Below are 56,190 nucleotides of genomic sequence, written 5' to 3' on the forward strand. Positions count from 1 at the left end.
AGCGACTCTGTGTAGCTGCGCACGCCGGCTTTCGACAGATTATACGCATAATTGTCCGGCGGGCTGGTAATTCCTTGTTTCGATCCGGTGTTGATGACGATGCCGGGGCGATCCTGCGCCAGCATCGCGGGCACGAACGCCTGAACGCCGTGCAGCACGCCCATGAGGTTGGTATCGAGCAATGCCTGCCATCCGGCGGCATTCTCCCACGGCAGGCCGGGATTATGGCCGGTCGCGGCGTTGTTCATCAGCACCGACACGAAGCCCCATTCGGCGAGCACCCGGTCCCGCAGCGATTCGACATCCTCGAGCGAGGACACATCGGTCGGCACGACCAGCACCTCCCCCGCCTCGCCAAGCGCGCGGCCGGCCGCATCGAGTCTGTCGCCGCCGAGATCGGCGAGCGCGACCTTGAGGCCGAGGCCGAGCAGCCGCGCCGCGACCGCGAAGCCGATGCCGCTGGCGGCGCCGGTCACGACGGCGGTCGATCCGGCCGAAAAGGCGGGTGGAAGCGAAGGTGTCGGCATGGGGTAACTCCTTGATCGTACAGCGAACGTCCGACGGGCGCATTTGAGCCGTGGCTGGCGATCACACCTCCAGCGGTTCGATCCGCACCAGCATTGTGCCTTCGCTCACCTGCCCGCCTTCCTGCGCGTTGAGCTCGGCGATCGTGCCGTCGAACGGGGCGGTCAGGCTATGCTCCATCTTCATCGCCTCAACGGTGACGAGCTTCTGACCCTTGCGCACGGCGTCCCCAGCCGCAACCGCAACGGCGATGATCCGCCCCGGCATAGGCGACAGGATCGCACCGTCGCCAGCGACCTGCCCGCCCTTGCCCTCGACGCGCCAAGCGGAAAGTTGCCAGGTCTGGCCGTGTTCGGTCAGCAGCGTGTCCGCCACCGGATCGCCGCCGACGCAGGCCGGATCGAACGCGACCGTGACGGGCGCACGGTTCAGCAGAAACTGCGCGTCGCGCCGTGCCGGGGCATTGAGCCGGAAGCCGGCCGGGCCGACGGAGGACAAAGCCACGAGACGCGCAGCCGCCTGCGCGAGCACGCCGTCGCCGGGCCGCTCGGCCGGCATCAACGCCTCGCCTTCGCGCGCGATCAGCCCGGTATCGAGCTTGGCGGCGGCGAAATCGGCGTTGGCGAGAGCGCGCACCAGAAAGCCCGCGTTGGTGCGCAGCGGCCAGATCACCGTGTCGTCGAGCGCCGCCATCAGCGTGCGCCGGGCGGCATCGCGATCGGCGCCGTGCGCGATCACCTTGGCGATCATCGGATCGTAGAAGGGCGAGATTTCCGCGCCTTGCTCGACGCCCGTGTCGATCCGGCACCCACCACCGATGTGGAACGTGTCGAGCCGGCCGATCGACGGCAGGAAGCCTTTCGCGGGGTCTTCCGCATAAAGCCGGGCTTCCATCGCCCAGCCGTGGATCGCGAGTTCGTCCTGACGCTTCGGCAACAACTCGCCCGAGGCGACACGCAATTGCCATTCGACCAGATCCTGCCCGGTGATCGCCTCGGTGACGGGATGTTCGACCTGGAGCCGCGTGTTCATCTCCATGAACCAGATCCGGTCGGCGCGCAGCCCAGCCGAGCCGTCGGCGATGAACTCGATCGTACCCGCGCCGACATAGTCGACCGCGCGCGCCGCCGCGACCGCTGCAGCGCACACCGCCTCGCGCGTGGCGGCATCCATGGCCGGCGCGGGCGCTTCCTCGATCACTTTCTGGTGGCGGCGCTGAAGCGAACAATCGCGCTCGAACAAATGGACGACGTTGCCGTGGGTGTCGCCGAACACCTGCACCTCGATATGGCGCGGGTTGGTGATCCACTTTTCAAGCAAGACCTGGTCGTTGCCGAAGCTCGACGCCGCCTCGCGCTGACACGATAGCAGCGCATCGGCGAAATCCTCGGCCGCATCGACCTTGCGCATACCCTTGCCGCCGCCGCCGGCGACCGCCTTGATCAGCACCGGATAGCCGATCGCATCAGCCTCGGCGCGCAGCCGCTCGGGCGATTGATCGTCGCCGAGATAGCCGGGGGTGGTTGGCACGCCGGCCGCCTGCATCAAAGTCTTGGCGGCGTCCTTGAGGCCCATCGCGGTGATCGAGGCCGGGTTCGGGCCGACCCAGATCAGTCCGGCCGCCTGCACTGCGGCTGCGAACTCGGCGTTTTCGGAGAGGAAGCCGTAGCCAGGGTGGATCGCCTCGGCCCCGCTCTCGCGTGCAGCCGCGATGATGCGGTCGCCGAGCAGATAGCTTTCGCGCGCCGGCGACGCGCCGATATGCACCGCTGCGTCCGCGAGCCGCACGTGCAGCGCCTGCGCGTCTGCATCGGAATAGACCGCGACGGTCCGAATGCCGAGCCGGCGCGCGGTGCGGATGATCCGACAGGCGATCTCGCCGCGGTTGGCGATCAGGAGCGATTGCATCATGACATTACATCCGGAACACGCCGAACTGCGCCCGTTCGGGAACAGCGGCGTTCAGCGTCGCGGCGAAGGCGAGCCCGAGCACGTCGCGGGTCTGGGCGGGATCGATGACGCCATCGTCCCACAGCCGCGCGGTCGCATAATAGGGGTTGCCCTCCTCCTCATATTTGGCGCGGATCGGCGCCTTGAACGCTTCGGCCTGTGCGGGCGTCCAGGTCGCGGCATCGCGGTGGACGGTGGCGAGCACGCTCGCCGCCTGCTCGCCGCCCATCACGCTGATGCGCGCGTTGGGCCAGGCGAACAGGAAGCGGGGCTGATAGGCGCGCCCGCACATGCCGTAATTGCCCGCGCCAAAGCTGCCGCCGATCAGCACGGTGATCTTGGGCACCGACGCGGTGGCGACCGCGGTCACCAGCTTCGCGCCGTTCTTGGCGATCCCCTCCGCCTCATACTTGCCTCCGACCATGAAGCCCGAAATGTTCTGGAGGAACAGCAGCGGGATACGCCGCTGGCACGCCAGTTCGATGAAATGCGCGCCCTTGATCGCGCTTTCGCTGAACAGCACGCCGTTGTTGGCGAGGATCGCGACCGGCATCCCCCAGATGTGCGCGAAGCCGCAGACGAGCGTGGTGCCATAAAGCGGCTTGAACGCGTGGAACTCCGAGCCATCAACGATCCGCGCGATCACCTCATGCACATCATAGGGCGCGCGCACATCATCGGGGATGACCCCGTACAGCTCCTGCGGGTCGAACAGCGGCGGCCTGGGCGTGCGGAGCGTCAGATCGGGCACGCGATCCGCCGGCAGCGTCGAGACGATATCGCGCACGATGGTCAGCGCGTGCGCGTCGTTCTCGGCGAGATGATCGACCACGCCCGAGCGGCGCGCGTGCAGATCGCCCCCGCCGAGGTCTTCCGCCGAGATCACTTCGCCGGTCGCCGCCTGCACCAGCGGCGGTCCGGCAAGGAAGATCGTGCCCTGATCGCGCACGATCACCGATTCATCGGACATCGCCGGCACGTAAGCGCCGCCGGCCGTGCAACTGCCCATCACGCAGGCGATCTGCGCGATGCCGCGCGCGCTCATGGTCGCCTGATTGAAGAAAATTCGCCCGAAATGCTCCTTGTCCGGAAACACCTCCGCCTGGTTGGGCAGGTTCGCGCCACCCGAATCGACCAAATAGACGCACGGCAGCCGGTTCTCGAGCGCGATTTCCTGCGCGCGGAGATGCTTCTTCACCGTCATCGGATAGTAAGTGCCGCCCTTCACCGTGGCGTCGTTGCAGGCGATCATCACCTGCCGCCCCGACACGCAGCCGATGCCTACGATCAGCCCCGCGCCCGGCACCTCGTCGCCGTACAGTCCATTGGCGGCGAGTTGGCCGATCTCGAGGAACGGCGAACCAGGATCGAGCAGTTGCTCAACGCGCTCGCGCGGCAGCAGCTTGCCGCGCGCGACATGCTTGGCACGCGCGCTTTCCGAGCCACCGCGCGCCGCCGCCGCAACCTTCGCGCGCAATTCGTCCGCGAGCGCGCGATTGTGCGCGGCATTGGCGCGGGAAGCCGCGTCGTCGGTCGCCAGCTTGGTGTCGAGAACGGGCGCGCTCACTGCGCGACCCGCTCGGGCGCGCCGATCAACTCGCGGCCAATCAGCATGCGGCGGATTTCGTTGGTGCCGGCGCCGATGTCGAGCAATTTGGCGTCGCGCATCAAGCGCTCGACCGGCCAGTCCTTGGTATAGCCCGCGCCTCCGAGCGCCTGCACCGCTTCAAGCGCGGTCTTCATCGCATTCTCGCTCGCGAGCAGGATCGCGCCCGCGGCATCGAAACGCGTTGTGCGGCCAGCGTCGCACGCCTTGGCGACCGCATAGACATAAGCGCGCGCACTGTTGAGCGCGACGTACATATCGGCGATCTTGGCCTGCATGAGCTGGAACGCGCCGATCGGCTTGCCGAACTGCTGCCGCTCACGCACATAGGGCAGCACCACATCGAGGCACGCCTGCATGATGCCGAGCTGGATGCCGGCGAGCACGGTGCGCTCGTAATCCAGCCCCGACATCAACACCCCGGCGCCGCCGTTGAGCGGACCCATGATGTTCTGCTCAGGCACCTCGCAGTCGTCGAAAACCAGCTCGGCGGTCGGCGAGCCGCGCATGCCAAGCTTGTCGATCTTCTGGCCGATCGAGAAGCCCTTCATGTCCTTTTCGATCAGGAAGGTGGTGATGCCCTTCGAGCCGTCGCCAGTCTTCGCATAGACGACCAACGTATCCGCATAGGTCGCGTTCGTGATCCAGAATTTGGTGCCGTTGAGCACGTAGCGGTCGCCGCGCTTCTCGGCGCGGAGCTTCATCGAGACCACGTCCGACCCCGCGCCCGCTTCCGACATCGCCAGGCTGCCGACATGCTCGCCCGAAATCAGCTTGGGGAGATAGCGCGCCTTCTGCTCGGCCGACCCCCAGCGCCGGATCTGATTGACGCACAGATTGGAATGCGCGCCATAGCTCAGCCCGATCGAAGCCGAGGCGCGCGCGACCTCTTCCTGCGCGACGACGTGTTCGAGATAGCCGAGCCCAAGCCCGCCGTCCTCTTCGCCCACGGTGATGCCGTGCAGCCCGAGCGCGCCCATCTGCGGCCAGAGCTCTCGCGGGAACCAGTCCTTCGCGTCGATCTCCGCGGCGAGGGGTGCGATCCGGTCGGCGGCGAACCGAGCGGTGCTCTCCCGGATCATGTCGGCATTTTCGCCGAGATCAAAGTCGAATGTCGCCATATCTGCTCTCCTGAGCCGACGGTAGCCGTTTTGCCGCCACGTGAAAAATTGAAAGCGCCCCAAGCGTCGGATAGATGCCGTCTATGATCGAGCGCTATCTCGTCCGCTACTTTCTCGCGATCGTCGATCACGGCAGCTTCTCGGCGGCGGCGCAGCACTGTCGGGTCACCCAGCCGACGTTGTCGGTCGGGATCGGCAAGCTCGAAACCGCGTTGGGCGTAACGCTGTTCGAGCGCTCCAACCGGCACCTACGGTTGACGGCGGCCGGCACCCGCTTCGTCGAACATGCCCGCCGGATCGAGAACGCGTTCCATCTCGCGCAGCGCGCCGTCCAGTCCGACCCAGATCCAGGCGCGATACGGCTCGGGGTGCTCAACAGTCTGCCCGGTCTCGATCTGGCGCGCATGACCGAAGCTGCGCTCCGCCACGGTCCGGCGACGTTCGAACTGGTCCCCGGCACCGCGCGCGAACTCCAGGCCAAGCTCACCCAACGGCGGATCGACGTCGCGTTGACCCTCACGGCGACGGGAACCTCGAGCACACTTGAACGCCCGCTTCGCACCGAGCGGTTCGGGCTGTTCCTGCCGGCCACCCACCCGCTCGCCGACCGGGACGAGATCGCGGCCGAGGCCGTCGCGCATGACGTCATGATCGTGCGGCGTCACTGTGAGTCGCTTGCCGCGGTCAGCCGCCATTTCACCGACAGGGACGTACGCCCGCATTTCGCGCTGCGGAGCACCAATGACGAGCGTGTCTTGCAGATGATCGCCGCCGGTCTCGGCATCACTGTGATGCCGATGAGCTTCCAGGCGCCCGGCGTGTGCTCGGCGCGGTTGCGCGGGTTCGATCTCCAACGGACGATCGGCCTCGCCTTCGCCCCCGAAGCGGAATGGGTGGAGCAAACCCCGCAAGGCATCGTGCTGGCGGCGATCGAGACGTTTGCATCGCCCCACGCTGAGCGATGATGGGGGCGAGACACGACGAAGCCGACCACGACGATCCCGTCGTGGTCGGCAGCGTCTCGACCGATCAGTTACGGTCAGGTGCGCTCGGTCTTGGCCGCCGCTTCGGCCATCGCTGGCGCCTCGGCGATCGTCGCCGCGCCTCCGAAATCCCCGTCCGTCACGCGGCCCGCGCCCGGGCCGGCGCCGAGATCGACTCCCGTCGTGGGATCGCTCGTAACGTCGGACGCAAGCCGAGCCGCCATCTTCGCGACGACCTTGGCATCGGTGCCATCCAGATCCACGGTGGCGAGGCCGTCGCCGCCATCGGCGGGCATGACCTGCGTAAGATCGTCGATCCGATCCCATTGCGGACCCGAATTCCACGGGCCGGTCATATCGCCCTCACCTTGCGAGGTATTGACGTACATGTTGGCGTACTTCTCGACACCCGGCAGCTTGCCCGGCGGAAAATTATCTTCGATAGAATAGAGCGCCTTTTCGAACGACTTCTGATGCGCCACTTCGCGCGTCATCAGGAAGCCGAGCGCGTCCTTGATGCCGGGATCATCGGTGATGTTGATGAGCCGCTCATACACGATCTTGGCGCGGCTTTCGGCCGCGATGTTCGAGCGCAGGTCCACCGTTGGTTCGGACCGCGTATCGACATACGCGGCCGTCCAAGGCACGCCGGCGGAGTCGACCAGAGCGGGGCCGCCACCGAACAGCAACGATTCCTTCGCGCTGGTGCCGGTCTGCCCGACCATGCTGTACAGTTCCGCCTCGGCCAACTGACCTTCGGAGAGTTGCGCTTTCGCACCCTTGTTGAGCATCGCGACGATCGATCCGATCACTTCGAGGTGGCTGAGTTCCTCGGTCGCGATATCCAGCAGCATATCTTTGCGGCCGGCATCTTCCTCGCCCAGACCTTGCGTGAAATAGCGCATCGCGGCTGCAAGTTCGCCATCGGCACCGCCGAACTGTTCGAGCAGCAGACACGCCAGCCTCGGGTTCGGCTCGGATACGCGGACAGTATATTGCAGCCGCTTGTTGTGCATGAACATCGGCACGCTCCTGTTGATTTGGGGACGCGCCAAGAACGGGGGAACGACACGACAAGTTCCGCTTGATAATTATCAAGATATTGATTTAACTTAAATTTAAAAGGAGATTCGCCGATTTCAGTCGGTCAGCTTTGCGGGCGTATCTTCAATATCCGGACGATAGACGAGATCAAGGTAGTAGCCAGCGAGATGATAATGCGCGCGCACGGCCGCAGGATCTGCCGCGCGCTGCGCCTGGCTCAACTCCTGCTCCGCTCGCCGGTGGAAATAGGCGCGATCGCTATTCTCGACGAGATTCTCGCTCATGAGGCGATCGTGATCGCCGACGGCCAGGCAGTCCATTAAGTAAGTCAATTATTTAGCGGCTGCTCACCACCGGAGGCGATCAGCGGCGCCAGGATCGCGGCGACACGATGCGCCTTGAACGGCTTCTCGACGCGCGGCACCGCCGCGAAGCGATCCGGTAGCGCCTCGCAATCATAGCCGGTCGCGAAAGCGAACGGGACGCCGCGTTCAATCAGTGCATCGGCCACCGGAAACACCATGTCGCCCCGCAAGTTCACGTCGAGCACCGCCACGTCGATCCGCGGTTCGGCGGTGATCCTCTCGGCTGCCTCATCGACGCTCGGCACCGGCCCAAGCACCTCGGCGCCGGCAGAGGACAAGGCGACCGAGAGATCGTCCGCGAGCAGATATTCGTCCTCGACGACGAGCACCCTGCATCCGCGCAGAACCTGTTCGATCATCATCGTCTCCAACAGACATGTCCGTGAGCACGGTTGCTCCGGTCGTGCGGTGAACGCCTTCGCTAGCAAAGGCATGTCGGGGTCGTGCATCGCTAGGCTCGGCTATGCGCGCTCGTCGGCTTGCCGGCCATTCGACCTTCGTTCGTTGCCGCCATATCCGAAACGGCGACCTCGCGCCAGCCAACGCGCCTGCGCGCCGCGCGACGTACGATACCCGCCGCGTCGAAATTCACCCCGTAGATGACCCACTTGATTCCGCCAAGCGTTAGGACGACAGGCGGCCATTCCCAATGTGAGCGATGGTTGGATGATACGACACGTGCCAGCGCCACAGCGAGCGGAAGACGCGTCCTCTGGCGATGCGAACGCCGAGGCGCTTCGTGCCGAACTGAAGGCGGCGCGAGAACAGCTTGATTGCGCCACGCGATCGTTGGCGGCGAGCGAAGCGCGCGAGCGCCTGCTCCAGAACGAACTTCAGCACCGCGTTCGCAACATGCTCGCGGTGGTGCGGTCGATCTTCGCGCGCACCGTGGAGGCCGGCGGCGCACTCGAAGATGTCGCCGACCACTTCAAGGGCCGGCTCGACGCGGTATCCCGCTATCAGTTCGCCTCCGCCATCGACCCGCGTGGCACGATCGACCTGGACATGATGATCTGGGACGAACTGCGCGTGTTCGAATTCGATCCACGCGTCGCCGCGGCCGGACCAGAGGCACGCGTCCCCTACGACATCGCCGTGGTTCTGGGGCTGGCGTTCCACGAACTCGCCACCAATTCGATCAAGTTCGGCGCGCTCGCCGATACCGCGCGCGGCGCGACGGTGCATATCCGCTGGGAACTCTCGCAGGGCGAGTTGAGCTTGACCTGGGAAGAAACGGGTGTGTCGATCGTCATGCCCGCGCCAGTTCCACGCGGCTTCGGCCGTGAGTTCATCGAAGCCGCCCTGCCCTACCAAATCGGCGCAACGACTGCCTTCGAGCTTCGGCCGGGCGGCATCCGGTGTACGATCACGGTGCCCCTAAATGCGCGCTAACCAGGCGCGTCGCCACCGGTTTCGCCCGCAAAACATACTGATGCGGATCAAGTCCGCGAGGCGTGACCGGAACGCGCCCTTGTTCGGCTCGTTCAAGGCGACGGATCGTACTTCTGACCCGCAAAGGAGCATTTCATGTCCGTCATCGACAAGCTGGTCGCCGCCGTAACGCCGCCCGAAAGCGAAGAGGCGCGGATCGAAGCGCGCAAGAAGGCGGAAGCCGTTGCCGCGCCGGGCACTTGGCTGGCCGAGATCCTGCAGCATCACCGCAAGATCGAAGCTCTGTTCGACGCGGTGAAGATCGCCGAAACCCCCGCCGGTCGCCAGCGTGCGCAAAAAGACCTCGCCCTGCTCCTGACCGCCCATTCGATCGCGGAAGAAGCGGCGGTCTATCCCGCGCTGGCGGCCGACAAGCAGGTCGGCCATGCCGAACTCGCCTATCAGGAGCAATCCGCGGCGAAGATGGAAATGGGGCTGCTCGAGCGGCTCGACCCGATGAGCCAGGACTATCTCGACAAGCTCGAACATATCCGTGGCGCGGTCACCCACCACATCTATTCGGAAGAGGGGACGTGGTTCCTGCAACTCGCCGAGGACGTCGGTCCCGCCGAGCAGGATCGGATCACCGCGCGCTACCGCGAGGAGTTCGATCGTTATACGAACGGCGCCGCCTGAGCGAGCGTGGGTCCGGGCGGGCGCCCGGACCTAATCGCTGCGCGTAGCTGACTTTTGTTCCCGAATGACAATGATGGAAAAATTGCCGCGACCGAGATATGAGCTCGATAAGCCCTTCTCTCGCGCAGGAACGAAACAGCCATGAAGATGCGTCCAGCGTTCCGTGTCGCCGCCGCGCTGTGTGTTTCGTTGCCCGCGGCGGCCTATGCGGATGACTCGAGCGACCTGCGCCAGAGCATCCTGCAAGGATGCGGCATCCCCGCATGGCAATTCGCCGTTCGCATCGAGAAGGGTGGCACCGTCACGCCGCAGATCTCGCCGACGATCACCGCCGACCAGAAGACGTGTGTGCGGAAGATGATCGACGACTATCGTCGCAACGGTGTCAGCTAAGCAGGCCGCCCATCGTGCGGTGTGTCAGAGCCAGCCGCGCACGCCGAACACCGCCGCCACCCCGCCACGGGCAATGCCGTCCGCGCGCGCATAGTCGGCGGTGATGCCGATTTTCCTGTCCCACGCCACACCGACATATGGCGCGAACTCGCGGCGGATTTCATACCGTAGCCGCAGGCCGAGTTCCGCCCTGGATAAACCTTCGCCGATGCGCTGCTCGGGGACGTTCTGCGCGGCGAGGTTGAGTTCGACGCGGGACTGCAGGGCGAGCCGCTGGGTGATCCGTTGATCGTACCACGCCTCGGCGCGGGCAAGCACATCACCCTTGTCGGACACGAACAGGGTGCCTTCCGTCTCGAACCAATATGGCGCCAGTCCTTCGATTCCGACCGACGCATAGATCCGGCGCACGCCGGCGCCGAGATCCTGCCGCACACCGGCCTGAAGATCATGATAGGGTCCGATCGCGCGCGAATAAAGCAGTTGCACCTCGGCGGCCTCCGCGACCCGGCCAAACCGTGCTTCCCCTTCGCTTTTCAAGACGAGGCGGTTGACGTCTCCGCCCCACCAACCCTCGCCATCCCACCGGAATCCCTCCTCGCCCCGCCGCACCTGGATTTCGGCGAGGTTGAACAGAATCTGGTGCAGCCGCATGCCGCCATGGTCGCGGTGCAACCGTTCACGGGCGGGCGCCATGGCTGCGGCGCCCCACACGGCATCGGCGGCATGGTCGGCCGGCGGGGGCGGCGCCGGTCGGAGCCGGTCGAGCGGAGGCGCGTCCGTTCCGACCTTTTCCGGCGGGGTCGACGGGGGTGCCGATCCACCGCCGGCACGCATGGCCGGCGATGATCCCGCATCGCCAGGCACCATCTGATGAGCTCCGTGAACGGGCACTGTCTGCGCCTGAGCGGGAACGGCGACCAATGCCGCCAAGCAAGCCAGCATCTTCATGCCGCCGCGGCCGGACGCACGCTCACCACCTGCATCATGCCGGCGTGCATATGGTAGAGCATGTGGCAGTGAAACGCCCAGTCGCCCACCGCGTCGGCGGTGAGATCGAAGGTCAGCATGCCGCCGGGCTGTACGTTCACCGTGTGTTTGCGCGGAGCGTGATCGCCATGTCCCGTCACCAGTTCGAAGAAGTGGCCGTGCAGGTGGATCGGGTGGTTCATCATCGTGTCGTTGATGAGCGTGATGCGTACCCGCTCGCCGGCCGTGAACGGAATGGGATCCTTCACTTCGCTAAGCTTTCTACCGTCGAACGCCCACATGTAGCGTTCCATATTCCCGGTGAGATGGATCTCCATCTTGCGAGATGGCGCGCGGCCGTCCGGGTTGCGGTCGGTCGCAATCAAATCGGTATAGACCAGCACCTTGCCACCGACGTCGGCAAGTCCCTGCCCCGGCTCACCGGTGCGGTCGGCGGGCATGGGAGATATCGTTTGTATGCCCGGCCCGAGCGGCAGCGCCGGCGCGTTTCGCCGGTCGCGCATTCCCATGTGCATTGAGGACATGTCGATCATGTCCGGGTCCATCGCGGCCATGTCCATGCCCATCTCCCGCATCGTCGCGAGCGGCCGGTGCCGCAGCGGCGGCGCGATTGCCGGCATGCCGGGCCGTGGCGCAAGCGTCCCGAAAGCCATTCCGGAACGATCGATCGCCTCCGCGACGAGCCCAAAGGCGCGCTCCTCGGACGGAACAACGATCACATCGTAGGTTTCGGCATTGGCAATCTGGAACTCGTCCACCTCCACGGGCCGTACTGGTAGCCCGTCGGCTGCGACCACCGACATTCGCAGCCCGGGAATGCGCACGTTGAAGATCGTCATGGCCGCCGCATTGACGAAGCGTAGCCGCACCCGCTCCCCCGGCCGGAACAACCCCGTCCAGCCATCCGCCGGCCCCCGGCCATTGATGAGATAGGTGTAGGTAGAACCCGTCACATCGGAGATGTCGGTCGGATCCATCCGCATCTTGCCCCATCGGCGACGCTCCGCCGGATCCTGGTCCCGGCCGGCGATCTGGCCCGCCAGCGTCTGCTTCTGGTAATTGAAATAGCCACCCTGCTGCTTCAGCCGTTCGAAGATCGTGTGCGGGTGCATCGGGCTGTGATCGGACAGCACTACGACATGCTCACGATCATAGGCGATCGGGTCGGCGCCAGCGGGATCGATCACGATCGGACCGTAATGCCCCATTTGCTCCTGCAACCCGGAGTGGCTGTGATACCAATAGGTGCCGGACTGGCGGATCGGAAATCGATAGGTGAAGCGGCTGCCCGCCTTGATGCCGGGGAAGCTGATGCCTGGCACGCCGTCCATCTGGAAGGGCAGCAACAACCCGTGCCAGTGGATGGACGTGTCCTCGTCCGGCAGATCATTGATGACGGTGAGGCGGACGTCCTGCCCTTCCTGCAAGCGGACGAGCGGACCGGGCACGGTGCCATTGACACCGATCGCGTGCATCTCGCGGCGGCCGATCCGCAACATCTGGTGCGCGATCCGAAGTTCGATGTTGGTTCCGTTCACGGTCGGCGGCGCGGCGGGAAGCCCTGGTGACACCGCCGCCGCCCAGCCGGGCCAGCATGCGGTCAGCGCGCCCGCGCTCCCGATCTTCAAGATATCTCTGCGCCGAATCGTCATGATGCCCTTTCCGTGCGATCCATACGCGCCGATATGGCTTATCCCTCACCAAGCAGGGCTGTGAGGCGCAAGCGCGCGCGGTACAGCCGGGTCTCGACCGCCTTTTCGCTGATCTTCAGCGCCGCCGCCGTCTCGGCCTGGCTCAATCCATTCACGGTGCGCAGCAGCAACGTCTCACGTAGCCGTTCGGGCAAACGCGCGATCGCGGCCCAGGCGCGTTCAAGCTCGATGCGCGCGCCCGCGGCGGCATCGGGCAGCGGCTCGTCGGCCGGTACCGTCTCCTCCTCGCCGCCGACCCCGAACCCGATGAACCGGCGCAGCGCGCGACGGCGATGCCAGTCGCGCGCGCGGTTGATCGCAATGCGCGCGAGCCAGGGCCGCAGCGGGCGCGACTGATCGAAACCAGCGAGGTGACGCCACGCGGTCGCAAAACAATCCTGCACTAAATCGAGCGCCTCCTCCGCATCGCCGACATGACCACGCACGACACGATACAGCGGATCGCGATGGCGACGCATGATCTCACGGAACGCGGCCTGCCTCCCGGCGATGGTGCGAGCGACCAGTTCCCCATCGTCCAACGCCGCAAGATCGCCGCGCGCCGCGTCGGCGTTCACCGCGCCGGATCGGTGAGCTTGTCCGCGATGGCCGCGTCGAAGCTCGCCGCCTGATCCGGCCGAAGCACCTGTCGCATCGCGAAGACATGCGCCAGGGTCTCGCGCTGAAGCGCGCCCATCGCCATGTGCGAGGCATTCACCGCCGCCGCCACGCGCGGACCATAGCCGTGCTCGGCCTTGATCGCCCATGCGAGCCGCGCGTTGTCCGAGCGCATCTCGGCCTCAAGCGCCTCGCGGCGCGCGGCATAGTGTCGCTCAAGCGCCTCGATCCGCGCGCCCTGCATGCGGTCGAGGTGGATGCGATCGTGGAGCAGCCGATGCAACGCCGCGCCCGGCGGAGCCGCCCCCGGCCAGACGAGCCGCCCTACCCCCACCCCGCCGATTGCGGCGACGAATGCCAGCGCCGTCGTCAGCACGAGCCATAGCCCACGGCTCATTCCACACCGCCCAGCAGCGTCGAGGGCGCCAGCGCGGTATTCACCAGAACGACGGACGGCTCGACACCGCGCCCGCCCGGAATGGCCGCGCCGGCGGCGCCCGTGATTGTCGCGACGGCGACCGCGACCAGCATGCCCCCTCGCGCCTGGCGGCTGGTACGGGCTGTCGCATCGATCCGGGAGAATACCCCGTTGTCGATCGTCTCCAAACCCGGATGGACGGGTGATCCGGCAAGCGCGCCCAAGGTGTCTTCAATCGTCATAGGCATCTCTCCTACGCGACCATACGCGTCACGCCATGCCACCCCTCAAGGATTTTACGAAAGCGGCGAGGGATGCGGCGAGGCCGCGCGTATTCCGCGGACCGGCACCGGTCCAGCAACGGAGAATCCCATGCGCCGCCTCATCCTCTCATCAGCCGCCGCAATGCTCATCGCCGCGCCCGCTTTCGCGCACCCCGACGTCGTTTCCAGCAACCCAGCCGCCGATGCCAGGGTGGCGCCGACCAACCGCGTGGAAATCACCTTCTCGGACAAACTGACCGCGCAGTCGGTCGGCGCCACGCTGGAGATGGTGGATATGCCGGGCATGAGAATGGCGGCGCCCATGAAGATGAAGGTGGCGACCAGCGTAAGCACCGACGGAACGACCCTCATCGCCACCACTTCCAAGCCATTGCCCAAGGGCACCTACAAGCTAACCTACCACGTCGCATCCGCCGATACACACGGGGTCGATGGAGATCTCGCTTTCACGGTTCAATAACCCACGTAGGACAAGCGTCTTCAAACGTCGTCCGTCACCGGCGCGTTATCTTCCTCGTGGACGCGGCGTCGGTGACAATCGATCGACGCGCGAACCCTTGGGGATCGGAACGTCGCAGTCACGATTGCGCGACATGTCGGCAGGTGATAGCAAATCCTTATAGGAAACCGAGTGTTCGTAAAAAGAAGGCCGCGCGATGTACGTCGGCTTTCCAAGAGGCATGAGGAGGGGGATGCATTGAGGGCTTCTGCCGCAGCAAGGATAATGCGTCCTTCGCGATTTGCCGTTCTGATCGCCGCCGCGATGTTCCTCCATGCGCCTGATGCGCGCGCCGACGCCCTTGCGGCGGTCGATCGCAACGGCAGCATCGTCGCGGTCGAAGGGTACGGGCCAAACATTGTGCGGATCACGGTCGCAGTCGATCGGACGCTCGCCACCGCCGCCCCCGGGCCGGGCATCACCGGGAAAACCGACGACGCCGGCTGGAAGCACACGACCGATGCCAGCGGCGACGTGTTCCGCTCGGCGGCGCTCTCCGTGACGGTCGCGGCGCAGCCCTGGCCCAAAGCACCGACGCAGATGGAGCGCTATTTCGCGCCGGCGTTGCCCCCGGTTTCGGTCACCATCGCTGGAGCGGATGGCCGCGCGATCACCCGCATGACCGGCTGGGAGATGGCGCCGCAAACCGTAAACGGCGAGCAGACCTTCCGCGTCGGCGCGAGCTTCACCGATACCGCCGACACCCACTATTACGGCCTCGGTCAGAATCAGGAGGGCGTGCTCGATTTGCGCGGCCGGACGATCGACTGCCGCCATTATTATGACGCGCCCGCGGGCGAACAGGTCTGCGTCCCGTTTCTCGTCACCAACAAGGGGTACGCGATCCTGTGGGACAATCCGGCGGCGACCACCGTCTCTCCCGGCCTCCACAACGCCACCCGCTTCCAGAGCCAGGTCGGCGAGCGCGTCTCGTTCTTCGTCATCACTGGCGCGACCACCGATGCGTTGTATGCCGGGTATCGCCGGCTGACCGGCGCCACGCCGCTGCCCCCGAAGGCTGCGTTCGGACTGATCCAGTCCAAGGCGCGCTATGAAAGCCAGGCCGAACTGATGAGCATCGCGCAAGGCTATCGCAAGCGCGGCTATCCGCTCGATGCGATGGTGCTCGACTGGTTCTACTGGACGCGGATGGGGCAGCTCGACATCGATCGCACCTACTTCCCCGATCCCAAGAGCATGAACGAGCAGCTTCATGCGATGGGTCTGCACTCGATCATCAGCGTGTGGCCCCGCTTCGAGCGGGAATCGCGATATTTCGACATGCTCGCGGCGAAGGGCTGGCTGCTCCACGACAAGGACGGCAAGGCCATCGACGGCCTCGCGGTGCGCGCCGACCGCGCCGGCGCGCTGCTCGATTCGACCAATCCGCAAGCGCGGGCGTGGTTCTGGGCGCGAATCCGCGACAACATCCTGAGCCAAGGCTTTGATTATACCTGGCTTGATGAGACCGAACCCGATCTCGTACCCGACGGCGCCTTTTATTCGATCGGGTCTGGCGACCGCTATCACAACCTGTTCCCGCTGCTCCATACATCCTCGGTCGCGGAAGGGTCGGCGGCGGATCGGCCGGACTTCCGCAACATGATCCTGTGCCGCGCCGCCTATACCGGTACGCAGGCAAACGGGTGCCTGTTCTGGTCGTCGGACGTGCAAGCGACGTGGGAAGCGCTGCGGCGGCAGGTGCCGACCGGGTTGGGCTTCACCGCCTCCGGCCTCGCCTATTGGGGATCGGACACGGGCGGCTGGCAGACCCCGAGCGGCCCGCCCGCGCCGCGCCCGGTGCTGGTCGATCCGGCCGGCGCGACCGCGATGTCGCCCGACTATCGCGATTATCCGGAGCTGTTCGTACGGTGGTTCGAGTATAACGCGCTCACACCGACATTGCGCATCCATGGCCAGCGCCCCGGCACCGCGATCTGGGAATATGGCACGGCGGCCGAGCCGATCCTCGCACAGTGGCTACGCCTGCGCTATTCGCTGATCCCGTACCTCTACGCGCTGGGCCGCGAGACGTATGAGAGCGGGGCGCCGTTCATGCGCGCGCTGTTCATGGACTTTCCCGCTGATGCCCAAGCGACGACAATCGGCGATGAATATATGCTGGGCCAGGCGCTGCTCGTCGCCCCCGTCACCGAACAAGGCGCGACCAGCCGCAAGGTCTATCTCCCCGGCGGCAGTGACTGGTACGACTGGTGGACCAACGCGAAGCTGACGGGCGGCCAGTGGATCGACGCTCCCGCCCCGATCGACCGCATCCCCGTGTTCGTCCGCGGCGGGTCGATCATCCCGATCGGCGCGCAGGTGCCAAGCACGGCGACACGCCAGATGCTGGAGAAGGTTCGGGTCTATCCGGGGCGCGATGCCAATGCCACGCTCTACGACGATGACGGTGTCTCCAACGCATATCGGGCACGTGGAGGGAAAAGCGCCGTGCTGCACTGGGACGAAGCGGAGCAACGGCTGACCGCATCGGGTGCATTGCCGACCGGGCAGGCGCTCGGCGGTCTCGTCGAGATCGCCACCGCGCGCAAATAACGCACAAGGCCGTACCCATGAAGGAGAGGATTTGATGGATCGCCGTGAATTCGTCGTGGGGAGCTTTGCGGCGGGAGCCGCCTTGACGGCCGCATCGAGCGGAGCCGCCGCGCCGAAACCGGCCCAACATGGCACCGACGCATCCGCCTTTCCGCCGGATTTCCTTTGGGGTTGCGCCACCGCAGCCTATCAGGTCGAAGGTGCCGTGAAGGAAGATGGGCGCGGGCTCACCAACTGGGACGTCTTCTCGCACACGCCCGGCAAGATCGTAAACAACGCGACGGGCGACGTCGCGAGCGACAGTTATCATCGCTACGGCGAGGACATCGCGCTGATGAAGGATCTCGGCGTGCGCGCCTACCGGATGTCGCTCGCCTGGTCGCGCATTTTCCCAGAGGGCAAGGGGCAGCCGAACCAGAAAGGCGTCGATCATTATAACCGCGTGATCGACGCGCTGCTCGCCGCCGGCATCGCCCCCTATGTGACGATGTTCCACTGGGATCTGCCACAGGCGCTCCCCGGTGGCTGGCAGAACCGTGACACCGCCAAAGCCTTCGCCGATTACGCCGGCTTCATGGCGGGCAAACTCTCCGACCGCGTTCACCATTTCATGACGGTCAACGAGGTGCGCAGCTTCTCAGACCTCGGCCATAAATCCGGCATCCACGCGCCGGGGCTGATGCTTCCGCCACGCGAACTCAATCAGGTGCGGCATCACGCGATCCTCGCGCACGGTCTCGGCGTCGGCGCGATCCGCGCGGCCGCGCGCGCCGGAACGCAGGTGGGCGTCGCCGACAACGCCACCTTCTTCGTGCCCGTGGTCGAAACGCCCGAGCATATCGCCGCGGCGCTGCGCGCGACGCGCCAGGAGAATGCGATGTTCCTCACCGCGATCATGGAGGGGCGCTACATGGACTCCTACCTCGCCGACGCCGGCGCCGGCGCGCCGGTGGTGCAGCCAGGCGACATGGCCGCGATCGGCAGTCCGCTCGATTTCCTCGCGATCAACGTCTACACCCCATTCTACGTCATGGCCGACGACACGCCCAGCGGCTATTCGGTGTTGCCGCGCTCGCTCCACTCGCCGCGCATGCCTTCACCCTGGCTCTATGTCAGCCCGGAGGTCGGCTATTGGTCGGTGCGGAGCGTCAGCGAGCTGTGGAAGCCCAAGGCGATCTTCGTCGCCGAAAACGGTTGCTCGGCGGACGACATGGTGACGCCCAACGGGCAAGTGCTCGATCCCGACCGGGTCATGTATCTGCGCAACTGCCTGACGCACTTCCGCCGCGCCACCGCCGAAGGCTATCCGCTCAAGGGCTATTTCGTGTGGAGCCTGCTCGACAATTTCGAATGGGCCGACGGCTATACCAACCGCTTCGGCATCCACTATGTCGATTTCGAAACGCAGAAGCGGACCCCGAAGCTGAGCGCGCATTGGTATAAGGAACTCATCCGCCGCAACGCGCTCGTGTGAACACTCGGGCGCCACGAACCCTAGCGATTATGTCGCGTCTCGCGCATCGTGATCTCCCCCTCTCCGCGAGCGCCGCGCTCGGGCGCCGTGTCTAACGACGGCGTCCGGTTCAGCCGCCGTCGGTGTTCCGTCGTCGCTGTTTAAGGGCAACGTCTTTGATTGACGAGCGTCTGCCGACGCCCGATCGGCCTGGTAGTGGTCCCCTGTGGCGGCCAGCGTTTCCCGGTCGAGCCGTATTGCAGACGAGGACACGGCGCTCCGGCGGCCCCTTCGAGCGGTTCGCCCGCTATCCTCCGGTTGGATTTGGAGTCCATTGGCTCTTAAGTTGGGCGGCAATGTATCTTCCCGCGTTCCACGGAGACAGCCATGACCGACACCATCCTCACCAAGCTCAAGGCGGACGGCTGGCTGCGCGAGATGAACGCGATCGGGGGCGAATGGCGGAGCGCCGACAGCGGCCGAACGGAAGAGGTCACCGACCCGGCGACGGGCACCGTGATCGGAACCATCCCCTGGGCCGGCGCAGCGGAGACGAACGCGGCGATCGCCGCCGCGCAGGCGGCGTTCAAGCCTTGGTCGATGACACTGGCCGCCGAGCGGGCGGCCGCGCTCCACCGGATGGCGGCGATCATCCGGGACCACGCCGAACTGCTCGCGTCGATGCTGACGCTGGAGCAGGGAAAGCCCCTCGCAGAAGCGCGCGCCGAGATCCTGCTCGGGAGCCAATATGTCCAGTGGTTCGCCGAAGAAGCTCGGCGCATCGATGGCACGATCATCCCCTCGCCTTGGCGGGGTCGGCAAATCCTGGCGACGCGCGAGGCCGTCGGGGTGGTCGCGGCGATTTCGCCCTGGAATTTCCCGTTCTCGATGCTTTCTCGCAAAATCGCCCCAGCCTTGGCGGCGGGTTGCACCGTTGTCGTCAAGCCGTCCGAATTCACCCCCTATTGCGGGCTGCTGTGGGCGGTCCTGGCTGAGAAGGCAGGCATCCCCGCCGGTGTCATCAATGTCGTGACGGGCGACGCCGGCGCGATCGGCGGCGCGCTGACCGCCAGCCCGCTGGTGCGCAAATTGACCTTCACCGGCTCGACCCGCGTCGGGAAGATTCTTTACGAGCAATCGGGCGCGACGATGAAGAAGCTCTCGATGGAACTCGGCGGCAATGCCCCTTTCCTTGTCTTCGACGACGCCGATCTGGAGAAAGCCGTCGAGGGCGCGATCGCCTCGAAATACCGCAACAGCGGCCAGACCTGCGTTTGCACCAACCGCTTCTATGTTCAGGACGGCATCTACGAAGTGTTCGCCGAGCGGCTTACCGAGCGGGTGAAGGCGCTCAAGGTCGGAAACGGCTTCGACCCTGATGTTCAGCAAGGTCCGCTCATCAACGATGCAGCCGTGAAGAAGGTCTCGGCGCATGTCGAGGACGCAGTGGCGAAGGGCGGCGTGGTGCTTACCGGCGGCAGCCCGCACGCCCTCGGCGGCACCTTCTACGAGCCGACGGTGATCCGCGACGCAAACCAGGACATGCTCGTCGCACGCGAGGAGACGTTCGGCCCGGTGGCGGCGTTGTTCCGCTTCACGCATGAACAGGACGGCATCGACGCCGCCAACGCCACCGAATTCGGTCTGGCGGCCTATTTCTATACGCGCGACCTTTCGCGCACCTTCCGCGTCGCGCGCGCGTTGGAGGCTGGCATGGTCGGGATCAACGAAGGGATCATCACCAGCGAAGTGGCGCCGTTCGGCGGCGTGAAGGACAGCGGCATCGGCCGCGAAGGGTCGAGCTTCGGCATCGACGAGTTCCTGCACGTCAAATACCTTTGCGTCGGTGGGCTATGATGCGCCTGCGGTCTGCTGCGGAGGCGCCCGTCCCCGGCGCATGGCGATGATCGGCGTACCGCCTGTCAATCGAGCAACCGCCATGTCGCGCGAAAGAAGATATGTCGGACAAGTTAGCCGTTGCCGTTCGAGGCTCCGGTTGCAATAACCACGCGGAATGAGATCGTCCGCAGAGTCGATCACGACATCGAAGTATTGGGGAGGTTCGGAATGAAACGCATGGCCGCCGCGCTGCTGATCGCCAGTGCCGCTATAAGTCCAGCACTGGCGCAGACCGCCGCCGCGCCCGTAGCCGAGGACTTCAAGCCATCGTCGCTCAATCAGCCGGGGCAGCAATACCCCCAGGTGAATTCGCAGGGGTATGCACGGTTTCGGATCATCGCACCCGATGCGAAGGCGGTAAAGGTCAGCCTCGGTCTAGGGGGGCGCGGCGGCACGGTCTTGACCAAGGCCAGCGACGGCACATGGATCGGGACTTCGGAAGGCCCGCTGGACGAGGGATTTCACTATTATCATCTGACCATCGACGGCGGCACGTTCAACGATCCGGGCGCTCTCAACTTTTATGGCTCCACGCGCTGGGAGAGCGGGATCGAGATACCCGCGCACGACGCGGACTTCTATGCGCTCAAGGATGTCCCGCACGGGCACGTCGAGCAGGTTCTGTTTCCGTCCCCGAGTACGGGTACGCAGCGTCGCGCCTTCGTCTACACGCCCCCCGGCTATGAAAAGAACCCGCAGACCCGCTACCCGGTACTCTATCTTCAGCACGGCTGGGGTGAGGACGAGACCGCATGGGCGAACCAGGGCCATGCCAATCTCATCATGGACAATCTGATCGCCGAAGGGAAATCGCGGCCGTTCATCATCGTGATGACCTATGGAATGACGAACGACATCAAGCCCGGCAGCCCCGGCGGTCTCGCCAGCTTCGATATCCGCCCCTTCCAGACGGTGCTGCTCGACGAACTCATCCCCTACATCGACCGCAGCTATCGGACATCTGCCGACGCCAGCCACCGGGCGATGGCGGGCTTGTCGATGGGAGGCTTCGAAACCAAGCTGATCGCGCCGAAGAACCTCGACACGTTCGGCTATATCGGCCTGCTGAGCGGGGGCACCTTCGGGATCGACGACGTTAACGCGACGCCAGGTTTCAAGGACAAGGTGAAGCTTGTCTTCGTCAGCTTCGGCAGCCGTGAACTGGACGGGGGCCGCGCGGCCGCACCCGGCGGCGGCCCCCGTCCCGATCCGCGCGCGAACGCGGCCGCGCTGAAGGCGGCCGGCATCAACAGCGCCTTCTACGTCTCTCCCGGCATAGCGCACGAATTCCTCACCTGGCGCCGAAGCCTGCGCGAGATGGCACCGCTGCTCTTCCGGAACTGACATCTCGCCACACGTATAACATCTTGATCGGGGCCCGCTGGAGAAGACATGCGCACCATCATCCTCGCAACCTCGGTTCTTTCCGTTTCGGCACCCGCCGTCGCGCAGGCGGATCGTCCTCGTGTCGTGATCGACACGGGTGCCCTCGTCGGCCGGAGCGACGATGGAGTCCTATCCTTCAAGGGCATACCGTTCGCGGCTCCCCCCGTGGGCGCGCTGCGCTGGCGGGCGCCCCAACCTCCCGCCAAATGGTCTGGGGAACGCGACGCAGGCCAATATGGCCATGATTGCATGCAACTTCCCTTTCCGAGCGACGCCGCTCCGCTGGGCACCGCCCCGGCGGAGGACTGCCTGTACGCGAACGTGTGGAGACCCGCGCACGCCAGCGCCAAACTGCCCGTGATGGTGTGGATTTACGGCGGCGGCTTCGTGAACGGTGGCTCATCTCCGCCCACCTATTCGGGCGCCGAACTTGCGAAGCGCGGCATTATGGTCGTCAGCTTCAACTATCGCCTTGGTCGGTTCGGCACATTCGCTCATCCACAACTCACCGCGGCCAATCCGGACAACGGCCTGTTGGCCAACTATGGGTATATGGATCAGTTGGCGGCGCTGCGGTGGGTCCGCCGCAACATCGCGGCCTTCGGCGGCGATCCTGCCGATGTGACGATCATCGGCGAAAGCGCTGGTGGAATGTCGGTTCACGCCCTCATCACATCTCCGCTTGCAACCGGCCTTTTTCACAGGGCCGTGATCGAATCGGGCGGCCCGAGCGCGGAGCCCGGCACCACTCTCGCCACAGCGGAGGGGATCGGGGTCGCGTTCGCCAAGTCCAAAGGTATCGAAGCAAACGATCCGCGAGCCCTGGCGAAACTTCGCGCGCTGCCCGCCGATCAGGTAGTCGATGGCTTGAACCTCGCCACCATGGCCACGCCGCCTGGTCAGCCCAGAACCTTCACCGGCCCGATCGCGGACGGTCGAATCGCGGTGGATACGATTGCTGCCTACCAGAACGGCCGGTTCAGCAAGGTGCCCGTCCTGCTCGGGGCGACTAGCGACGATATCGGCGGCCCTGCCGGCTATATGATTACCGGTGCCCGCAAGATGGCCGCGCTATTCGCTTCCAACGGAATACCAACCTACTATTATCGGTTCTCCTACGTCGCCAACGCGGCCCAGACTGCGAGCGGGCAAGGTGCCAAACATGCGACGGATATTCCGTTCTTTTTCGACACCGCATCCATAAAATATGGCGACCAGACCACCGATACCGATCGCGCCGCATCACGGACGATAAGCAACTATCTGGTCAACTTCGTGAAGCGCGGCGATCCCAACGGAGATGCATTGGCAGCCTGGCCCCGCTATTCGACCGGCCGAGCATCCATGCTTACCTTCGATATCGATAGCGTCGCGCGGCTAACGCCAGATGCGCTTCCTTAAGGCGGTAGAGCCGGTCAGGGGCATGCGCCAAAGTTGGAAGCATGCCTTTAGCTGCGCAGACGGATGATGTCGCCCACTGAAGGAGACACGCGCGAGCGGTCAGTCACCGAACCGCTGGAGCCAAAGGCGTAGCGGCCACGCGCCGGCCAAGCTCCGAATCGTGAATCCGCTTCTCGCGATGTGGAGATTGTTGGTTTGCGCACCGGCGAACACGCGCAGTACGTTAGCTTCAGATCCGTACGACCTAACCAACAGGAAGTTTGAGAAATGGTGGAGCCGAGGGGGATCGAACCCCTGACCTTTCGCATGCCATGCGAACGCTCTCCCAGCTGAGCTACGGCCCCATTTCTCTCGGGCCGTTTGGCCCTCGGGAGGCGACGCCACTAGCCGGGCGTCGCTGGCTTGGCAAGCGGCGAAATCGCCGCCTGCCGCCATTTTTTCAAATCAATGTTCTTCGTCTTCGGTTGGAGCTTCCACGCCGAGATCATCATCGCCGCCGAGGTCGACCTCGTCGTCGGGGGACGGCTCTTCGTCTTCGCCGATATCCAGCGCCTCGTCGTCACCGGCGAGATCGTCATCCTTCTTCAATGCCTCGGGCTTGGGCGAATCGAATGGCAGCGGCTGCTTCGACTTCAGGATCGGCTCCGGCTCCCACGTCGACCCGCATTCGATGCAGGTAACGGGATCGTCCTTGCCGAGATCATAGAAACGCGTTGCGCACTTCGGACACGATCGCTTCGTGCCCCATTCCGGCTTAATCATATGCCGTTTGGACCTTTCAAACTTCGGATAACCCTGGGGGTGAACCCCGTCAAAGTGGCGCGCGCCTTGCCATAGCGCAAGGGCGCTGTCAAAAGCCCGGGCCCGATGCCCCATGCCAATCCCACCCCCCGCGAAATCCACGCCTCCGGCCCGCTGCGCGGTCGCGTTGCCGTGCCCGGTGACAAATCGATCAGCCACCGCGCGCTGATGTTCTCCGCGCTCGCGGTCGGCGAAAGCCGGGTCGAGGGGCTGCTCGAGGGCGAAGACGTGCTCGCTACCGCCGCCGCGCTCCGCGCCATGGGCGCCGAGATAGAACGCGGCGCGGACGGTATCTGGCGAATCCACGGCGTCGGCGTCGGCGGACTGCTCCAGCCGCAGGGTGCGCTGGAGATGGGCAACTCGGGCACCTCGACACGACTGCTGATGGGGCTGATCGCCAGCCACGCGATCACCGCCGCCTTCACCGGCGACGCCTCGCTGACCAAGCGCCCAATGGGGCGCGTGATCGAGCCGCTGTCGCGGATGGGCGCGAGCTTCACCGCCTATCCGGGCGGGCGGCTGCCGCTGATCCTGCGCGGCATCAACCCAGCGGTACCGATCGACTACACGCTGCCGGTCGCCTCGGCGCAGGTGAAGTCGGCGGTGCTGCTGGCGGGGCTCAACACCCCCGGCACCACCCGCGTGATCGAGCCGATCGCGACGCGCGATCATAGCGAGCGGATGCTGCGCGGCTTCGGCGCGACCGTGGAGGTGGAGCAGACGCCGCAAGGGCGCATCATCGCCATCAGCGGCGAGGCCGAATTGAAGCCGCAACAGATCGTCGTGCCGGGCGATCCGTCGTCCGCGGCGTTCCTGGTCGTCGCGGCGACGATCGTGCACGGATCGGACGTGGTGGTCGAGAATGTCGGCCTCAACCCAGCCCGCGCCGGCATCTTCACCGCGCTCAGGATGATGGGCGCCGACATCACCGAAGTGAACCCGCGCGAGGTCGGTGGCGAGCCGGTCGCGGATCTGCGCGTCCGTCACGCGCAGCTAAAAGCGATCGAAGTGCCCGCCGAGCTCGCACCGAGCATGATTGACGAATATCCAATCCTGTTCGTCGCCGCTGCTTTCGCCGAGGGGCGCACCGTCGCACGCGGCGCGCACGAACTGCGCGTCAAGGAATCGGACCGGATCGCGGCGATGGCGGCCGCGCTAAATGCGTGCGGGGTCGCAACACACGAATATGAGGACGGCTTGGCTGTACAGGGCAATGGCGGCGAAGCGATCGCCGGCGGCGGCACCGTCGCCACCCAGCTCGATCACCGGATCGCGATGAGCATGGCGGTCGCCGGGCTCAACACACGCACCCCGCTCACGCTCGATGATTCCGCACCGATCGCGACCAGCTACCCGATCTTTTTCGAATCGCTGGACAGACTGCGCGGCGCCAACGCGGGGGTGGCGGCATGATCATCGCCGTCGATGGCCCTGCCGCCTCGGGAAAAGGCACGATCGCTCGCGCGCTCGCCAGCCATTATCGTCTCCCGTATCTCGACACCGGGCTGCTATACCGGGCGGTCGCGGCCAACGTCGCGCGGCTCGACCTTGATCCCACGATCGAGGCAGATGCTGTCGCCGCGACCGACTTCGACGAGTCCTTGCTCGACGATCCGGCATTGCGCGACGATGATACCGGCAAACGTGCGTCGATCGTCTCGGCGCATCCGCTGGTGCGCGCGGCCTTGTTCCACCGCCAGCGCCGTTTCGCCAACCAGCCCGGCGGCGCGGTGCTCGACGGCCGCGACATCGGCACGGTGATCGCACCCGAGGCCGACGCCAAATTGTTCGTCAAGGCGACCCCGACGATCCGCGCGCGCCGCCGCCATTCCGAACTGCGCGAACGCGGCTCGAACGTGAGCATGGACAAGGTGCTCGCCGACATCCGCGCGCGCGACCAGCGCGATTCGATGCGCAGCAGCGCACCGCTCCTCGCGGCAAACGATGCCGCATTGCTCGACACCAGCTTTCTGTCGATCGAAGCGGCGCTGAAGCGCGCGATCGAGTTGGTAGAGCGGCAGGTGAAGCTGAAAGCGGAAAACCGGCGCGGCTGACCACGCGCGGTCACCAGGCCGGCTAACTCTGTCCCCGATCGAGCGTGTCGCTCGGGCTACGCGCATCACCTTCCTTCTGATGCTCGGTTGAGAGGTTCGGCGCAGGCTGGGTTTCCGTCGCGGCATTGTCGGCGGTCTTCTTCTCGCCCGGCTTGGTCGAGAGGTTGGGGCGCGGCTGCGTTTCGGTGTGCGTATCGTCTGGCATGCGGTTGCTCCTTGCCATGACTCAACGAGCCGCACCTGAGCGCCGTTCCCCCTTTGCTTTCTGCACGGGGGCGATACACTGCGCGCGGCTGTCGAGGAGGGTTTGATGGGCGTGACCGGCGTGGGCGGAATCTTCTTCCGCGCCGATGATCCCGACGCGTTGCGGCATTGGTATCGCACGCATCTCGGGGTCGGCGGTGAGGGCTATGAGCCTTGGCCGCAGAGCGCCGGGCCTACGCTGTTTATGCCCTTCGCCACGAACACGGATATGTGGCCGCGCGAAAAGCCGTGGATGCTCAACTTCCGCGTCGATGATCTCGACGCGTTGCTGGCCACGCTGCGCGGGGCGGATATCGCCATCGAACTCGACCCCGCGTGGGACACCCCGGAGACGGGTCGCTTCGCCCGCATCCATGATCCCGAAGGCAATCCGATCGAGCTTTGGCAGCCGCCCGCGGAATAGGTTCCGGTCTGGCGTCGCCTTGCGTCGAGAGCGACCGCGCGCTATAGATTGGCGGTCCAGCGGGCAGGCGCTCGTGGAGGAAGGCGCGGAGGTTTATCTTCTTGCGCCTGTTCGGCTTGGTCGAGCACTCCTTCGCTTCGCTCATCCGCGCGGATGCTGCGGCGGCATGAGGCTGTCGCGGCGTATCGGCTAGAAGACCGCCGGAGACAACCGGCCGGCCGGAAACGTTAAGACCAGGAACCGACTCCTTTATGGCCACTATGGCATCCCCCACGCGCGACGATTTCGCAGCCCTTCTCGAACAGACGCTCGGCGGCGCCGACAGCTTCGAAGGCCGCGTCGTCAAGGGCACCGTCACCGGCATCGAGAATGATCTCGCCGTGATCGACGTGGGCCTCAAGTCCGAAGGCCGCGTGCCGCTGCGCGAATTCGCCGCCCCCGGCCAGAAGGCCGATCTCAAGGTTGGCGACGAAGTCGAAGTCTATGTCGATCGCGTCGAGAACGTCCACGGCGAAGCGATGCTGTCGCGCGACCGCGCGCGCCGCGAAGCCGCATGGGACACGCTCGAAACCGAATTCGCCAAGACCGCGCGCGTCGAGGGCGTCATCTTCGGCCGCGTCAAGGGCGGCTTTACGGTCGATCTCAACGGCGCCGTCGCGTTCCTGCCCGGCTCGCAGGTCGATATCCGTCCGGTGCGCGATGTCACTCCGCTGATGGACATCCCCCAGCCCTTCCAGATCCTCAAGATGGACCGCAAGCGCGGCAACATCGTCGTGTCGCGTCGCGCGATCCTCGAAGAGACCCGCGCCGAGCAGCGTTCGGGCCTGATCCTCAGCCTCGCCGAGGGTCAGATCATCGACGGCGTCGTCAAGAACATCACCGATTACGGTGCGTTCGTCGACCTGGGCGGCATCGACGGCCTGCTCCACGTCACCGATCTCAGCTACAAGCGCGTCGGCCATCCGAGCGAGGTTCTCAACATTGGCGATACCGTCAAGGTTCAGATCATCCGCATCAACAAGGACACGCAGCGCATCTCGCTCGGCATGAAGCAGCTCGAGAGCGATCCGTGGGATGGTGCATCGGCCAAGTATCCGGTCGGCGCGAAGCTCACCGGCCGCGTCACGAACATCACCGAATATGGTGCGTTCGTCGAGCTGGAAGCGGGCATCGAGGGCCTCGTCCACGTGTCCGAAATGTCGTGGACCAAGAAGAACGTGCATCCGGGCAAGATTGTCTCGACTTCGCAGGAAGTCGATGTCGTCGTGCTCGAGGTCGATCCCGACAAGCGCCGCATTTCGCTCGGCCTCAAGCAGGCACAGGCCAATCCGTGGGAGGCGTTCCTCGAAGCGCATCCGATCGGCTCGACCGTCGAGGGTGAAGTCAAGAACGCGACCGAATTCGGCCTGTTCATCGGCCTCGACAACGACGTCGATGGCATGGTCCACATGTCGGACATCGCCTGGGGCGTGTCGGGCGAAGACGCGCTCAACCTCCACCGCAAGGGCGAGGTCGTCCAGGCCGTCGTTCTCGACATCGACGCCGAGAAGGAGCGTATCTCGCTCGGCATGAAGCAGCTTGAGCGTGGCGCGCCGTCGGGTGCACCGGCAGCGGGCGGCGGTTCGGGTTCGGGGCTGAACAAGAACGCGGTCGTCACCGTCACGGTTCTCGAAGTCCGCGACGCGGGCCTCGAGGTTCAGGTCGGCGACGATGGCGCGACCGGCTTCATCAAGCGCACCGATCTCGGCCGTGACCGCGACGAGCAGCGTCCGGAGCGGTTCCAGGTCGGTCAGAAGTTCGACGCGATGGTGACCGGCTTTGATCGTTCGAAGAAGCCGACCTTCTCGGTCAAGGCGATGCAGATCTCCGAAGAGAAGCAGGCCGTGGCGCAGTACGGTTCGTCCGACTCGGGCGCGTCGCTTGGCGACATCCTCGGCGAGGCGCTCAAGGCGCGCAACGAGAAGCGCTGATCTGAACGTGGTGGGTCGTCGGCGATGCCGGCGGCCCACCTTGCTTTGCCGGTTGCACCGGAATGGCCCTTTCGGCCTTATTTACGTTTACACCTCTCGCACATTGATCTACGTCTAGTTTTAAATCACGCATCTCTCATGGGAGACTGTGGTATGATCGTGGATGTATTTTAATCGGGAGCTTACAGCGCAATGATCCGATCGGAACTGGTCCAGTTGCTGGCCGAGCAGAATCCCGATCTGGCGCCGCGCGATATCGAGGCGATCGTCTCGACGTTTTTCGATGAAATCTCAAAGCGTTTGGCAAGCGGCGGACGCGTCGAGCTGCGTGGCTTCGGCGCCTTTTCAACGCGTGCGCGCGACGCTCGGACCGGCCGCAATCCCCGCACCGGCGAATTGGTCGATGTCACGGCGAAGCGGGTTCCGTATTTCAAACCGGGCAAGGAAATGCGCCTTCGCCTCAACGTATGAGTCGCCCGCGCAGATCGCGCTTGGCTGATCCAGACTTGCCGTTTATGCACCCCCTGATGATGCGGGCGTGGCGAAATCGGTAGACGCACCGGACTTAGACAACTTGAGTGCTCACGGGGAAACCCGCGAAGTAGAACTGCTCAAATTCGGGGAACCCTGTAAAATGGCGATCCCGAGCCAAGCCCGTCATTCCGACGGGAAGGTGTAGAGACTAGACGGGCAGCACCTGCGCCCCGCTTGATCGAGCGGGGCATGGTGAAGGGATAGTCCAGACCACAAACGCTTGTCCGGCGCTCTGGGCAAGTGGCGGCGAAAGCCGTAGCGGTACGAAAATCCGTCGGGCCGCGAGGCCCTTGGGGGTTCAAGTCCCCCCGCCCGCACCATTTCTCCCCGAGGCCCGCATTCGCGTCACCGGCGACCGATTGCACCGCGCCGTTATCGCATCGCCGCAAGCATCCCGTCGATGGAGACGATTGCGAAGCGCGTGAAATCGTCCGCCACGGCGTATGGCAGCAGCATCTCGCGCCCACGCACCAGCGCGCCGCAGCTATACACCACGTTGGGGACATAGCCGTTGCGCTCATGATCGCTGGGCTCGAGCAGCGGCTCGGCCAGCCGCCCGAGCACCTTCGCGGGATCGTCGCGGTCGAGCAACACCGCGCCCATGCAGTAATTGCGCACCACGCCCACGCCGTGCGTTAACACCAGCCAGCCTTCGTCGATCTCGATGGGCGAGCCGCAATTGCCGATCTGAACACTCTCCCATGCGTACAACGGCTCCAGAAGCTTGCCCTGCGCTCGCCACGTCAGCAGGTCGTCGGACGACGCCAGCCACAAATTCTCATTGTCCTGCCGCCCCAGCGCCAGGTAGCGCCCACCGATCTGACGCGGGAACAGCGCCATACCTTTGGCATCGGCAAGGTCGCCCCGCACCGGATGCATCTTGAAGGTGCGGAAATCGTCGGTCTGGAGAAGCTCCTGGCGCGCGCCCGCCGCGCCGACCGCGGTGTAGGTGCCGATAAAGGTCAAGGGCCGGTCCGGTATCGCGAAGGGCGTGAGCCGCAAATCCTCAATGCCGCGGCTTTGGCTTTCCACGACCGGGAACAGCACCGTCTCGGACGGTTCGCAACTGCCGGAGCAATCGAGTTGGATCGTGTCGGCGTCCTGCCAGCCCCGCACCGGGGTGGTAATCGGCGGCACGCCGCTCGCGGCGGGTGCGGCGATCTCGACATCGCCGTCGGCCCGCCACACGCCGGTCCGGAACGTCACCGAGGACAGATGCCCTTCCCCGATCCCGCGCAGTGACAGAACGAAGCCCGTGTCGCCCGCCGGCTGCATACCAATCGGCCATGCGACGATGCTGGGATTGAACAAAGCCGCCGACTCGAACGAATATTCCGCGCTGAAATACGCACCGATCAGCAATCGACGATCTTCGTCGAGGGTCGCGACATCGACACCGGCGACGCGCCCCGCGAGATCCCCGCCGCGTGCGCGCAGCGTATCCTTGGCGCCATGATCGGCATGTCCGATCGATTCCCACAGCCGCTCGATCTGACGGGTCACCGCCGCACCGTCGAAGGCGAGCACGCGACGGACGATTCGGGTCGTGCGGTCTTCGGGTTGATGGTCGAAGCCGGCGGGATCGGACGGCAGGAATGGCCGGATCACAGTGCGGCTCGCGTCGGGACGCAGTTCGATATCGAGCTTGCGCAGGTAAGGTTCAGTATCAGCCATGAGTGTCTCCGTCAGGCGATTGTACCAATCGCATCGGTATGAACGTCGACCCCGACCAGCCGCGCCGGCCCAAGGCTCGTGGTCAGTGCCGTATTGGTCACATCGCCTCCGCGCGCCATCAGGACGCGGCCAATCCGCCGGGCGGTTGTCGCGCGCATCGAAGCTATGCCGATAGCCGCCGATGTCTCGTAGCGGATGTCGTATCCGGCGCGGCTCAGCATTGCGGTTCCAGGCTCCGGCGTCATGCGTAAAGGTTTGTACCGGGGTCGTAACGCGATCCTCGACCGAAATGTCCACGCCTCGGGCCATGTCCCGGAAACTTACTGGAAAGTCGGGTCATGTACGCGAGATCGGCACTGGCTGATGGAGGCTCGCGCGCCGCCATGATACGGCGTTCGCTGGATGACACGGCCCGTCCGTCACGATAGCTGGTCACATGGACCGACACCGCGAACACAACGAGCCTTCTCACATGAGTGACCGGCTGGACCGAGCGCTGCTGGGCATAGACGAGCCGTCCCCCGTCCGCATCGTCAATCCAAACGGTCGCTCACCTTTCCTGCTGATCGGCGATCACGCCGGCAATCTGGTGCCCCGCGCCTTGGAGCCATTCGGCGTGACTTCGCCGGACTTGGACCGCCATATCGGCTGGGACATCGGTATTGCCACGCTCGGCGAGACGCTCGCCACGATGCTCGACGCGACCTTCATCGCACAACGCTATTCGCGCTTGGTGGTCGACTGCAATCGCGCCCCGGACGCCGAGGACGCCATGCCGGCGGTGAGTGACGGAACGCCGATACCCGCTAACGCCTCACTCGATGCGGAAGGCCGCGCAGCCCGCCTGGCAGCTATCCATACCCCCTATCAGGCCGCGATCGCGGCCGAACTGGCACGTCGCGACGCCGCGCGCGAGGATGCGGTTCTGGTCGCTCTGCATAGCTTCACCCCCGTAATGCGCGGCTTTGCGCGACCCTGGCAGATCGGCGTCCTCCACGGCGGCGGCGACGAGGCGTACGCGCGTCGGGTATTGTTGGCGTTGGAAGCACGCGGGGATCTCGTGGTCGGCGACAACCAGCCGTATGCGATGGACACCGTCGACTTCACCATCCCCCACCACGCGTTCGCCGCAGGACGGCGTTACGTGGAGACCGAGATCCGCCAGGATTTGCTGAAGACGGAGGCGCAAATTCACGAGTGGGCCGACCTGCTGGTAACGGTGCTGACTGCTGCGCTCTGATTCTTTCCGCTCCCGGAGGATCATGGCGCATAGGTGATCGTTGCCTGCCCGGTCGCGCGGACCGGCATGAACAGGCCCTTCCCCGTGACGGCCAACGTACCGTTCTCCACCTTGGTCACATCCGCCGACAAGACAAAATCCCCCTCGCGCCGCGCACCTATCGCTTTCCGTGCCGCCCGTAGCACCTTGGCGTAGTCGGGCGCGAAATCATGGCTGAGACCGCGCGCGATGCTATCGCGGATCGATCCGTCCTTGAACAATGCGATCAGGAGGTTCGTCACCCCGCTGTCGGTGTCGGTGGCAATACCTACGTCGCGAACGCGCACCAGTTGCGACCCTTTGACGTTGTACGGGACCGCCGTCAGCCAGACCTGTCCCTTGGTCGACAGCAGGGGAGCGGTACGCGCATGGGCCTTCGCCTTCACACCCACCGCGAGGTGCCCGCCGGTCGTCGCATAAACCGTCACGTCGCCAAACTCGACTTCGACAGGGCCGATCCCCGGTAGCGATATCCCCCTTTTCGCGCGCCTGACCAGCGCCCGTTTCACCACCGGCTCCAGTTGCGCATAGTCGGCCAGCACCGGCACGAAAAAATTGATGCCGCGCTTGTCGGTGGTCGGTACGGGCGGCGGCAGCGGCGTCGCCACCGGGTCGCTCGGCCGGTCCCCGACGAATGTCTCGGTCAGCGCATCGGCGGAGAGCAGGAGAGTCAGCCTGCGGCCCGAGACATGATAACCGCCAAAGCCAAGCCGCTTGGGGGTCACCCGCATCCAAGCCGGGGGTTTATCGCGGTTGAGCATGATCGACGTGAAGCCTTTGGGCCACGCCGATGCGAGCTTCCTATGCAGGTCGAGTTTGTTGAGTTCGCGCGGCAGGCTCTGCTCCAGGCTGGCGATCACCGGCGTCAGCCTCGCGTCCGCCTTGGTCGCGAACTCGATACGCTGGCCAAGGAAATCGATCCCCGGCGCGGTCGTCCAGTCATAGGCGATCCTGACCGTCGCGGTCGGCTTCCAGTCGCCGGTGATCGACAGCCGCGCGACAGCGCGCACAACAGCGTCGCCGGTCGCGGTCTTCGAGACGATCCCGCCGACTTTCTCCGCCGCAATCGCCGCATGCACGGGGAAGGTGATCGTCAGCCTGTCGCCGCTTCCCCCCAACACCAGCCGTCCGCGTGTGACCGCGCCAACCACGCGGCAGCCGAGGTCCGGCAACAATTTGACCCTGGCGATCCTGAGATCGACCCGTTGAGCGCCAACGCACTTGTCGAGCCGCTTGTCGATCCGCCAGAGCCGGCGCGGCGTCTTGGCCTCCAGCGCGCGTTGCACGTCGTCGAGCGATCCCGAAATCGGCACCACGATCGACGACGTTTCGATCGGAAAATCGGGCGCGCTCTCCACCCTGTGCGGTGGGGGCACCTGCACCTTATGGCCGCACGCGCTCACCAGCAGCGACGCGGTCGCCAACACCACGATCGAACGAGATTCCAAAAACCAATCCTCTCGGACAGGCGAACGTTCGACGCGACGCAATGGTACCGGGTAACGTCTTGCGGCGGGCGATAGCTCTCGAACTCAGCCGCGCCACAGCCGAACCGCTCGGCCTATCCGACGAACGCCCGCTCGATCACGAAATCACCCGGATGCGCATTCGAGCCTTCCTTGAAGCCCTCGGCCTCGAGCATCTTCGCGAAATCGTGGATCATCGCGTTGCTACCACACAACATGACCCGGTCAGTCGCTGGATCAAGCTTCTTGGGGCCGGTCAGCGGCGCTTCGAACAAGGTACCGTCCTCGATCAGCCCGTCGATCCTCTTGCCGTTGCGGAACGGTTCACGCGTGACGGTCGGGATGTAGTGGAACTGAGCCGCCGCCTCATCGGCGACGAGCGGATCGTCTGCAAGCTGCGCGGCCATTTCGTCGTGGTAAGCGAGATCGCTCACGCGACGGACGCTATGCACGACTACAACTTGCGAGAAGCGTTCGTACACGTCGGGGTCGCGGATCAAGCTGAGAAACGGCGCGAGTCCGGTGCCGGTCGACAGCAGGAACAAGCGGCTGCCCGGCAACAGCGCATCACACACCAACGTGCCCACCGGCTTACGGCCAAGATAGACCTGATCGCCCGGCTGGACCTTTTGCAGCCGCGAGGTGAGCGGGCCGTCCTGAACCTTGATCGAAAGAAACTCGAGTTCCTCGGCATACGCCGGGCTGGCGATCGAATAGGCGCGCATCAGCGGCTTGGCACCGTCGTCGAGGCCGATCATCACGAACTCGCCCGACCGGAAACGGAACGACGCCGGCCGCTCGATCGCGAAGCTGAACAGATGCTCGTTCCAATGGCGGACCCACTTGACCTCGACCGAGTGAAAGGCCGCGTTGTCAGGGATCAGCCGCGGGGTGGTGACAGGCGCGTTCATTGTAACAGGATTCCGTTCAGTCAAACCGTAGAGACGTGCCCGTCGCCTCTACAGACCCATCGAACAAGGTCAACAATATGATCCGCTCGATACCGCGCTTGTTCGATCAGGATGCGCGCTTGGGCGCCGGCCGATCATATGGGAATCCGCTGCGGGCTGACGCGCTCCGTCATCGACTCGACGCAACACCGATTGCCTATGCTGGCGATAGGAATATCATGGCGTCATAACCGGAGTCGCGGCCCACCCGACCCGAACGGCGAGATCCCTCGAGGAGTCCGGTCATGACGTTGGAGAGCGACTTTTTCGGCACCCATCCGCTTCTCACCGTGACGGTGGCGGGCGATCGTGCACCGGAGTGGCCGGCGGCTAACCGCAAAGACGTCCGCACCCTCGCGCTCGACATGAGGCACAAGCACCATCGCGGTTTCTGGGCGATGCAACTCGATGAGGCAGCGCGCGCGGCGGGCGAGCCGCATGTGGTGGTCGCGCGCGGTCTCGCCTGCCTTGCCGTGGTCCGCTGGGCACAGCTCTCGCCGAAATCCTATCTCGGCAACATCGCGGGCGCCTGCCTGTTCTCGCCGCTGTCGTTCATGCCCGCCCAGGCGCCGCTCGCGCAGGCGCTGCAACCCAGCCCAACCCTGCCGCTGCCATTTCCATCGCTGGTGGTCGAGCATCGTACCGCGCCGCTCGTCGCGCATCTGCTCACGCTCATCGATAGCTGGGGCAGCCATTTCATCGACATAGCCGATTTCGCTGCGCCCGATCTCTCGCCCCCTGTGAGGGTCGAACCTCATCTGCCGGGCAGCCGTCTCTGGCGCTAGGCGGCCCGGCGCCATGCGATAACTGCGCTGGAAAAAAGCTCTGCGGCACGCAATTGCCACACCCGATCTTCCCCGATATGGTAGCGCTATCGTATCAATCGAGCCTCTCCAGAAGGCTAAGAGGGTGATGAACGGCATGCTACTTCGCACATCGATCACAATCGCGGCGCTGCTCAGCGCGAGTGCGCTCGCCGCGCAAGCTCATGAGGATAGCAAGGGGGCTGATGCCTCGCGCTTCCTGTCGCAACCGCTGGTGACCTCGATCTACACCGCCGACCCTTCTGCGCATGTTTTCAACGGCAAGATCTACGTTTATCCATCGCATGACGTGCCGACCGACACGCCTGACGACGACCTCGGCAACGAATATGCCATGCACGATTATCGCGTGCTGCGGATGGATCGGATCGGCGGGCCGGTCACGGTCGGCCCGGTCGCCCTTGATGTGAAGGACGTTCCGTGGGCCTCCAAACAGATGTGGGCGCCCGACGCCGCCTATAAGAACGGCACCTATTACCTGTATTTCCCGGCGCGTGATAAGTCGAAAGACAAAAACGGTCTCGGGGCGTTCAAGATCGGCGTCGCCACGTCGAAGAACCCAATGGGCCCGTTCAAGGCCGAGCCCAAGCCGATCCCGGGCAGCTTTTCGATGGACCCGGCGGTGTTCACCGACACAGACGGCAAGACCTACATGTATTTCGGCGGCATCTGGGGGGGGCAGCTTCAGCGCTGGGCCAAGGGCACGTATGATCCCAATGGCAGCGACACCGATCTGATACAGGACGATCAGCCCGCGCTGTCGGGCAAGGTCGTGCGTATGAACGCCGACATGAAAACCTTCGCCGAAAAACCTCGCGACGCGGTGATCCTCGGCGAGGACGGCCAGCCGGTGAAGGGCGGCGAGCACGACAAGCGCTTCTTTGAAGGCTCTTGGATGTTCAAGCGCGGCTCCACCTATTATTACACCTATTCGACGGGCGACACGCACTTCCTGAGCTACGCGACCGGGACCAATCCATATGGTCCGTTCACGTTCCGCGGGCATTTCCTCCTGCCGGTGCAAGGCTGGACGACGCATCATTCGATCATCGAGCACGGCGGCAAATGGTGGCTGTTCTATGCGGATACGCAGCTCAGCAACAAGAACCACCTGCGCAACGTCAAGGTCACCGAGTTGTTCTTCAACCAAGACGGCTCGATCAAGCCCATCAATCCGTTCGTGAAGTAACACGCATGTTCCTCGGCATCGATATCGGCACGTCGGGCGTCAAGGCCGTCGTCCTCGACACCCACGGCAGCGTGGTGGGTCAGGGCACGGCCGCGCTCACCGTGCAGCGCCCTCACCCGCTCTGGTCCGAGCAGGATCCCGATAGCTGGTGGGCGGCGACCACCGCCGCGGTGCAGGCGATCGATGCCGATGTGCGGCGCGCGGTGCGCGGCATTGGCCTCGCCGGCCAGATGCATGGCGCGACCTTGCTCGGCGCTGACGACAAACCCTTGCGCCCGGCGATCCTGTGGAACGACGGTCGCAGCGCTGCCGAATGCGCCGAGTTGGAAGCCGCGACGCCACTGTTCCAGTCGGTCGGCGGCAACATCGTCATGCCGGGTTTCACCGCGCCCAAGCTGGCGTGGGTGCGCAAGCACGAACCCGACGTGTTCGCCGCGACCAAGCTGGTGCTGCTGCCGAAAGATTATGTTCGCCTGCTGATGACCGGCGAAAAGGCATCGGACATGTCCGATTCGGCCGGTACGCTCTGGCTCGATGTCGCCGGTCGGACCTGGAGCAACGACCTGCTCGCCGCGTGCGGGCTGGACGTCAGCCAGATGCCGGCGCTGGTCGAAGGCCCGCAAACCACCGGGCGGCTGAGCGCGCAGGTGGCCGAACTGTGGGGCATGCCGCAGGTACCGGTCGCGGGCGGCGGCGGCGACAATGCGGCGGGCGCGGCGGGGGTCGGTGTCGTCAAGGATGGCGACGCGCTGCTGTCGCTTGGCACGTCGGGCGTGATCTTCGTCGCCAATGATGCCTTCCGGCCCAACCCGGCGCGCGCCGTCCACGCTTTCTGCCACTGCCTGCCCGATATGTGGCATCAGATGGCGGTGCATCTCTCGGCAGCCTCCTGCATCGACTGGGTCGCGCGGCTGACCGGCGCGGCGGGTGCGGCCGATCTGTTCGCGCGCGCCGAAAAGGCCGGTCCTGCGAGCGGCCCCGAACTGTTCCTCCCGTATCTCTCGGGCGAGCGCACGCCGCACAACGATGCCGAAGTGCGCGGCGCGTTCCTGCGGCTGGACAATGACACCGGCCCTGAGCGGCTGGCACAGGCCGTGCTCGAGGGCGTCGCCTTCGCGCTCGCCGACGGGCTGGACGCGCTCCGCGGTGCAGGCACTGAGGTTGCCAAGCTGTCGGTGATCGGCGGCGGCGCACGCTCACGCTATTGGGGCGCGACGCTCGCGGCTGCGTTGAACACGCCGTTGGTCTATCTTCAGGCAGGCGAAGTCGGCCCGGCGCTCGGCGCCGCCCGGCTTGCCCAGATCGCGGTCGATGGCGGCTCGCCCGCAGAAGTCTGCGTCGCACCGCCAGTCGCCCACGTCATCGAACCCGATGCCGCGTTGGTCGATCGGCTCGCCCCCAAGCTCGCCGCGTTCCGCGACGCCTATGCTCACATCACCCCCCAGAATATCACCCCAAGGAGTGCCTGATGGCCATCGACTTCTTTGCGAACATCCCGACGATCAAATATGAGGGGCCGGACAGCACCAACGAGCTGGCCTATCGCTTCTACGACAAGGATAAGGTCGTACTCGGCAAGCGGATGGAGGACCATCTCCGCTTCGCTGCCTGTTTCTGGCACACCTTCGTTTGGCAGGGCAGCGACGTATTCGGCGGCGGCACCTTCAACCGCCCGTGGCATCAGGGCCCGAACGACAGCGCGACCGCCGCGATCAAGCGCGAAGTCGCGTTCGACTTCTTCACCAAGCTCGACATCCCGTTCTACTGCTTCCATGACATCGACGTGATGGCCGACGCGCACAACGTCGCCGAGCATCGCCAGTATTTCGCCGAAGCGGTCGATCACCTCGAAAAGCTTCAGGCCTCATCGGGCCGCAAGCTGCTGTGGGGCACCGCCAATCTGTTCAGCCACCCGCGCTTCGCCGCCGGCGGCGCGACCAACCCCGACCCCGAGGTCTATGCGTTCGGCGCGATGCAGGTGCGTGACGCGCTCGAAGCGACTCACCGGCTCGGCGGCAGCAACTACGTGCTGTGGGGCGGCCGCGAGGGCTATGAGACCCTCCTCAACACCGATCTCAAGCGCGAGCTCGACAATTTCGGGCGGTTCCTGAGCCTGGTCGTCGAGCACAAGCACAAGATCGGCTTCAAGGGCACGATCCTGATCGAGCCGAAGCCGCACGAGCCCACCAAGCACCAGTACGACTTCGACACCGCGACCGTGTACGGCTTCCTCAAGCGCTACGGCCTCGAGAACGAAGTGCGCGTCAACATCGAGGCGAACCACGCGACGCTCGCCGGCCACACGTTCGAGCATGAGATCGCCACGGCGAACGCGCTCGGCCTGTTCGGTTCGATCGACGCCAATCGCGGCGATCACCAGAATGGCTGGGATACCGACCAATTCCCCAACTCGCCCGAGGAACTGACGCTGGCGATGGTCGAAATTCTCCGCGCCGGCGGCTTCACCGATGGCGGGTTCAACTTCGACTCGAAGGTGCGTCGCCAGTCGATGGACGCGGTCGATCTGTTCTACGGCCACATCGGCGGCATCGACACGGTCGCGCGCGGCCTGCTCGGCGCGGCCAAGCTGATCGAGGACGGTCGCGTCGATGCGATCAAGGCCGAGCGCTACGCCGGCTGGAATGGGGAACTCGGCACGCAGATCGGCGGGCTTGATCTCGCCGGCATCGCCGATCTGGCGGTCGAAAAGGCGTTCGATCCCAAGCCGCGTTCGGGCCAGCAGGAGCGGCTCGAGAACCTCGTCAACCGTTTCGTCTGATCTTAACCGGCCGTCACCCGACCTGTCGGGTGGCGGCCAGTGCTTCCCAAGCGCGGCCGGCCGTGCCACGTAACCCCGACACGCAGCCGGGGGCCTCATGAGCATCTTCGCCGACCTCAAAGCGCTGACCAGCGCGCAAAAGAGCTCGATCTGGGCGAGCTATCTCGGCTGGACGCTCGACGCGTTCGATTTCTTCCTGATGGTGTTCATGTTCTCGGCGGTCGCGCGGGAGTTCGGCACCGACGTCAAGACCACCGCCGAAGCCACCTTCTTCACGCTCGCCGCACGGCCGTTCGGCGCGTTCGTGTTCGGGCTGCTCGCCGACCGATACGGCCGGCGGCCGGTGATGATGATCGTCATCCTCGCGTTCTCGGCCTTCTCGGTGCTGTCGGCGTTCGCCTGGTCGCTGACGTCGTTGTTCGTGATCCGCGCGCTGTTCGGCTTCGCGATGGGCGGCGAATGGGGCATCGGCGCCAGCCTGGTGATGGAAAGCATCCCCGCGAGGATGCGCGGCTTCGTGTCCGGTTTGCTGCAGAGCGGGTATCCGTCCGGCTATTTCCTTGCGAGCCTCGTGTTCTTTCTGCTGTTCGACCATATCGGCTGGCGCGGCATGTTTCTGATCGGCGTCGTGCCCGCAATTCTCGTTTTCCTGATCCGCATGCACGTCGAGGAAAGCCCCGCGTTCGAGGCGCTCGCCGAAAAGCCACGCATCAACCCGCTCACCGCCCTGGTCGATAACTGGAAGATCGCGTTGTACCTCGTTGTGCTGATGACGGCGTTCAACTTCTTCAGCCACGGTACGCAGGACGTGTATCCGACCTTCCTCAAAGAACAGCATCACCTCTCCACCCACACCGCCGGCCTGCTTGCGATGGTAATGAACGCGGGTGCCATCGTCGGTGGAATTGGTTTCGGTATCTGGTCAGAGAAGATCGGCCGCAAGCGCGCCATCATCATCGGCGCGCTCTGCGCTCTGCCGGTTATTCCGCTCTGGGCATTCTCGACCACGCCGGTGATGCTCGGCGCCGGCGCGTTTCTCATGCAGGTCGCGGTGCAGGGCGCCTGGGGGATCGTGCCGGTCCATCTCAACGAACTGTCACCGGCGGCGGTGCGGGGCATGTTTCCGGGTTTCGCCTATCAACTCGGCAATTTGATCGCCTCGCGCAACGCCGTGATACAGGCAGGCGTGGCGGAGAGCCACGGCGGCGACTATGGCTTCGCGCTGGCGCTGGTCGCCGGGATCACCGCGATCGTGATCGTGATCTGGACCGCGATCGGTCCCGAGCGGCGGGACGTGGACTTCGTCGAACAAGCGAAAGCGTAACGGCGACGATCCGGCGTGATCGCGCCGGTCAGTTCTTCTCGCTTTTCACCGCCGGGGTGGCGGAGGCGGTCACGATCGGCGGCCCTTTGGCGATCGCCGCGCTCAACTGCGAGATCTCGGGGCAAGCGCGCTTGGCGCAGACCGCGCGCAGCTTGGTGAGGTTGGTCTTCGCGCGCTCGACCGCGCCCTGCTGAACGAGCGCCTCGCCCTGTTCCTTGAGCGCGGCGACGTCATCCGGCTGCAACTCCAGCGCCTCGCGGTAGAAGCGGATCGCCTTGCCGGGCAGGTCGCGCTTGCGGGCGACCTCGCCGAGACCGATGAATGCTTGCCGGGTGCGCGGATCGACCGCCAGCGCGCTCTCATAGGCGTCGATCGCACCGTCGAGGTTGCCGGTCGCCTGCGCCGCCCGGCCCTTGTCGACCAGCGCCAGCGCGCGCGCGTCGATCGCGCTGTCCGGGCGCTGGCCATGCACCGCCGTCGATACCGTCAACAGCGTCATCGCGGCGGCAGCGGCGACGGACAGATAGCGCATGATCCACTCCAGTTTCGGCACAATGCTCCGAGTTAACACGGGGCCTGCATCCGCGCGACAAAAAAGCCGTCCGTGCCGTCGTGCGCCGGCGTGAGCCGCACGCCATCGCCGTGTGCGCGCCCGACGGGCAGCGCGAGCGGCTCAGCGCGCCAGCCGGGGCGGGCGGCGAGGAAGCGCGCCACCTGCCCCGCACCTTCGACATCGAGGAGCGAGCAGACGATGTGGACGAGCGCCCCGCCCGGCTTGACCAGCGCCGCGCCGACGTCGAGCAGGCGGGCTTGCGTCTCCACCAGCCGCGCGAGCCGATCAGGCGTGAGCCGCCAGCGCGCCTCGGGGTTGCGCCGCCATGTGCCGGTGCCCGAGCACGGCGCGTCGATCAGCACGCAATCGGCCTGCGCGGTCCAGTCGGTCAGCGCCTCGCCTTCGCGGCCCGGATCGAGCAGGCGCGTCGTCACGATCGAGGCGCCGGCGCGCGCGGCTCGGGGCAAAAGTCGCGAAAGTCGCCCACGATCGCTATCGCTGGCTAAGATCGCACCCTGATTCATCATTGCAACGACAAGGGCGAGCGTCTTGCCGCCGGCGCCCGCGCAGAGATCGACGATGCGCTGGCCCGGTGCGGCGCGCGCAGCCAGCGTGACGACCTGGCTGCCGGCATCCTGCACCTCGATCGCGCCCGCCGCCCATTCGGGGAGCGCCTCGACGTTGACGCCCGGGGGCAGCCGCAGCGCATCGGGCAGGCCCGCGATCGGCGCGGCGCCCGCGATCGCGACGGGCATGTCGACGAGCCGATTGACACGAATGTCGAGCGGCGCGCGCTCGACCAGCGCGGCGAGTTCGGCATCGGCGAGGCCCGACTCCGCGAGCGCCGCGCGCAGCCACTCGGGCGCGATGCCCTCGGGAGCGACCGGCTCATCCGCCGCGATCCGCGCCGGGGCGTGGCCCTCGCCCGTGAAAAGCGCCGCCAGCGCAGGATCGCGCGCGGCCACCGCGAGCATCGCCGCACGGCCGCTGACCGGCGGCGCCCCGCACAGCCGGATCGCCGCATAGACCAACTCGCGCACCGCGCGCCGATCCTTGCTGCCCGCATAGCGGCGCGTCGCGAAATAGCGCGCGATCAGCGTATCCGCCGCCGCGCCGCCGGCGCGGGCGGCTGCGAGGATCTCGTCGAGGAGGTCGATCGCCGCTTGGGCGCGGGCGGAGGGCGTCACGCGGCGCGTCCGCTTACGAGGGGGCATGCGGCGGACGCGTGTGCAGGCAAGATCATGCTTAAATCTTTGCCAGTTTTACAGGGGATAGAACAGGCCGAAGCCGTGCGGCGGACGTGAGGCACGTGCTTCGACTGCGCTCAGCACGAACGGGCTCGAGGTGAAGAGGCGCTTGCTCAATATCTCGGCAGACGCATCATCGAGCGCCCCCCGCCCTCACCGCGTCGGGTAGTTCGGCGCCTCGCGCGTGATCGTCACGTCGTGGACGTGGCTCTCGCGCAACCCCGCACCCGTGATCTGCACGAAGCGGGCGCGCTGTTGCAGGTCGGCGATCGTCGCCGATCCGGTATAGCCCATCGCCGCGCGGATACCGCCGACGAGCTGGTGGATCACGTCCTTGGCCGGGCCCTTATAGGCGACCTGCCCCTCGATCCCCTCGGGCACCAGCTTCAACTGGTCCTTGATGTCGCCCTGGAAATAACGATCGGCCGAGCCGCGCCCCATCGCGCCGACCGAGCCCATGCCGCGGTAGCTCTTGTACGCGCGGCCCTGATACAGGAAGGTCTCGCCGGGCGCCTCCTCGGTGCCCGCCAGCAGCGAGCCGATCATCACCGACGACGCGCCGGCGGCGAGCGCCTTGGCGATGTCGCCCGAGGTGCGGATGCCGCCATCGGCGATGACGGGCACGCCATATTTCTGGCCAATCTCGGCGCAGTCCATCACCGCGGTCAATTGCGGCACGCCGACGCCGGCGACCACGCGGGTGGTGCAGATCGAGCCGGGGCCGATGCCGACCTTGATGCCGTCCGCGCCCGCGTCAATGAGCGCGCGCGTCGCTTCGCCGGTGGCGACGTTGCCCGCGATCACCTGCACCGAGTTCGACAGCTTCTTGACCCGCTCGACCGCACGCGCGACGTCGCGGTTATGGCCGTGCGCGGTGTCGATCACGACGAGGTCGAGTTCGGCGTCGATCAGCGCGGCGGTGCGATCGAACCCCTTGTCGCCGACGGTGGTGGCGGCGGCGACGCGCAGGCGGCCGGTCGCATCCTTGGTGGCGTTGGGATAGGTGACCGCCTTCTCGATATCCTTGACGGTGATGAGGCCGATGCAGCGATACGCTTCGTCGACCACCAGCAATTTCTCGATGCGGCGCTGGTGAAGCAGCCGGCGCGCCTCCTCCGAGGTGACACCGGGCGAGACGGTGGCGAGATTGTCGTGCGTCATCAGCTCGGAGACCGGCTGCGCGGGGTTCTCGGCGAAGCGCACGTCGCGGTTGGTGAGGATGCCGACGAGCCGGCCGTCGCTTTCCACCACCGGGATGCCACTGATCTTGTGGCGCTTCATGATCGCCTGCGCCTCGGCGAGCGTGGCCGAGGGGGCGATGGTGATCGGGTTGACGACCATGCCGCTTTCGAACCGCTTGACCGCGCGGACGGCGGCGACCTGATCCTCGACGGTGAGGTTGCGATGCAGCACGCCGATGCCGCCCAATTGTGCCATCACGATCGCCATGTCGGCCTCGGTGACGGTGTCCATCGCCGAGGAGAGGATCGGAATGTCGAGCGCGATGCCGCGCGTAAGCTGCGTGGCGGTGTCAGTCTGGCTGGGGACGATATCGCTCTCGGCCGGGTACAGCAGGACGTCGTCGAAAGTGAGGCCGAGGCGAATGTCCATGGAGTGCCGTTCCTGCTTGGGGGCTAAGCGAGTCGTGGCGGTCCATGTAAACAACGGCTTCCGCTGGCGCTAGGGGTGCGGGGTGAAGGATTGTTCACGTGGAGGCGCGGAGGGTTCCGTGATGGTGAAGTAGCGGAGGCTCGTCTCTCTTCCCCGTTCGTGCTGAGCTTGTCGAAGCACGTGCCCCGGAGCGCGCCGTTTGAGACACGCCCTTCGACAAGCTCAGGGCGAACGGGTGGGTTGGTCAGGTTTGTTGTGCCACGCGTCCCGCCCCAGTTCGGCGCGGCGACGCGGGAGCGCCTCGGGCATTTCATCGCGGATATAGGCGAGCAACGCCTCGCGCAGATCGCAGCGCAGATCGAACGCGGTGCCGGCGTCGCGCGCGGTGGCGAGGATGCGAACCTCGATCGCATCGGGCTTCATGTCGGTGACCTGCAGCACCTGCGCGCGACCGTCCCAGCGCGAGTTGGCGCTGACGATCTCGGTGTATTTCTCGCGCAGGCGGGCGATGTTGGCGGTCGGATCGAGATAGAAGAACGCCGAGCCGAGCAACTCCGAGCCGGTGCGCGTCCAGTTCTGGAAACTGTCCTCGAGGAACTTCGAGACCGGCACGACCAGCCGGCGCTCGTCCCAGATCCTGACGACGACATAGGTGAGGCGGATCTCCTCGATCTTGCCCCATTCCCCCTCGATGATGACGACGTCGTCGAGCCGGATCGGTTCGGTGAAGGCCATCTGGATGCCGGCGATGACGTTCTTGAGCAGCGGCTGCGCGGCGGCGCCGACCGCCAGCGCCGCAAGGCCGGCCGAGGCCATCAGCGTGACGCCGACGCTGCGCACGCTCGGGATGCTGAGCAGCATCAGGCAGATGGTGACGAAGCCGACACCGAGCAGCGCGATCTGGGTGAGGATCGCGCTGCGCGTGCGGCGCCGGCGCGCGCGCAGATTGTCGGCGACGGTGATGTCGGCGAACAGCGCGATCGCCTGATCGCTCGCCCGGATCATGTTGATCGCCAGCCAGCCGATCAGGGCGGGCACCAGCATCCCCGCCGCGCGCGCCCACAGGATCGTGCCGGTCTTGCCGAGATCGAGCGATTCGCGCACCATCGCGAGGCCGAGCGTGATGAGGATGAATTGCAGCGGGCGCTTGGCGTAGGTGACGAAGATGTCGTCCGCCGAGCCGGGGGTGCGTTCGGCGATGCGGCGCAGCGCGTTCATCAGCAGCCAGTGGACGGCGAGCGCGAGCAGCACGGTGACCGCGATCGTCGCGACATCGACGAGCGAGGCGGGAACGGTCCATCCGGCGATAGTGACGCTCGACATGCGCGCGATAACCGCTCACGCGGGCAAGCGTTCCTCGCAGGCGCAGCATGACCGCGAATGCGATCGTCCCGGACGGACGGCCTCTCGGCGCGACCGTCCGGGCGCGGCGATCAGACCGCCGTCGCGGCCTTGGGCGCGGACTGGCGCACGCCTTCATCGACATGATCGGCGAATTGCGCGAAGTTTTCGACGAACTGATCGACCAGCCTAGCGGCGGTGGCGTCATAGGCGTGCTTGTCCGCCCAGGTCTCGCGCGGATCGAGGATCGCGGAGTCGATGCCGGTCACCGCCACCGGCACCCTGAAGCCGAAATTGGGATCGGTGCGAAACTGCGCGCCGTTGAGGCTGCCGTCGAGCGCGGCGTTGAGCAAGGCGCGCGTCGCCTTGATCGGCATGCGGCGGCCCACGCCGTATTTGCCGCCGGTCCAGCCGGTGTTGACCAGCCAGCAATCGACCCCGCCCTTTGCGATCCGCTCCTTGAGGAGATTGCCGTACACCGAAGGATGACGCGGCATGAACGGCGCGCCGAAGCAGGTCGAGAAGGTCGCCGAGGGTTCGGTCACGCCGATCTCGGTGCCGGCGACGCGCGCGGTATAGCCCGAGAGGAAATGGTACATCGCCTGATCGGGGGTGAGCTTCGCGATCGGGGGGAGCACGCCGTACGCGTCGGCGGTGAGGAAGATGATGTTCTGGGGCACCGGCCCCATGTTCTCGGCCGAGGCATTGGGGATGAAGTCGATCGGATAGGAACCGCGACTGTTCTCGGCGAGGCTGTTGTCGTGGAAATCGAGCGTGCGCGTCTCGTGATCCATCACCACGTTCTCGAGGATCGTGCCGAAGCGCTTGGTGGTCGCGTAGATCTCGGGCTCGGCCTCGGGCGAGAGGTTGATCATCTTGGCGTAGCAGCCGCCCTCGAAGTTGAACACGGCGGTGTCCGACCAGCCATGTTCGTCGTCGCCGATCAGCGTGCGGCTGGCGTCGGCCGACAGCGTGGTCTTGCCGGTGCCCGACAGGCCGAAGAACACGGCGGTGTCGCCCTCGGGGCCGATGTTGGCCGAACAATGCATCGGCATGACGCCCATCGGCGGCAGTTTGTAGTTGAGCAGCCCGAACACCGACTTCTTCATCTCGCCGGCATATTTGGTGCCGCCGATCAGTATCAGCTTCTCGGTGAAGTTGACCGCGATCACGGTCTCGGAACGGGTGCCGTGGCGGGCGGGGTCGGCGCGGAAGCTCGGCAGGTCGATGATGGTGTATTCGGCGTCGAAGCCCTTGAGTTCATGCTCTTCCGGGCGGACGAGAAGCGTGCGGATGAAGCTGCTGTGCCACGCGAGTTCGGTGACGACGCGGACATGGACGCGATATTCGGGCTGCGAACCGCCGAACAGATCCTGCACGAACAGCTCGTCCTTGTCGGCGAGCGCGGCGAGGAAATCGGCCTTGAGCGCGGCGAAATGATCGGGAGCCATGCCCTTGTTGGTCTTGCCCCACCAGACCGTATCCTCGGTCTCGGCATCGCGGACGATGAACTTGTCCTGCGCGGAGCGGCCGGTGTGCGCGCCGGTCTCGACGACCAGCGCGCCGTCGATCGAGAGCTTGCCCTCGCCGCGCGCGACCGCCGCCTCGACGAGCCGCGCGGTCGGCAGATTCCAGTTGAGCTTGGCATTGGTTTGGATGCCCCGCGCGGCGAGGTCCGCGTTCGGAATACGGTGGCTCATCACTCATTCTCCCCAGTACGGCCGATCGTGTCGATCGTGCGCGTGTCTCATGACCTGATCGGCATATCGCGCGCGTAACCGGGGGTCAAACGACGCGATTACTATGAGGGCGCGATGTTTGATTTCGGCAAGACGCGAAGCGATCGGCGCCGGGATTGTCATTTGTCTGTGAAATCCTGCGCGCGTCGGGGCGCTCGATCTGGCGGCGGCGGTGTTGAGCGGCCTTGCGCTTTGGACTAACGCGGTGCCCCGGCAACCAAGGTGTGTTTTTGCGATGACGGCTACGATCGCGCTCGTCGATGATGACCGCAACATCCTCACCTCGGTGTCGATCGCGCTGCAGACCGAGGGGTTCCTCACGCGCGTCTATTCGGACGGCGAGACCGCGCTCAAGGCGCTGATCGACAACCCGCCCGACCTCGCCATCTTCGACATAAAGATGCCGCGCATGGACGGGCTCGAACTGCTGCGGCGGATGCGCGAGAAGAGCACGATCCCGGTGATCTTCCTCACCTCGAAGGACGATGAGCTGGACGAGGCGCTGGGCCTCGCGATGGGGGCGGACGATTATATCGCCAAGCCCTTCTCGCAGCGGCTGCTGATCGCGCGCATCCGGGCCATCCTGCGCCGCACCGAGGCGTCGCAGCCCGCCGCGCCCGAGAGCGGCGAGCCGGCCGAGACGGTGCTGGTGCGCGGGCGGCTGTCGATGGATACCGCCCGCCACCGCGTGACCTGGAAGGGCGCCGACGTGACGCTGACCGTCACCGAATTCCTGATCCTGGAAGCGCTGGCGCAGCGGCCCGGCGTGGTGAAGACGCGCAACCAGTTGATGGATGCCGCCTATCACGACGACATCTACGTCGATGACCGCACCATCGACAGCCACATCAAGCGCGTGCGGCGCAAATTCCGGCAGACCGACGCCGATTTCGACGCGATCGAGACGCTGTATGGAGCGGGCTATCGCTTTTCCGAAGAGTGACGACCGCGAGCTGACGCTCCGCTGGTCCGCGCGGGTCTCGCTGACCCCGCGCATCCTGTTCGTCAACGTGTTCGCGCTGGCGCTGCTGGCGGGCGGGTTCTTCTATCTCGATTCGTACCGCAGCCGGATCGTCGACAGCCGCGTCGCGCAGGCCGGCCGCGAGGCGCGGCTGATCGCCGAGGCGCTCGGCGCGGTCGCGCCGGACGCGCGGGCCGGGGTGGCGCTCAGGCTGGCGCGCGATACCGGCACGCGCATCCGCCTGTATGACGACGCGGGCCGGCCCGTGCTCGACACGCGCGCGCTGGGGGAACGCAACTTCGTGCTGCTCGACCCCGACAAGCAGGATTGGGGCATGGCGGCGGCGCGGTTCCTCGACGCGATGATCGACACCGTCGTCGGTGCCCCCCGCGCGCCTTTGTATCGCGAGCACGCTGCGGGGGCGGACTGGCCCGACGTGCAACTGGCGCGCGGCAGCCAGCGCGCGCCGGCGACGGTGTGGCGCGCGCCCGACCGCACCCCGGTCATCACCGCCGCCGCCGCGGTGCCCGGCGACGGCGTGGTGATGACGACGGTCAACGCGCGCGACATCACCCAGACGGTGCGGTTCGAACGGTTCCGGCTGAGCGTGGTGCTGCTGATCGTCTCGCTCGTCTCGGTGCTGCTGTCGCTGTTCCTCGCGCGCACGATCGTGCGGCCACTGCGGCGGCTGGCGCGATCGGCGGTGCGCGTCCGGCTCGGCCGCGCGCGCGAGGTGGTGGTGCCGCGCCTGCCCTCGCGCCGCGACGAGATCGGCATGCTCGCGCGGGCGCTGTCCGACATGAGCCTCGCGCTGCGCGCGCGGATCGACGCGATCGAAGCGTTCGCCGCCGACGTGACGCATGAGATGAAGAATCCGCTCGCCTCGCTGCGGTCGGCGGTGGAGGGGCTGGCCAGCGTGCGCGATCCCGAGCTGCAGCGGCAATTGCTCGCGATCGTGCGCGACGACGTCCACCGGCTCGATCGGCTCATCACCGACATCGCCGAGGCGTCGCGGCTCGACGCGCAGCTCGGCCGCGCCAAGTTCGAACCGGTGGAGTTGGGCGCGCTGATCGCCGGGCTGATCGCGCAGCACGGCGCGCGCGGCGTGGGGCATGACGTGGTGCTGCGCTTCGATCGCCCGATCGGCGGCGGGCCGCTGATCGTGCTGGGGGAAGGCGCGCGCCTGGAACGCGTGTTCGAGAACCTCATCGACAACGCCATCTCCTTCTCGCCCGAGCGCGGCGTGATCGCGATCTCCGCCGCCGAGGAGGGCGACGAACTGGTGATCCGCGTCGAGGACGAAGGGCCGGGCGTTCCCGAAGAATCGCGCGAGACGATCTTCCACCGCTTCCATTCGTTCCGGCCCGAGGACGAATCGTTCGGCAAGCATTCGGGGCTCGGCCTCGCCATCGCGCGGACGATCGTCGAGGCGCATCACGGCACGATCCATGTCGAATCGCGGGACGACCGGATGCACGGCGCGCGCTTCGTGGTGCGGCTGCCGGCCGGGCCGCGGGCATGACACCCGCGCGGCTCCACGCCACCTGCGTGGCGATCGGCGAGCAGGCGGTGCTGCTGATCGGCGCTTCGGGCAGCGGCAAGTCCGATCTGGCGCTGCGGCTGATCGATCGCGGCGCCACGCTGGTGAGCGACGACCAGACGCTGTTGACGGTCGCCGAAGGCACGCTGACCGCCGCGCCTCCCGCGACGATCGCGGGGCTGATCGAGGTGCGCGGGATCGGCATCATCCCCCTGCCCCATCGCGCGGCGGCGCCCGTGGCCCTGGTGGTACGGCTCGGCGAGCCGGTGATGCGGATGCCCGAAGCATCGCTGAGCGAAACGATCAACGGCATTGCAATTCCGCTGGTTCGGGTCGATTCTCATGAGGCTTCTGCGCCGCTCAAAGTGGAATTGGCGCTGCGGCGGGTCACAGGCGGAACATCATGAACACGTTGAGCGGTGGCGACCGCAAGGATATCCTACTGGTCACCGGCATGTCGGGCGCGGGCAAATCGACCGTGCTGCGCACGCTGGAGGATCTCGGCTGGGAGATCGTCGACAATCTGCCGCTGGCGCTGCTCGACCGGCTGCTGAGCGCGCCGCTGCCCGAGGGCGCGGATGGATCGTCGCAGCCGCTCGCGATCGGCATCGACGCGCGCACGCGCGACTTCGATCCGGCCCGGATCGTCGGCCGGATCGACTCGCTGCGCGAAGGCCACGGGCTCGATATCGGCACGTTGTTCCTCGATTGCGCGGGCGGCGAGCTGGCGCGTCGCTATTCGGAGACGCGGCGGCGCCACCCGCTCGCGCTCGACCGGCCGGCGGTGGACGGCATCGCGCGCGAACGCGAGCTGCTGGCGCCGCTGCGCAGTTGGGCCAACCGGCTGATCGACACCACCGACATGACCGCCAACGAACTCGCGCAGCAGGTCCGCGCGACCTTCTCGGGCGAGCGGCTCGGCGAGCCGACCTTGCAGGTGATGTCGTTCGGCTTCGCGCGCGGGCTGCCGCGCAGCGCCGATCTCGTCTTCGACATGCGCTTCCTGCGCAACCCGCATTGGGTGCCAGAGCTTCGTCCCGGAACGGGACTCGATGCCGATGTCAGCGCCTATGTCGCCGGAGACCCCGCGTATGACGCCGCGCTGCGGCAGATCGAATCGCTGCTGCTGCTGTTGCTGCCGCGCTACAGGGCGGAGGGAAAATCCTATGTGACGATCGCCTTCGGTTGTACCGGAGGGAGACACCGATCGGTTCATGTCACGGAGCGGGTCGCGGCACGGTTGCGTGACGCCGGTTTTTCCCCCACGGTCGCGCATCGTGATCTTGCTGCATCGCCGCAAGACTCGCTGGAGGGCGCCCGCGAGGCAGCCGACGGGGGCGGGACGCAGATTTGATGAGCAGGATTCGGCGATGATCGGGCTCGTATTGGTGACCCACGGTCGGCTGGCCGACGAGTTCGTGACCGCGATGGAGCATGTCGTCGGCAAGCAGGAACGGATCGCCACCGTCGCGATCGGCCCCGATGACGACATGGAAGCGCGCCGCAACGACATCGCGGTTGCGATCAAGACGGTCGATGCCGGGCGCGGGGTGATCGTGCTGACCGATCTGTTCGGCGGCACGCCCTCCAACCTCGCGATCTCGCTGATGGAGCGCGGGCGGATCGAGGTGATCGCGGGCATCAACCTGCCGATGCTGATCCGGCTCGAATCGGCACGCAAGGCGATGAAAGTGGTGGACGCGGTCGCCGCGGCGCGCGAAGCTGGCCGTAAATACATATCGGTAGCCTCCGAAGTTTTGGGAGAAGCGGCGGCGTGAGCCAGATTGCCCGGACGGTCCTCATCACCAACAAGCGCGGCCTGCACGCGCGCGCGAGCGCCAAGTTCGTGACGCTCGCCTCGACGCTCCCCTGCGAGGTCGCGGTCGAGAAGGACGGCGCCGGATCGGTAACGGGCACGTCGATCATGGGGCTGATGATGCTGGGCGCGGCGATGGGCGATTCGATCGTCATCCGCGCCGAGGGCGACGGCGCCGAGCAGGCGGTGAGCACGTTGGCGGAACTGGTCGAGGCGCGCTTCGGCGAGGATTGAGATTTACGATCCGTTCGTGCTGAGCTTGTCGAAGCACGGACCAAGCGGCCCGGTGTTTGACGCACGTGCTTCGACAGGCTCAGCACGAACGGTGTAGTGCTCAGGTCAGCCCTCCATCGCCTCCACATTGGCCAGGACGCGCTTGAGCAGCCCGAGCAGCGTCTCGACCTCGGCGTCGGACAATCCGCGCATCGCCTCGACATTGCCCTGACGTAGGATCTCGCGCCCGGCGGGGAGCCGCTCGCGCGCGGTTTCGGTGAGTGAGATCAGGCTGCTGCGGCGATCGGCGGGATCGGGTTCGCGCTGGACGAGGCCGTCACGCTCCATCCGCGCGATCAGTTGCGCCATCGTCGGCTGCTCGACCTTGGCCCAGCGCGCCAACTCGGTCTGCGATTTCTTCTCGCCGTCGCGCAGCGCCGACAGCACCGGAAGCTGCGCGGTCGCGAAGCCGACCGCCGCGAGCCGCTTGTCGCCGATCCGCGCCAGCGCGCGCGCGATGCGGGTGAAATAATGACCAGGCGTGAGCATCGGCGTCCAAACGGACTCGGCCATTGCATAGGCTCCTATGTTTATGTATAGGCCCCTATGTACATCGAGGAGGCCAGTATGACAATCGACCCACGCATCGCGATCATCGGCGGCGGCCCCGGCGGGCTGATGCTGGCGCGATTGCTGCACCTGCGCGGGCTCGCGCCGGTGGTGTTCGAGCGCGATGCGGATGCCGATGCGCGGCCGCAGGGCGGATCGCTCGATCTGCATTCCGACACCGGCCAGCATGCGATGCGCGCCGCTGGGCTGGAAGACGCGTTCCGCACGCACGCGCGGCCGGAGGATCAGGGCGACCGGCTCTACGACGCGGACGGCACGTTGCTGTTCGACCGCGACGGCGCGGGCGACGATCGCCCCGAGATCGACCGCAGCGCGCTGCGCCGCATCCTGCTCGAGTCGGTTCCGCCGGGGATGGTGCGCTGGAACAGCGGGGTCGAGGCGATCCGTCTTGGGGATGCGGGCCACATGGTCGTCAGCGCGGCGGGGGCGGAAGCGTTCGATGTCGTGGTCGGCGCGGACGGCGGCTGGTCGAAGGTGCGCGCGCTGCTCGGCGATGCCCGGCCGCGCTATGAAGGCGCGGTGTTCGTCGAACTCGGGTTCGATACGCGGCGGCACCCGCAGGTCGATGCGCTGGTCGGGGCCGGCAAGATGTTCGCGGTCGGCGACAACCGCGCGCTGATCGGGCAGCGCAACGGCAACGGCCACATTCGCGGCTATGCCGGCTGGCGGATCGACGAGGCGGATGCGCGCGCGCTCGGCGCGATGCCGCCCGAGGCGGTGCGCGCTGCGGCGCTGGCGGTGTTCGAAGGCTGGTCCCCAATGCTGCGCGACATGATCGTCAGCGGCGATCCGCTCGGCGTGCGGCCGCTATACGCGCTGCCGATCGGGCATCGCTGGGCGAGCGTCGCGGGCGTGACCTTGCTCGGCGACGCCGCGCATCTGATGTCGCCGTTCGCGGGCGAAGGCGTCAACCTCGCGCTCGCCGATGCGGTCGATCTCGCGGCGGCGCTGACGTCGGGCGCGGGGTGGCCGGCGATCGCGCGCTATGAGGCGGCGATGGTCGCGCGTGCCGTGCCGGCGGCGCAGGCGGCCGCGCGCGGGATGGCGGCGGTGCTGTCGGGCGCGGGCGCCGCCCCGATGCTCGACCATTATCGCGCCCGGCTGGGCGGATAACGGGGGGGGGCCGGATATCAAATTTGTCACGGGACATCGCGCGCCGCGACTTTATCGTCGGCGGGGCGTTTTCGACTGGCGGTGTTCGCGGCACGGCCTGTCGTGAGCACCGACCCTTTGGAGGCCCCGATGTCCAAGACCCGAACCTTGCCCCGCACGCTGAACCGGGCGCTGAGCGGCGCCCTGCTCGCCACCACCCTGCTCGCCGCCGGCTGCGCGACGCAGACCCCGTATCGCCCCGCGACCGGATCGGGCTTCGCGCGGACCGGCTATAGCGACCGCCAGATCGAGGCGAACCGATTCATGGTGAGCTTCGCCGGCAACGGCTACACGCCGCGCGAGACGGTCGAGCGCTATCTGCTGTTCCGCGCCGCGCAACTCACCGTGCAGCAGGGCTACGACTATTTCGTGCTCGCCGACCGGCAGACCGACAAGAGCACGCGCACCTATGCGACGCCCGAGCCGTTCGTCGGCGGACCTTATGGGTATTGGGGTCCGGCGTGGAGCTATTACGGGCGCGGCTTCGGGTGGCGATCCTGGAGCCCGTTCGCGGGCGGCCCCTATTGGGATCGCAACATCGACATCCAGACGATCGATAAATACGAGGCGCATGCCGAGATCGTGCTCGGGCATGGTCCGAAGCCCGAGGGCAACGTCCGCGCGTTCGACGCGCGGGACGTGATCAAGAACCTCGGCCCGACGATCGTGATGCCCGAGCCGAGCAAGCGCTGACTCCGCGCGCCCTGGCGGAGGCCGGGGCGCGCCGCGTCACGCCGGCGCCGCGAGGCGGGCGGGCGCGTAGCGTGCGGGATCGATCGCCGCGGCGATCGGATCGGGCGTAGTACCGAGCAGCACGGCGGCGGCGAGCGCGGCGGCGGCGGGCGCGGTCTGGATGCCGAACCCGCCCTGCCCCGCGCACCAGAAGAAGCCGGGCACGCGCGGATCGAAGCCATAGACGGGCAGCCGATCCGGCGCGAAGCTGCGCAGCCCCGCCCAGCGCCGTTCCAGGCGGGCGACGCGCCAATCGACGACGTGCTCGAACCGGTCGATCGCCAGCGCGACGTCGATCTCCTCGGGCTGAACGTCGGACGGCGCGGCCGGGGTCTCGTCATGCGGGCTGAGCCACAGCCGCCCGCCCGCCTCGGGCTTGAAATAGAAGCGCCCGGCGATGTCGGCGACGTGCGGCAGCCCCGCGGGGGCGGGCGGATCGGTGAGCAACTGAACGACGGTGCGGCGATAGGCGGTGATGCCGATCGGCGCGGCGCCGGCGATCCGCGCGACCGCATCCGCCCATGCGCCGCCCGCGTTGACCAGAACCCCCGCGCGATAGGTCTCGCCGCCGGTGACGATCGTCCACCCGCCGCCGCTCCGCGTCGCCGCGCGGAGTGGGGAATCGACCGCCAGCACCGCACCGGCGCGCCGCGCGGCGGCGAGGCAGGCGGCGTGAAGCCCCGCCACGTCGATATAGGCGCAGCTCGGCTCGAACACGCCGAGCGTCCATTCGGGGCGCAGGCCCGCAACGTGATCGGCGGGATCGACGGGTTCGAGCGCGATGCCGCTGCCCGCGAACTCGGCGAGGAACCGCTCGATCGCCGCCGCGTCCCCGGCGCGGCCGATGTGGAGCGAGCCGAGCGGCTGGAGAAACCCGCCCGCCTGCAGCGCCGGACCCGATGCGGTGGTGAGCGGCGCGACTCCCGGCCCGCCATAGGTTTCCGACCAGAAGGCGGCGGAGCGGCCGGTGGCATGATAGCCGGGCGCGCTTTCCGCCTCGATCAACAGCACGCGGGCGCGGTCACCGATCGCGGCGGCGACGCTCGCGCCGGCCATGCCCGCGCCGATGATCGCGATGTCGAACCCCGTCATGGCCGCCCGCCCAGGCGCGCGGCCAGGAACGCGTCGATCTCGGCGAGGGCGCGGTCGCGCACCGCATCGACCTCGCGCAAGATCTCGTGCGCGCACTCACGGCCGAAGCGCACCACGCGCGCGTCCGGCAGCCGCGCCGCCACGCGCAGCGCCGCGCGCGCCGAGACGAGCTGGTCGTACTCGGCGAGCAGCATCAGCACCGGAACGCGCACGTCGGCGAGGCGCGGGTCGGCGCGCAGCAGGCGGGTCGAGGCGAAGGCTTCGATCAGCCAGCGCCAGCTTGGTGGCCCGAGCACAAGATCGGGCTGCACCGTCTGCCAGTGGATCTCATCGCGATAGCGCGCATCGTCATGGGTGAGCAGCGCCTGGCGGGTCGCGGTGGTGGCGGGATGCTCGTTGCCGCGCCACGCCCGCCGCGCACCATCGCCGCGCCCGCCGATCCGCCGCGCCGCCCATTCGCCGAAGCCGGCGCCGACCGGGGTCTTCAGCCCGAGCATCGGCGCGACCAACACCGCCGCATCGGGCGCGATGCACCCTTCCGCCATCGCGCGCAGCACGAGATGGCCGCCCATCGAATGGCCGATCGCGACCGTCGGCCCAACCGCGCCCTTGCGCCACACCCGCCAGAATTCCTCGAAATCGGCGACGTAGAGCGCGAAATCCTCGACATGGCCGACGCGCGGGTCGCCCGACAGCCGCCCCGAGCCGCCCTGCCCCCGCCAATCGAACGCGCTGATCGACCAGCCCTGATGGTGCCAGTGCGCCAACGTCTCCAGATATTTCTCGAACACGTCGCCGCGCCC

The 56,190-nt window shown here is 66.3% G+C and carries 55 protein-coding genes and 1 tRNA gene (2 of these 56 running past the window's edge); 29 read left to right on the forward strand and 27 right to left on the reverse strand.

Features of this window, described 5'->3' with window-relative positions; translation table 11 throughout:
- The 4 genes from PX554_RS09800 to PX554_RS09815 all read right to left on the reverse strand — a co-directional run.
- Positions 1-527: the 5' portion of an SDR family NAD(P)-dependent oxidoreductase gene (locus tag PX554_RS09800; protein ID WP_093219311.1), read on the reverse strand. It extends 316 nt beyond the left edge of the window; the window shows 527 of its 843 coding nt (coding positions 1-527); it begins with the start codon at positions 525-527; its stop codon lies beyond the left edge, outside the window.
- Between the two features lie 61 nt (positions 528-588).
- Positions 589-2,436 carry an acetyl/propionyl/methylcrotonyl-CoA carboxylase subunit alpha gene (locus PX554_RS09805; protein WP_275501188.1) on the reverse strand — a complete coding sequence of 616 codons (1,848 nt, stop codon included), beginning with the start codon at positions 2,434-2,436 and terminating at the stop codon, positions 589-591.
- Positions 2,437-2,440: 4 nt separating this feature from the next.
- Complete coding sequence (locus PX554_RS09810; protein WP_275501191.1) at positions 2,441-4,042, reverse strand: carboxyl transferase domain-containing protein; 1,602 nt, start codon at positions 4,040-4,042, stop codon at positions 2,441-2,443.
- A complete protein-coding gene (locus PX554_RS09815; protein WP_275501192.1) occupies positions 4,039-5,202 on the reverse strand; it encodes an acyl-CoA dehydrogenase family protein in 1,164 nt (387 codons plus the stop codon). Before PX554_RS09815 ends, PX554_RS09810 begins: the two co-directional genes overlap by 4 nt.
- An 83-nt stretch (positions 5,203-5,285) precedes the next feature.
- Between PX554_RS09815 and PX554_RS09820 the strand changes: the two genes are divergently transcribed.
- A complete protein-coding gene (locus PX554_RS09820; RefSeq protein WP_275501194.1) occupies positions 5,286-6,167 on the forward strand; it encodes a LysR family transcriptional regulator in 882 nt (293 codons plus the stop codon).
- 74 nt (positions 6,168-6,241) lie between these two features.
- On the opposite strand, the gene PX554_RS09825 is transcribed toward PX554_RS09820, so the two are convergent.
- From PX554_RS09825 to PX554_RS09835, 3 genes are all read right to left on the reverse strand, one after another.
- Positions 6,242-7,207, reverse strand: coding sequence for a manganese catalase family protein (locus tag PX554_RS09825; protein WP_093219323.1), 966 nt, complete (start codon positions 7,205-7,207; stop codon positions 6,242-6,244).
- Between the two features lie 117 nt (positions 7,208-7,324).
- The gene (locus PX554_RS09830; RefSeq protein WP_093221611.1) at positions 7,325-7,513 is read right to left on the reverse strand and encodes a hypothetical protein; all 189 of its coding nucleotides are present in this window, start codon (positions 7,511-7,513) and stop codon (positions 7,325-7,327) included.
- 44 nt (positions 7,514-7,557) lie between these two features.
- Positions 7,558-7,953, reverse strand: coding sequence for a response regulator (locus PX554_RS09835; protein ID WP_275501197.1), 396 nt, complete (start codon positions 7,951-7,953; stop codon positions 7,558-7,560).
- 319 nt (positions 7,954-8,272) lie between these two features.
- Between PX554_RS09835 and PX554_RS09840 the strand changes: the two genes are divergently transcribed.
- From PX554_RS09840 to PX554_RS09850, 3 genes are all read left to right on the forward strand, one after another.
- Entirely contained in the window at positions 8,273-8,986 is a 714-nt protein-coding gene (locus tag PX554_RS09840; protein WP_275501199.1) for a sensor histidine kinase, read from the forward strand.
- Between the two features lie 135 nt (positions 8,987-9,121).
- Complete coding sequence (locus tag PX554_RS09845; protein ID WP_093219328.1) at positions 9,122-9,661, forward strand: hemerythrin domain-containing protein; 540 nt, start codon at positions 9,122-9,124, stop codon at positions 9,659-9,661.
- A 141-nt stretch (positions 9,662-9,802) separates the two neighbouring features.
- The gene (locus PX554_RS09850) at positions 9,803-10,054 is read left to right on the forward strand and encodes a hypothetical protein (RefSeq protein ID WP_275501202.1); all 252 of its coding nucleotides are present in this window, start codon (positions 9,803-9,805) and stop codon (positions 10,052-10,054) included.
- A gap of 24 nt (positions 10,055-10,078) precedes the next feature.
- Here PX554_RS09850 and PX554_RS09855 read toward each other — a convergent pair whose 3' ends face one another.
- The 5 genes from PX554_RS09855 to PX554_RS09875 all read right to left on the reverse strand — a co-directional run bounded on the left by PX554_RS09855 (position 10,079) and on the right by PX554_RS09875 (position 14,013).
- Positions 10,079-10,924 (reverse strand): copper resistance protein B, encoded by an 846-nt coding sequence (locus tag PX554_RS09855; protein WP_338061581.1) that lies wholly within the window; start codon positions 10,922-10,924, stop codon positions 10,079-10,081.
- 77 nt (positions 10,925-11,001) lie between these two features.
- Complete coding sequence (locus tag PX554_RS09860) at positions 11,002-12,696, reverse strand: copper resistance system multicopper oxidase (RefSeq protein WP_275501203.1); 1,695 nt, start codon at positions 12,694-12,696, stop codon at positions 11,002-11,004.
- A gap of 38 nt (positions 12,697-12,734) precedes the next feature.
- The gene (locus PX554_RS09865) at positions 12,735-13,313 is read right to left on the reverse strand and encodes an RNA polymerase sigma factor (protein WP_275501204.1); all 579 of its coding nucleotides are present in this window, start codon (positions 13,311-13,313) and stop codon (positions 12,735-12,737) included.
- On the reverse strand, positions 13,310-13,750 hold the full coding sequence (locus PX554_RS09870) for a periplasmic heavy metal sensor (protein ID WP_275501205.1): 441 nt from the start codon (positions 13,748-13,750) through the stop codon (positions 13,310-13,312). Before PX554_RS09870 ends, PX554_RS09865 begins: the two co-directional genes overlap by 4 nt.
- Complete coding sequence (locus PX554_RS09875; protein ID WP_275501207.1) at positions 13,747-14,013, reverse strand: hypothetical protein; 267 nt, start codon at positions 14,011-14,013, stop codon at positions 13,747-13,749. The genes PX554_RS09870 and PX554_RS09875 overlap by 4 nt, the downstream gene beginning before the upstream one ends.
- Positions 14,014-14,143: 130 nt before the next feature.
- Here PX554_RS09875 and PX554_RS09880 point away from each other — a divergent pair, with 130 nt between their 5' ends.
- The 6 genes from PX554_RS09880 (at position 14,144) to PX554_RS09905 (ending at position 23,249) form a co-directional block, all read left to right on the forward strand.
- Positions 14,144-14,515 (forward strand): copper resistance protein CopC, encoded by a 372-nt coding sequence (locus PX554_RS09880; RefSeq protein WP_275501208.1) that lies wholly within the window; start codon positions 14,144-14,146, stop codon positions 14,513-14,515.
- Positions 14,516-14,818: 303 nt separating this feature from the next.
- On the forward strand, positions 14,819-17,110 hold the full coding sequence (locus tag PX554_RS09885; protein ID WP_275501954.1) for a glycoside hydrolase family 31 protein: 2,292 nt from the start codon (positions 14,819-14,821) through the stop codon (positions 17,108-17,110).
- A 34-nt stretch (positions 17,111-17,144) separates the two neighbouring features.
- Positions 17,145-18,584 carry a GH1 family beta-glucosidase gene (locus PX554_RS09890; protein ID WP_093219348.1) on the forward strand — a complete coding sequence of 480 codons (1,440 nt, stop codon included), beginning with the start codon at positions 17,145-17,147 and terminating at the stop codon, positions 18,582-18,584.
- 366 nt (positions 18,585-18,950) lie between these two features.
- Positions 18,951-20,420 (forward strand): NAD-dependent succinate-semialdehyde dehydrogenase, encoded by a 1,470-nt coding sequence (locus PX554_RS09895; RefSeq protein WP_275501212.1) that lies wholly within the window; start codon positions 18,951-18,953, stop codon positions 20,418-20,420.
- A 219-nt stretch (positions 20,421-20,639) separates the two neighbouring features.
- On the forward strand, positions 20,640-21,806 hold the full coding sequence (locus PX554_RS09900; RefSeq protein WP_275501214.1) for an alpha/beta hydrolase-fold protein: 1,167 nt from the start codon (positions 20,640-20,642) through the stop codon (positions 21,804-21,806).
- A gap of 48 nt (positions 21,807-21,854) precedes the next feature.
- Entirely contained in the window at positions 21,855-23,249 is a 1,395-nt protein-coding gene (locus PX554_RS09905; RefSeq protein ID WP_275501216.1) for a carboxylesterase/lipase family protein, read from the forward strand.
- Positions 23,250-23,517: 268 nt separating this feature from the next.
- On the opposite strand, the gene PX554_RS09910 is transcribed toward PX554_RS09905, so the two are convergent.
- Both PX554_RS09910 and PX554_RS09915 read right to left on the reverse strand, forming a co-directional pair.
- Positions 23,518-23,593: transfer RNA gene (locus PX554_RS09910), tRNA-Ala, on the reverse strand.
- A gap of 100 nt (positions 23,594-23,693) precedes the next feature.
- Complete coding sequence (locus PX554_RS09915) at positions 23,694-24,011, reverse strand: TIGR02300 family protein (RefSeq protein WP_069205552.1); 318 nt, start codon at positions 24,009-24,011, stop codon at positions 23,694-23,696.
- 105 nt (positions 24,012-24,116) lie between these two features.
- Between PX554_RS09915 and aroA the strand changes: the two genes are divergently transcribed.
- Positions 24,117-25,463, forward strand: coding sequence for a 3-phosphoshikimate 1-carboxyvinyltransferase (aroA, locus tag PX554_RS09920; protein WP_275501218.1), 1,347 nt, complete (start codon positions 24,117-24,119; stop codon positions 25,461-25,463).
- Positions 25,460-26,104 (forward strand): (d)CMP kinase, encoded by a 645-nt coding sequence (cmk, locus tag PX554_RS09925; protein WP_275501219.1) that lies wholly within the window; start codon positions 25,460-25,462, stop codon positions 26,102-26,104. The genes aroA and cmk overlap by 4 nt, the downstream gene beginning before the upstream one ends.
- A 22-nt stretch (positions 26,105-26,126) precedes the next feature.
- Here the strand turns inward: cmk and PX554_RS09930 are convergent, their stop codons facing one another.
- Positions 26,127-26,309 carry a hypothetical protein gene (locus PX554_RS09930; RefSeq protein ID WP_275501220.1) on the reverse strand — a complete coding sequence of 61 codons (183 nt, stop codon included), beginning with the start codon at positions 26,307-26,309 and terminating at the stop codon, positions 26,127-26,129.
- A gap of 105 nt (positions 26,310-26,414) precedes the next feature.
- Here PX554_RS09930 and PX554_RS09935 point away from each other — a divergent pair, with 105 nt between their 5' ends.
- From PX554_RS09935 to PX554_RS09945, 3 genes are all read left to right on the forward strand, one after another.
- Positions 26,415-26,771, forward strand: a complete 357-nt coding sequence (locus PX554_RS09935; RefSeq protein ID WP_275501221.1) for a VOC family protein — start codon at positions 26,415-26,417, stop codon at positions 26,769-26,771.
- Positions 26,772-27,022: 251 nt separating this feature from the next.
- Positions 27,023-28,741 carry a 30S ribosomal protein S1 gene (rpsA, locus tag PX554_RS09940; protein ID WP_275501222.1) on the forward strand — a complete coding sequence of 573 codons (1,719 nt, stop codon included), beginning with the start codon at positions 27,023-27,025 and terminating at the stop codon, positions 28,739-28,741.
- Between the two features lie 192 nt (positions 28,742-28,933).
- The gene (locus PX554_RS09945; RefSeq protein ID WP_093219369.1) at positions 28,934-29,212 is read left to right on the forward strand and encodes an integration host factor subunit beta; all 279 of its coding nucleotides are present in this window, start codon (positions 28,934-28,936) and stop codon (positions 29,210-29,212) included.
- A 435-nt stretch (positions 29,213-29,647) separates the two neighbouring features.
- Here PX554_RS09945 and PX554_RS09950 read toward each other — a convergent pair whose 3' ends face one another.
- Positions 29,648-30,949, reverse strand: a complete 1,302-nt coding sequence (locus tag PX554_RS09950; protein WP_275501225.1) for a glycoside hydrolase family 130 protein — start codon at positions 30,947-30,949, stop codon at positions 29,648-29,650.
- An 11-nt stretch (positions 30,950-30,960) separates the two neighbouring features.
- Positions 30,961-31,170, reverse strand: a complete 210-nt coding sequence (locus PX554_RS09955) for a hypothetical protein (RefSeq protein WP_275501226.1) — start codon at positions 31,168-31,170, stop codon at positions 30,961-30,963.
- A 251-nt stretch (positions 31,171-31,421) separates the two neighbouring features.
- On the opposite strand from PX554_RS09955, the gene PX554_RS09960 reads away from it, so the two are divergent.
- Complete coding sequence (locus PX554_RS09960) at positions 31,422-32,189, forward strand: N-formylglutamate amidohydrolase (protein ID WP_275501228.1); 768 nt, start codon at positions 31,422-31,424, stop codon at positions 32,187-32,189.
- A 20-nt stretch (positions 32,190-32,209) separates the two neighbouring features.
- Here PX554_RS09960 and PX554_RS09965 read toward each other — a convergent pair whose 3' ends face one another.
- Together PX554_RS09965 and PX554_RS09970 are read right to left on the reverse strand one after the other, a co-directional pair.
- The gene (locus PX554_RS09965) at positions 32,210-33,676 is read right to left on the reverse strand and encodes a DUF4403 family protein (protein ID WP_275501230.1); all 1,467 of its coding nucleotides are present in this window, start codon (positions 33,674-33,676) and stop codon (positions 32,210-32,212) included.
- Between the two features lie 113 nt (positions 33,677-33,789).
- Positions 33,790-34,605, reverse strand: coding sequence for a ferredoxin--NADP reductase (locus PX554_RS09970; protein WP_275501232.1), 816 nt, complete (start codon positions 34,603-34,605; stop codon positions 33,790-33,792).
- 284 nt (positions 34,606-34,889) lie between these two features.
- Between PX554_RS09970 and PX554_RS09975 the strand changes: the two genes are divergently transcribed.
- The 5 genes from PX554_RS09975 (at position 34,890) to PX554_RS09995 (ending at position 40,760) form a co-directional block, all read left to right on the forward strand.
- Complete coding sequence (locus PX554_RS09975; RefSeq protein WP_093219386.1) at positions 34,890-35,429, forward strand: alpha/beta hydrolase; 540 nt, start codon at positions 34,890-34,892, stop codon at positions 35,427-35,429.
- A gap of 127 nt (positions 35,430-35,556) precedes the next feature.
- The gene (locus PX554_RS09980) at positions 35,557-36,657 is read left to right on the forward strand and encodes a glycoside hydrolase family 43 protein (RefSeq protein ID WP_275501237.1); all 1,101 of its coding nucleotides are present in this window, start codon (positions 35,557-35,559) and stop codon (positions 36,655-36,657) included.
- 5 nt (positions 36,658-36,662) lie between these two features.
- A complete protein-coding gene (gene xylB, locus PX554_RS09985; protein WP_275501240.1) occupies positions 36,663-38,126 on the forward strand; it encodes a xylulokinase in 1,464 nt (487 codons plus the stop codon).
- Positions 38,126-39,436 (forward strand): xylose isomerase, encoded by a 1,311-nt coding sequence (gene xylA / locus PX554_RS09990; RefSeq protein ID WP_093219391.1) that lies wholly within the window; start codon positions 38,126-38,128, stop codon positions 39,434-39,436. The genes xylB and xylA overlap by 1 nt, the downstream gene beginning before the upstream one ends.
- A gap of 97 nt (positions 39,437-39,533) precedes the next feature.
- On the forward strand, positions 39,534-40,760 hold the full coding sequence (locus tag PX554_RS09995) for an MFS transporter (protein WP_093219394.1): 1,227 nt from the start codon (positions 39,534-39,536) through the stop codon (positions 40,758-40,760).
- A gap of 28 nt (positions 40,761-40,788) precedes the next feature.
- On the opposite strand, the gene PX554_RS10000 is transcribed toward PX554_RS09995, so the two are convergent.
- The 5 genes from PX554_RS10000 to PX554_RS10020 all read right to left on the reverse strand — a co-directional run bounded on the left by PX554_RS10000 (position 40,789) and on the right by PX554_RS10020 (position 47,212).
- Positions 40,789-41,292, reverse strand: coding sequence for a tetratricopeptide repeat protein (locus PX554_RS10000; protein ID WP_093219397.1), 504 nt, complete (start codon positions 41,290-41,292; stop codon positions 40,789-40,791).
- A gap of 32 nt (positions 41,293-41,324) precedes the next feature.
- Positions 41,325-42,500 (reverse strand): RsmB/NOP family class I SAM-dependent RNA methyltransferase, encoded by a 1,176-nt coding sequence (locus PX554_RS10005; RefSeq protein WP_275501246.1) that lies wholly within the window; start codon positions 42,498-42,500, stop codon positions 41,325-41,327.
- Positions 42,501-42,713: 213 nt separating this feature from the next.
- A complete protein-coding gene (gene guaB, locus PX554_RS10010) occupies positions 42,714-44,171 on the reverse strand; it encodes an IMP dehydrogenase (RefSeq protein ID WP_275501248.1) in 1,458 nt (485 codons plus the stop codon).
- A 222-nt stretch (positions 44,172-44,393) separates the two neighbouring features.
- Positions 44,394-45,494, reverse strand: coding sequence for a mechanosensitive ion channel family protein (locus PX554_RS10015; protein WP_093219408.1), 1,101 nt, complete (start codon positions 45,492-45,494; stop codon positions 44,394-44,396).
- Positions 45,495-45,604: 110 nt separating this feature from the next.
- Positions 45,605-47,212, reverse strand: a complete 1,608-nt coding sequence (locus PX554_RS10020) for a phosphoenolpyruvate carboxykinase (RefSeq protein WP_275501251.1) — start codon at positions 47,210-47,212, stop codon at positions 45,605-45,607.
- Positions 47,213-47,486: 274 nt separating this feature from the next.
- Between PX554_RS10020 and PX554_RS10025 the strand changes: the two genes are divergently transcribed.
- From PX554_RS10025 to PX554_RS10050, 6 genes are read left to right on the forward strand one after another with little or no spacing between them, the layout of a single operon-like run.
- Positions 47,487-48,194, forward strand: a complete 708-nt coding sequence (locus PX554_RS10025) for a response regulator transcription factor (protein WP_093219413.1) — start codon at positions 47,487-47,489, stop codon at positions 48,192-48,194.
- Positions 48,163-49,734: a sensor histidine kinase gene (locus PX554_RS10030; RefSeq protein WP_275501254.1), complete on the forward strand. Its 1,572-nt coding sequence runs from the start codon at positions 48,163-48,165 to the stop codon at positions 49,732-49,734. The genes PX554_RS10025 and PX554_RS10030 overlap by 32 nt, the downstream gene beginning before the upstream one ends.
- Positions 49,731-50,159, forward strand: a complete 429-nt coding sequence (locus PX554_RS10035; RefSeq protein WP_093219418.1) for an HPr kinase/phosphorylase — start codon at positions 49,731-49,733, stop codon at positions 50,157-50,159. The genes PX554_RS10030 and PX554_RS10035 overlap by 4 nt, the downstream gene beginning before the upstream one ends.
- Positions 50,156-51,106 carry an RNase adapter RapZ gene (gene rapZ / locus PX554_RS10040; RefSeq protein ID WP_275501258.1) on the forward strand — a complete coding sequence of 317 codons (951 nt, stop codon included), beginning with the start codon at positions 50,156-50,158 and terminating at the stop codon, positions 51,104-51,106. The genes PX554_RS10035 and rapZ overlap by 4 nt, the downstream gene beginning before the upstream one ends.
- 16 nt (positions 51,107-51,122) lie before the next feature.
- Entirely contained in the window at positions 51,123-51,530 is a 408-nt protein-coding gene (locus PX554_RS10045) for a PTS sugar transporter subunit IIA (protein ID WP_093219424.1), read from the forward strand.
- The gene (locus tag PX554_RS10050; RefSeq protein ID WP_093219426.1) at positions 51,527-51,802 is read left to right on the forward strand and encodes an HPr family phosphocarrier protein; all 276 of its coding nucleotides are present in this window, start codon (positions 51,527-51,529) and stop codon (positions 51,800-51,802) included. The genes PX554_RS10045 and PX554_RS10050 overlap by 4 nt, the downstream gene beginning before the upstream one ends.
- A 105-nt stretch (positions 51,803-51,907) precedes the next feature.
- Here the strand turns inward: PX554_RS10050 and PX554_RS10055 are convergent, their stop codons facing one another.
- Positions 51,908-52,354: a MarR family winged helix-turn-helix transcriptional regulator gene (locus PX554_RS10055; protein ID WP_275501265.1), complete on the reverse strand. Its 447-nt coding sequence runs from the start codon at positions 52,352-52,354 to the stop codon at positions 51,908-51,910.
- Between the two features lie 54 nt (positions 52,355-52,408).
- Here PX554_RS10055 and PX554_RS10060 point away from each other — a divergent pair, with 54 nt between their 5' ends.
- Both PX554_RS10060 and PX554_RS10065 read left to right on the forward strand, forming a co-directional pair.
- The gene (locus PX554_RS10060; protein ID WP_275501267.1) at positions 52,409-53,524 is read left to right on the forward strand and encodes an FAD-dependent oxidoreductase; all 1,116 of its coding nucleotides are present in this window, start codon (positions 52,409-52,411) and stop codon (positions 53,522-53,524) included.
- 129 nt (positions 53,525-53,653) lie between these two features.
- Entirely contained in the window at positions 53,654-54,256 is a 603-nt protein-coding gene (locus PX554_RS10065) for a CC0125/CC1285 family lipoprotein (RefSeq protein WP_093219431.1), read from the forward strand.
- Between the two features lie 36 nt (positions 54,257-54,292).
- Here the strand turns inward: PX554_RS10065 and PX554_RS10070 are convergent, their stop codons facing one another.
- Together PX554_RS10070 and PX554_RS10075 are read right to left on the reverse strand one after the other, a co-directional pair.
- Positions 54,293-55,387, reverse strand: coding sequence for an NAD(P)/FAD-dependent oxidoreductase (locus PX554_RS10070; protein WP_275501270.1), 1,095 nt, complete (start codon positions 55,385-55,387; stop codon positions 54,293-54,295).
- Positions 55,384-56,190: the 3' portion of an alpha/beta fold hydrolase gene (locus PX554_RS10075; RefSeq protein ID WP_275501271.1), read on the reverse strand. It continues 141 nt past the right edge of the window; the window shows 807 of its 948 coding nt (coding positions 142-948); its start codon lies beyond the right edge, outside the window — the gene reads right to left on this strand; the stop codon is at positions 55,384-55,386. The genes PX554_RS10070 and PX554_RS10075 overlap by 4 nt, the downstream gene beginning before the upstream one ends.

Source organism: Sphingomonas pollutisoli (genome assembly GCF_029167165.1).
Taxonomy (GTDB): Bacteria; Pseudomonadota; Alphaproteobacteria; order Sphingomonadales; family Sphingomonadaceae; genus Sphingomonas; species Sphingomonas pollutisoli.

Coding starts and splice junctions, on each gene's coding strand:
- xylA (WP_093219391.1), top strand. CDS start 38,126: ATGGCCATCGACTTCTTTGCGAACATCCCGACGATCAAATATGAGGGG.
- guaB (WP_275501248.1), bottom strand. CDS start 44,171: ATGGACATTCGCCTCGGCCTCACTTTCGACGACGTCCTGCTGTACCCG.
- PX554_RS10055 (WP_275501265.1), bottom strand. CDS start 52,354: ATGGCCGAGTCCGTTTGGACGCCGATGCTCACGCCTGGTCATTATTTC.
- PX554_RS10060 (WP_275501267.1), top strand. CDS start 52,409: ATGACAATCGACCCACGCATCGCGATCATCGGCGGCGGCCCCGGCGGG.
- PX554_RS10035 (WP_093219418.1), top strand. CDS start 49,731: ATGACACCCGCGCGGCTCCACGCCACCTGCGTGGCGATCGGCGAGCAG.
- PX554_RS09835 (WP_275501197.1), bottom strand. CDS start 7,953: ATGATCGAACAGGTTCTGCGCGGATGCAGGGTGCTCGTCGTCGAGGAC.
- PX554_RS09980 (WP_275501237.1), top strand. CDS start 35,557: ATGAACGGCATGCTACTTCGCACATCGATCACAATCGCGGCGCTGCTC.
- PX554_RS09950 (WP_275501225.1), bottom strand. CDS start 30,949: ATGGCTGATACTGAACCTTACCTGCGCAAGCTCGATATCGAACTGCGT.
- PX554_RS09905 (WP_275501216.1), top strand. CDS start 21,855: ATGCGCACCATCATCCTCGCAACCTCGGTTCTTTCCGTTTCGGCACCC.
- PX554_RS09855 (WP_338061581.1), bottom strand. CDS start 10,924: ATGGTGCCTGGCGATGCGGGATCATCGCCGGCCATGCGTGCCGGCGGT.
- PX554_RS09825 (WP_093219323.1), bottom strand. CDS start 7,207: ATGTTCATGCACAACAAGCGGCTGCAATATACTGTCCGCGTATCCGAG.
- PX554_RS09860 (WP_275501203.1), bottom strand. CDS start 12,696: ATGACGATTCGGCGCAGAGATATCTTGAAGATCGGGAGCGCGGGCGCG.
- xylB (WP_275501240.1), top strand. CDS start 36,663: ATGTTCCTCGGCATCGATATCGGCACGTCGGGCGTCAAGGCCGTCGTC.
- PX554_RS09970 (WP_275501232.1), bottom strand. CDS start 34,605: ATGAACGCGCCTGTCACCACCCCGCGGCTGATCCCTGACAACGCGGCC.
- PX554_RS09820 (WP_275501194.1), top strand. CDS start 5,286: ATGATCGAGCGCTATCTCGTCCGCTACTTTCTCGCGATCGTCGATCAC.
- PX554_RS09850 (WP_275501202.1), top strand. CDS start 9,803: ATGAAGATGCGTCCAGCGTTCCGTGTCGCCGCCGCGCTGTGTGTTTCG.
- PX554_RS09880 (WP_275501208.1), top strand. CDS start 14,144: ATGCGCCGCCTCATCCTCTCATCAGCCGCCGCAATGCTCATCGCCGCG.
- PX554_RS09830 (WP_093221611.1), bottom strand. CDS start 7,513: ATGAGCGAGAATCTCGTCGAGAATAGCGATCGCGCCTATTTCCACCGG.
- rpsA (WP_275501222.1), top strand. CDS start 27,023: ATGGCCACTATGGCATCCCCCACGCGCGACGATTTCGCAGCCCTTCTC.
- cmk (WP_275501219.1), top strand. CDS start 25,460: ATGATCATCGCCGTCGATGGCCCTGCCGCCTCGGGAAAAGGCACGATC.
- PX554_RS10015 (WP_093219408.1), bottom strand. CDS start 45,494: ATGTCGAGCGTCACTATCGCCGGATGGACCGTTCCCGCCTCGCTCGTC.
- PX554_RS09935 (WP_275501221.1), top strand. CDS start 26,415: ATGGGCGTGACCGGCGTGGGCGGAATCTTCTTCCGCGCCGATGATCCC.
- PX554_RS09875 (WP_275501207.1), bottom strand. CDS start 14,013: ATGACGATTGAAGACACCTTGGGCGCGCTTGCCGGATCACCCGTCCAT.
- PX554_RS09945 (WP_093219369.1), top strand. CDS start 28,934: ATGATCCGATCGGAACTGGTCCAGTTGCTGGCCGAGCAGAATCCCGAT.
- PX554_RS09895 (WP_275501212.1), top strand. CDS start 18,951: ATGACCGACACCATCCTCACCAAGCTCAAGGCGGACGGCTGGCTGCGC.
- PX554_RS09890 (WP_093219348.1), top strand. CDS start 17,145: ATGGATCGCCGTGAATTCGTCGTGGGGAGCTTTGCGGCGGGAGCCGCC.
- PX554_RS09975 (WP_093219386.1), top strand. CDS start 34,890: ATGACGTTGGAGAGCGACTTTTTCGGCACCCATCCGCTTCTCACCGTG.
- PX554_RS09930 (WP_275501220.1), bottom strand. CDS start 26,309: ATGCCAGACGATACGCACACCGAAACGCAGCCGCGCCCCAACCTCTCG.
- PX554_RS09815 (WP_275501192.1), bottom strand. CDS start 5,202: ATGGCGACATTCGACTTTGATCTCGGCGAAAATGCCGACATGATCCGG.
- PX554_RS09995 (WP_093219394.1), top strand. CDS start 39,534: ATGAGCATCTTCGCCGACCTCAAAGCGCTGACCAGCGCGCAAAAGAGC.
- PX554_RS09805 (WP_275501188.1), bottom strand. CDS start 2,436: ATGATGCAATCGCTCCTGATCGCCAACCGCGGCGAGATCGCCTGTCGG.
- PX554_RS10070 (WP_275501270.1), bottom strand. CDS start 55,387: ATGACGGGGTTCGACATCGCGATCATCGGCGCGGGCATGGCCGGCGCG.
- PX554_RS10000 (WP_093219397.1), bottom strand. CDS start 41,292: ATGCGCTATCTGTCCGTCGCCGCTGCCGCCGCGATGACGCTGTTGACG.
- PX554_RS09915 (WP_069205552.1), bottom strand. CDS start 24,011: ATGATTAAGCCGGAATGGGGCACGAAGCGATCGTGTCCGAAGTGCGCA.
- PX554_RS09845 (WP_093219328.1), top strand. CDS start 9,122: ATGTCCGTCATCGACAAGCTGGTCGCCGCCGTAACGCCGCCCGAAAGC.
- PX554_RS10045 (WP_093219424.1), top strand. CDS start 51,123: ATGATCGGGCTCGTATTGGTGACCCACGGTCGGCTGGCCGACGAGTTC.
- PX554_RS10065 (WP_093219431.1), top strand. CDS start 53,654: ATGTCCAAGACCCGAACCTTGCCCCGCACGCTGAACCGGGCGCTGAGC.
- PX554_RS09955 (WP_275501226.1), bottom strand. CDS start 31,170: ATGCTGAGCCGCGCCGGATACGACATCCGCTACGAGACATCGGCGGCT.
- aroA (WP_275501218.1), top strand. CDS start 24,117: ATGCCCCATGCCAATCCCACCCCCCGCGAAATCCACGCCTCCGGCCCG.
- PX554_RS09960 (WP_275501228.1), top strand. CDS start 31,422: ATGAGTGACCGGCTGGACCGAGCGCTGCTGGGCATAGACGAGCCGTCC.
- PX554_RS09900 (WP_275501214.1), top strand. CDS start 20,640: ATGGCCGCCGCGCTGCTGATCGCCAGTGCCGCTATAAGTCCAGCACTG.
- PX554_RS09870 (WP_275501205.1), bottom strand. CDS start 13,750: ATGAGCCGTGGGCTATGGCTCGTGCTGACGACGGCGCTGGCATTCGTC.
- PX554_RS10020 (WP_275501251.1), bottom strand. CDS start 47,212: ATGAGCCACCGTATTCCGAACGCGGACCTCGCCGCGCGGGGCATCCAA.
- PX554_RS09885 (WP_275501954.1), top strand. CDS start 14,819: ATGTTCCTCCATGCGCCTGATGCGCGCGCCGACGCCCTTGCGGCGGTC.
- PX554_RS10025 (WP_093219413.1), top strand. CDS start 47,487: ATGACGGCTACGATCGCGCTCGTCGATGATGACCGCAACATCCTCACC.
- rapZ (WP_275501258.1), top strand. CDS start 50,156: ATGAACACGTTGAGCGGTGGCGACCGCAAGGATATCCTACTGGTCACC.
- PX554_RS10030 (WP_275501254.1), top strand. CDS start 48,163: ATGGAGCGGGCTATCGCTTTTCCGAAGAGTGACGACCGCGAGCTGACG.